The sequence below is a fragment of the Shewanella colwelliana genome (assembly GCF_001735525.1).
GTDB lineage: Bacteria > Pseudomonadota > Gammaproteobacteria > Enterobacterales > Shewanellaceae > Shewanella > Shewanella colwelliana.
In genome coordinates this window covers 115,344-173,014 of sequence record NZ_MCBT01000043.1, presented here as the reverse complement: position 1 = coordinate 173,014, position 57,671 = coordinate 115,344, and the positions used below count along the sequence as shown (strand labels likewise).

The 57,671-nt window shown below is 46.0% G+C and carries 58 protein-coding genes (2 of these 58 cut by a window edge); 30 read left to right on the top strand and 28 right to left on the bottom strand.

Annotation, left to right across the window (positions count from 1 at the left end):
- The 3 genes from BEL05_RS13810 to BEL05_RS13800 all read left to right on the top strand — a co-directional run.
- Positions 1-568, top strand: partial view of an efflux RND transporter permease subunit gene (locus tag BEL05_RS13810; protein WP_069671498.1) — the 3' end only. The gene continues 2,663 nt to the left of window position 1, outside the view; the window shows 568 of its 3,231 coding nt (coding positions 2,664-3,231); its start codon lies off the left edge, out of view; the stop codon is at positions 566-568.
- Positions 569-910: 342 nt separating this feature from the next.
- Positions 911-1,789, top strand: coding sequence for a penicillin-insensitive murein endopeptidase (mepA, locus tag BEL05_RS13805; protein ID WP_069671497.1), 879 nt, complete (start codon positions 911-913; stop codon positions 1,787-1,789).
- A 208-nt stretch (positions 1,790-1,997) separates the two neighbouring features.
- Positions 1,998-2,912 (top strand): aspartyl protease family protein, encoded by a 915-nt coding sequence (locus BEL05_RS13800; RefSeq protein WP_069671496.1) that lies wholly within the window; start codon positions 1,998-2,000, stop codon positions 2,910-2,912.
- A 110-nt stretch (positions 2,913-3,022) separates the two neighbouring features.
- Here BEL05_RS13800 and BEL05_RS13795 read toward each other — a convergent pair whose 3' ends face one another.
- From BEL05_RS13795 to BEL05_RS13775, 4 genes are all read right to left on the bottom strand, one after another.
- A complete protein-coding gene (locus BEL05_RS13795; RefSeq protein WP_069671495.1) occupies positions 3,023-5,299 on the bottom strand; it encodes an aminotransferase class V-fold PLP-dependent enzyme in 2,277 nt (758 codons plus the stop codon).
- Between the two features lie 289 nt (positions 5,300-5,588).
- The gene (locus BEL05_RS13785) at positions 5,589-6,050 is read right to left on the bottom strand and encodes a NanQ anomerase/TabA/YiaL family protein (RefSeq protein WP_028762580.1); all 462 of its coding nucleotides are present in this window, start codon (positions 6,048-6,050) and stop codon (positions 5,589-5,591) included.
- 58 nt (positions 6,051-6,108) lie between these two features.
- Positions 6,109-7,143, bottom strand: a complete 1,035-nt coding sequence (locus tag BEL05_RS13780) for a DUF3080 family protein (protein ID WP_069671493.1) — start codon at positions 7,141-7,143, stop codon at positions 6,109-6,111.
- A gap of 66 nt (positions 7,144-7,209) precedes the next feature.
- A complete protein-coding gene (locus BEL05_RS13775) occupies positions 7,210-7,665 on the bottom strand; it encodes a hypothetical protein (RefSeq protein ID WP_069671492.1) in 456 nt (151 codons plus the stop codon).
- A 117-nt stretch (positions 7,666-7,782) separates the two neighbouring features.
- Here BEL05_RS13775 and BEL05_RS13770 point away from each other — a divergent pair, with 117 nt between their 5' ends.
- The 4 genes from BEL05_RS13770 (at position 7,783) to BEL05_RS13755 (ending at position 11,140) form a co-directional block, all read left to right on the top strand.
- The gene (locus BEL05_RS13770; RefSeq protein ID WP_245686998.1) at positions 7,783-8,850 is read left to right on the top strand and encodes a patatin-like phospholipase family protein; all 1,068 of its coding nucleotides are present in this window, start codon (positions 7,783-7,785) and stop codon (positions 8,848-8,850) included.
- A gap of 207 nt (positions 8,851-9,057) precedes the next feature.
- Complete coding sequence (locus tag BEL05_RS13765; RefSeq protein ID WP_028762589.1) at positions 9,058-9,636, top strand: LON peptidase substrate-binding domain-containing protein; 579 nt, start codon at positions 9,058-9,060, stop codon at positions 9,634-9,636.
- A 114-nt stretch (positions 9,637-9,750) separates the two neighbouring features.
- On the top strand, positions 9,751-10,659 hold the full coding sequence (locus BEL05_RS13760; protein ID WP_028762590.1) for a pseudouridine synthase: 909 nt from the start codon (positions 9,751-9,753) through the stop codon (positions 10,657-10,659).
- A gap of 85 nt (positions 10,660-10,744) precedes the next feature.
- The gene (locus BEL05_RS13755; protein WP_069671491.1) at positions 10,745-11,140 is read left to right on the top strand and encodes a hypothetical protein; all 396 of its coding nucleotides are present in this window, start codon (positions 10,745-10,747) and stop codon (positions 11,138-11,140) included.
- 12 nt (positions 11,141-11,152) lie between these two features.
- Here the strand turns inward: BEL05_RS13755 and BEL05_RS13750 are convergent, their stop codons facing one another.
- Positions 11,153-13,033: an alkaline phosphatase D family protein gene (locus BEL05_RS13750; RefSeq protein WP_069671490.1), complete on the bottom strand. Its 1,881-nt coding sequence runs from the start codon at positions 13,031-13,033 to the stop codon at positions 11,153-11,155.
- A 31-nt stretch (positions 13,034-13,064) separates the two neighbouring features.
- Positions 13,065-13,715: an MliC family protein gene (locus BEL05_RS13745; protein WP_069671489.1), complete on the bottom strand. Its 651-nt coding sequence runs from the start codon at positions 13,713-13,715 to the stop codon at positions 13,065-13,067.
- A 170-nt stretch (positions 13,716-13,885) separates the two neighbouring features.
- On the opposite strand from BEL05_RS13745, the gene yegS reads away from it, so the two are divergent.
- The 5 genes from yegS (at position 13,886) to BEL05_RS13720 (ending at position 18,751) form a co-directional block, all read left to right on the top strand.
- On the top strand, positions 13,886-14,794 hold the full coding sequence (yegS, locus tag BEL05_RS13740) for a lipid kinase YegS (protein ID WP_069671585.1): 909 nt from the start codon (positions 13,886-13,888) through the stop codon (positions 14,792-14,794).
- Between the two features lie 15 nt (positions 14,795-14,809).
- A complete protein-coding gene (locus BEL05_RS13735) occupies positions 14,810-15,739 on the top strand; it encodes a dTDP-4-dehydrorhamnose reductase family protein (RefSeq protein WP_245686997.1) in 930 nt (309 codons plus the stop codon).
- 9 nt (positions 15,740-15,748) lie between these two features.
- A complete protein-coding gene (locus BEL05_RS13730; protein WP_069671487.1) occupies positions 15,749-16,999 on the top strand; it encodes a sensor histidine kinase in 1,251 nt (416 codons plus the stop codon).
- Positions 16,999-17,526, top strand: coding sequence for a response regulator transcription factor (locus BEL05_RS13725; protein ID WP_028762594.1), 528 nt, complete (start codon positions 16,999-17,001; stop codon positions 17,524-17,526). The genes BEL05_RS13730 and BEL05_RS13725 overlap by 1 nt, the downstream gene beginning before the upstream one ends.
- A gap of 247 nt (positions 17,527-17,773) precedes the next feature.
- Complete coding sequence (locus tag BEL05_RS13720; protein WP_069671486.1) at positions 17,774-18,751, top strand: sensor domain-containing diguanylate cyclase; 978 nt, start codon at positions 17,774-17,776, stop codon at positions 18,749-18,751.
- Positions 18,752-18,843: 92 nt separating this feature from the next.
- Here the strand turns inward: BEL05_RS13720 and BEL05_RS13715 are convergent, their stop codons facing one another.
- Together BEL05_RS13715 and BEL05_RS13710 are read right to left on the bottom strand one after the other, a co-directional pair.
- The gene (locus tag BEL05_RS13715) at positions 18,844-20,898 is read right to left on the bottom strand and encodes a TonB-dependent receptor (protein WP_069671584.1); all 2,055 of its coding nucleotides are present in this window, start codon (positions 20,896-20,898) and stop codon (positions 18,844-18,846) included.
- 135 nt (positions 20,899-21,033) lie between these two features.
- Positions 21,034-21,621 carry a response regulator transcription factor gene (locus BEL05_RS13710; protein WP_069671485.1) on the bottom strand — a complete coding sequence of 196 codons (588 nt, stop codon included), beginning with the start codon at positions 21,619-21,621 and terminating at the stop codon, positions 21,034-21,036.
- Between the two features lie 308 nt (positions 21,622-21,929).
- On the opposite strand from BEL05_RS13710, the gene BEL05_RS13700 reads away from it, so the two are divergent.
- Positions 21,930-23,666, top strand: coding sequence for a sensor histidine kinase (locus BEL05_RS13700; protein ID WP_139151890.1), 1,737 nt, complete (start codon positions 21,930-21,932; stop codon positions 23,664-23,666).
- 398 nt (positions 23,667-24,064) lie between these two features.
- Positions 24,065-24,226 carry a hypothetical protein gene (locus tag BEL05_RS21060; RefSeq protein WP_156029373.1) on the top strand — a complete coding sequence of 54 codons (162 nt, stop codon included), beginning with the start codon at positions 24,065-24,067 and terminating at the stop codon, positions 24,224-24,226.
- 161 nt (positions 24,227-24,387) lie between these two features.
- Here the strand turns inward: BEL05_RS21060 and BEL05_RS13695 are convergent, their stop codons facing one another.
- Complete coding sequence (locus BEL05_RS13695) at positions 24,388-25,278, bottom strand: DMT family transporter (protein WP_069671482.1); 891 nt, start codon at positions 25,276-25,278, stop codon at positions 24,388-24,390.
- A gap of 232 nt (positions 25,279-25,510) precedes the next feature.
- Between BEL05_RS13695 and BEL05_RS13690 the strand changes: the two genes are divergently transcribed.
- Entirely contained in the window at positions 25,511-26,005 is a 495-nt protein-coding gene (locus BEL05_RS13690) for a MarR family winged helix-turn-helix transcriptional regulator (RefSeq protein ID WP_028762600.1), read from the top strand.
- A 92-nt stretch (positions 26,006-26,097) separates the two neighbouring features.
- On the opposite strand, the gene BEL05_RS13685 is transcribed toward BEL05_RS13690, so the two are convergent.
- Positions 26,098-27,189: a GGDEF domain-containing protein gene (locus tag BEL05_RS13685; RefSeq protein ID WP_245686996.1), complete on the bottom strand. Its 1,092-nt coding sequence runs from the start codon at positions 27,187-27,189 to the stop codon at positions 26,098-26,100.
- 202 nt (positions 27,190-27,391) lie between these two features.
- Positions 27,392-29,326, bottom strand: a complete 1,935-nt coding sequence (locus BEL05_RS13680) for a bifunctional diguanylate cyclase/phosphodiesterase (RefSeq protein WP_069671480.1) — start codon at positions 29,324-29,326, stop codon at positions 27,392-27,394.
- Positions 29,327-29,598: 272 nt separating this feature from the next.
- Between BEL05_RS13680 and BEL05_RS13675 the strand changes: the two genes are divergently transcribed.
- Together BEL05_RS13675 and BEL05_RS13670 are read left to right on the top strand one after the other, a co-directional pair.
- Complete coding sequence (locus BEL05_RS13675) at positions 29,599-31,047, top strand: MBL fold metallo-hydrolase RNA specificity domain-containing protein (protein WP_069671479.1); 1,449 nt, start codon at positions 29,599-29,601, stop codon at positions 31,045-31,047.
- 125 nt (positions 31,048-31,172) lie between these two features.
- The gene (locus BEL05_RS13670; RefSeq protein ID WP_069671478.1) at positions 31,173-32,396 is read left to right on the top strand and encodes a cation:proton antiporter; all 1,224 of its coding nucleotides are present in this window, start codon (positions 31,173-31,175) and stop codon (positions 32,394-32,396) included.
- Between the two features lie 89 nt (positions 32,397-32,485).
- On the opposite strand, the gene BEL05_RS13665 is transcribed toward BEL05_RS13670, so the two are convergent.
- Together BEL05_RS13665 and BEL05_RS13660 are read right to left on the bottom strand one after the other, a co-directional pair.
- Positions 32,486-33,655: an MFS transporter gene (locus BEL05_RS13665; protein WP_069671477.1), complete on the bottom strand. Its 1,170-nt coding sequence runs from the start codon at positions 33,653-33,655 to the stop codon at positions 32,486-32,488.
- A 347-nt stretch (positions 33,656-34,002) separates the two neighbouring features.
- Complete coding sequence (locus BEL05_RS13660; protein WP_069671476.1) at positions 34,003-35,010, bottom strand: class I SAM-dependent rRNA methyltransferase; 1,008 nt, start codon at positions 35,008-35,010, stop codon at positions 34,003-34,005.
- A 115-nt stretch (positions 35,011-35,125) separates the two neighbouring features.
- Between BEL05_RS13660 and BEL05_RS13655 the strand changes: the two genes are divergently transcribed.
- The gene (locus tag BEL05_RS13655) at positions 35,126-35,716 is read left to right on the top strand and encodes an esterase/lipase family protein (RefSeq protein ID WP_069671475.1); all 591 of its coding nucleotides are present in this window, start codon (positions 35,126-35,128) and stop codon (positions 35,714-35,716) included.
- Here the strand turns inward: BEL05_RS13655 and rarD are convergent.
- Positions 35,681-36,595: an EamA family transporter RarD gene (gene rarD, locus BEL05_RS13650; protein ID WP_069671474.1), complete on the bottom strand. Its 915-nt coding sequence runs from the start codon at positions 36,593-36,595 to the stop codon at positions 35,681-35,683. The genes BEL05_RS13655 and rarD overlap by 36 nt on opposite strands.
- A gap of 301 nt (positions 36,596-36,896) precedes the next feature.
- Here rarD and BEL05_RS13645 point away from each other — a divergent pair, with 301 nt between their 5' ends.
- The gene (locus BEL05_RS13645) at positions 36,897-38,438 is read left to right on the top strand and encodes an FG-GAP repeat domain-containing protein (protein WP_028762607.1); all 1,542 of its coding nucleotides are present in this window, start codon (positions 36,897-36,899) and stop codon (positions 38,436-38,438) included.
- 222 nt (positions 38,439-38,660) lie between these two features.
- Positions 38,661-38,873 carry a hypothetical protein gene (locus BEL05_RS13640; protein WP_069671473.1) on the top strand — a complete coding sequence of 71 codons (213 nt, stop codon included), beginning with the start codon at positions 38,661-38,663 and terminating at the stop codon, positions 38,871-38,873.
- A gap of 11 nt (positions 38,874-38,884) precedes the next feature.
- Here the strand turns inward: BEL05_RS13640 and BEL05_RS13635 are convergent, their stop codons facing one another.
- The 14 genes from BEL05_RS13635 to BEL05_RS13570 form a co-directional block, all read right to left on the bottom strand.
- Positions 38,885-40,165, bottom strand: a complete 1,281-nt coding sequence (locus BEL05_RS13635) for a sensor histidine kinase (RefSeq protein WP_245686995.1) — start codon at positions 40,163-40,165, stop codon at positions 38,885-38,887.
- A complete protein-coding gene (locus BEL05_RS13630) occupies positions 40,140-40,832 on the bottom strand; it encodes a response regulator transcription factor (protein WP_069671471.1) in 693 nt (230 codons plus the stop codon). Before BEL05_RS13630 ends, BEL05_RS13635 begins: the two co-directional genes overlap by 26 nt.
- Before the next feature lie 141 nt (positions 40,833-40,973).
- Positions 40,974-42,341: a magnesium transporter gene (gene mgtE / locus BEL05_RS13625; RefSeq protein ID WP_028762611.1), complete on the bottom strand. Its 1,368-nt coding sequence runs from the start codon at positions 42,339-42,341 to the stop codon at positions 40,974-40,976.
- Positions 42,342-42,416: 75 nt separating this feature from the next.
- Complete coding sequence (locus BEL05_RS13620) at positions 42,417-42,692, bottom strand: HPr family phosphocarrier protein (protein ID WP_028762612.1); 276 nt, start codon at positions 42,690-42,692, stop codon at positions 42,417-42,419.
- Positions 42,685-43,533 (bottom strand): RNase adapter RapZ, encoded by an 849-nt coding sequence (gene rapZ / locus BEL05_RS13615; protein WP_069671470.1) that lies wholly within the window; start codon positions 43,531-43,533, stop codon positions 42,685-42,687. Before rapZ ends, BEL05_RS13620 begins: the two co-directional genes overlap by 8 nt.
- Positions 43,530-43,973 (bottom strand): PTS IIA-like nitrogen regulatory protein PtsN, encoded by a 444-nt coding sequence (gene ptsN, locus BEL05_RS13610; protein ID WP_028762614.1) that lies wholly within the window; start codon positions 43,971-43,973, stop codon positions 43,530-43,532. The genes rapZ and ptsN overlap by 4 nt, the downstream gene beginning before the upstream one ends.
- Positions 43,974-43,975: 2 nt before the next feature.
- Positions 43,976-44,263, bottom strand: a complete 288-nt coding sequence (gene hpf / locus BEL05_RS13605; protein WP_028762615.1) for a ribosome hibernation promoting factor — start codon at positions 44,261-44,263, stop codon at positions 43,976-43,978.
- Between the two features lie 30 nt (positions 44,264-44,293).
- The gene (locus tag BEL05_RS13600; protein WP_028762616.1) at positions 44,294-45,778 is read right to left on the bottom strand and encodes an RNA polymerase factor sigma-54; all 1,485 of its coding nucleotides are present in this window, start codon (positions 45,776-45,778) and stop codon (positions 44,294-44,296) included.
- A gap of 126 nt (positions 45,779-45,904) precedes the next feature.
- Positions 45,905-46,636 carry an LPS export ABC transporter ATP-binding protein gene (gene lptB, locus BEL05_RS13595; RefSeq protein ID WP_028762617.1) on the bottom strand — a complete coding sequence of 244 codons (732 nt, stop codon included), beginning with the start codon at positions 46,634-46,636 and terminating at the stop codon, positions 45,905-45,907.
- On the bottom strand, positions 46,633-47,175 hold the full coding sequence (gene lptA, locus BEL05_RS13590) for a lipopolysaccharide transport periplasmic protein LptA (protein ID WP_028762618.1): 543 nt from the start codon (positions 47,173-47,175) through the stop codon (positions 46,633-46,635). Before lptA ends, lptB begins: the two co-directional genes overlap by 4 nt.
- The gene (lptC, locus tag BEL05_RS13585) at positions 47,162-47,719 is read right to left on the bottom strand and encodes an LPS export ABC transporter periplasmic protein LptC (RefSeq protein WP_028762619.1); all 558 of its coding nucleotides are present in this window, start codon (positions 47,717-47,719) and stop codon (positions 47,162-47,164) included. Before lptC ends, lptA begins: the two co-directional genes overlap by 14 nt.
- Complete coding sequence (gene kdsC / locus BEL05_RS13580) at positions 47,716-48,267, bottom strand: 3-deoxy-manno-octulosonate-8-phosphatase KdsC (RefSeq protein WP_069671469.1); 552 nt, start codon at positions 48,265-48,267, stop codon at positions 47,716-47,718. Before kdsC ends, lptC begins: the two co-directional genes overlap by 4 nt.
- Position 48,268: 1 nt before the next feature.
- A complete protein-coding gene (locus tag BEL05_RS13575) occupies positions 48,269-49,246 on the bottom strand; it encodes a KpsF/GutQ family sugar-phosphate isomerase (RefSeq protein ID WP_028762621.1) in 978 nt (325 codons plus the stop codon).
- 39 nt (positions 49,247-49,285) lie between these two features.
- Positions 49,286-50,245, bottom strand: a complete 960-nt coding sequence (locus BEL05_RS13570; protein WP_028762622.1) for a calcium/sodium antiporter — start codon at positions 50,243-50,245, stop codon at positions 49,286-49,288.
- Between the two features lie 166 nt (positions 50,246-50,411).
- Here BEL05_RS13570 and BEL05_RS13565 point away from each other — a divergent pair, with 166 nt between their 5' ends.
- The 10 genes from BEL05_RS13565 to BEL05_RS13520 all read left to right on the top strand — a co-directional run.
- A complete protein-coding gene (locus BEL05_RS13565) occupies positions 50,412-51,239 on the top strand; it encodes an ATP-binding cassette domain-containing protein (RefSeq protein WP_175427345.1) in 828 nt (275 codons plus the stop codon).
- Positions 51,226-52,011 carry a lipid asymmetry maintenance ABC transporter permease subunit MlaE gene (gene mlaE / locus BEL05_RS13560; protein WP_028762624.1) on the top strand — a complete coding sequence of 262 codons (786 nt, stop codon included), beginning with the start codon at positions 51,226-51,228 and terminating at the stop codon, positions 52,009-52,011. The genes BEL05_RS13565 and mlaE overlap by 14 nt, the downstream gene beginning before the upstream one ends.
- A 73-nt stretch (positions 52,012-52,084) precedes the next feature.
- Complete coding sequence (gene mlaD, locus BEL05_RS13555) at positions 52,085-52,558, top strand: outer membrane lipid asymmetry maintenance protein MlaD (RefSeq protein ID WP_028762625.1); 474 nt, start codon at positions 52,085-52,087, stop codon at positions 52,556-52,558.
- A gap of 11 nt (positions 52,559-52,569) precedes the next feature.
- Positions 52,570-53,226: an MlaC/ttg2D family ABC transporter substrate-binding protein gene (locus BEL05_RS13550; RefSeq protein WP_028762626.1), complete on the top strand. Its 657-nt coding sequence runs from the start codon at positions 52,570-52,572 to the stop codon at positions 53,224-53,226.
- Positions 53,226-53,519, top strand: coding sequence for an STAS domain-containing protein (locus tag BEL05_RS13545; RefSeq protein ID WP_028762627.1), 294 nt, complete (start codon positions 53,226-53,228; stop codon positions 53,517-53,519). The genes BEL05_RS13550 and BEL05_RS13545 overlap by 1 nt, the downstream gene beginning before the upstream one ends.
- 13 nt (positions 53,520-53,532) lie before the next feature.
- Entirely contained in the window at positions 53,533-53,790 is a 258-nt protein-coding gene (locus BEL05_RS13540) for a BolA family protein (protein ID WP_028762628.1), read from the top strand.
- A gap of 9 nt (positions 53,791-53,799) precedes the next feature.
- The gene (gene murA, locus BEL05_RS13535; RefSeq protein ID WP_028762629.1) at positions 53,800-55,059 is read left to right on the top strand and encodes a UDP-N-acetylglucosamine 1-carboxyvinyltransferase; all 1,260 of its coding nucleotides are present in this window, start codon (positions 53,800-53,802) and stop codon (positions 55,057-55,059) included.
- Between the two features lie 142 nt (positions 55,060-55,201).
- Positions 55,202-56,605: a sensor histidine kinase gene (locus BEL05_RS13530; RefSeq protein WP_069671467.1), complete on the top strand. Its 1,404-nt coding sequence runs from the start codon at positions 55,202-55,204 to the stop codon at positions 56,603-56,605.
- A complete protein-coding gene (locus BEL05_RS13525; RefSeq protein ID WP_069671466.1) occupies positions 56,598-57,230 on the top strand; it encodes a response regulator in 633 nt (210 codons plus the stop codon). Before BEL05_RS13530 ends, BEL05_RS13525 begins: the two co-directional genes overlap by 8 nt.
- Before the next feature lie 193 nt (positions 57,231-57,423).
- Positions 57,424-57,671, top strand: the beginning of a protein-coding gene (locus tag BEL05_RS13520; protein ID WP_069671465.1) for an Ig-like domain-containing protein. The gene runs 1,432 nt beyond the window's last position; 248 of the gene's 1,680 nt are visible here — the first part of the coding sequence; it begins with the start codon at positions 57,424-57,426; its stop codon lies off the right edge, out of view.

Below are 57,671 nucleotides of genomic sequence, written 5' to 3'. Positions count from 1 at the left end.
CGTGGTGGTGGGGGGCCAGTATGAGAACCAGCAGCGTGCGCAGCAAAAGCTGATGCTTGTTGTGCCCATTTCAATAGCGCTGATCGCCTTGCTGCTCTACTTCTCATTTGGCTCCATTAAGCAAGTGGGGCTTATCATGGCCAATGTGCCATTGGCGCTAATCGGCGGTATTGTTGCGCTCTATCTCAGCGGCACATACCTGTCGGTGCCCAGCTCGATAGGCTTTATCACCCTGTTTGGTGTGGCAGTGCTCAATGGTGTGGTATTGGTGGATTCTATCAATCAGCGCCGCGCCGCTGGTGAGCCACTTTATACCTGTGTGTATGAAGGCACCGTTGGGCGTCTGCGACCAGTATTGATGACGGCACTCACTTCCGCTTTAGGCCTGATCCCTATTCTGTTATCTAGTGGTGTGGGCAGTGAGATTCAAAAGCCGCTCGCTGTGGTGATCATCGGTGGCCTATTTAGTTCAACAGCACTGACATTGCTGGTACTGCCGACTCTGTATCGTTGGCTGTATCAAAGCAGCACGTTAAAGGGCGATAAGGAGCTAGAAGCTTTGGATTAAACCACATAGCGGTTGAGTTAACCGAGCCGTTTAATGTGGACTGTTTTATGTTGGCCAAGGATGGTCAGAGGATGCCAGACTTTCAGTTTGTTCTGGCTAGGCTATCTATGTTAATCAATAGCTACACCTCTTTGGTTACGCTCCATAGACACAATATTGGCTTGATCTATTTCACCTAAACGCTAACCTGTCGGGTGAGACGGCTAGGCTAGAGTCTATGATTTAGTACGCGCGGCAAGACGCCGCGCTTTTTTGCAAGAACAAGAGTCAGCCCCTAGTTAATTTTACTTCATTGTTATCCTTGCTAAACTCAATTTACACCCTGCTTCTGGCTAGATGTTTATGCCCTCATTATTACCCCTATTTAATGCCCGTTGGTTTCATTCCCTATTGCTTGGCTCGTTGTTTGCCATGGCTAACCTGAGTGCGGCTGAGATAAAGTGGAGTCAGTTTGATAGCCCCTCTGGGGGGCAGGTGGCAGCAATAGGTTCATACGCCAATGGTTGTTTATCTGGCGCGCAAGCTTTGCCATTAAAAGGTGAGGGTTTTCAGGTTATCCGTACTACTCGTAATCGCTTTTATGGACACCCACAATTGGTGAGTTTTATTGAGTCCTTGGCAAAACAGACGCACTTGATGGGTATGAATGACCTATTGATTGGTGATATCTCGATGGCGCGTGGGGGGAACTTTGAGTTCGGTCATTCGAGCCATCAAATTGGTCTGGATGCTGATATCTGGTTTCGCCAAGCTGAGCAACAGCTTAGTGAGCAAGCAAGAGAAAACCCACAAGCGTTAAATCTGGTCGATAAGCAAAGCTTTAGCGTCAACCAGCACTGGAAAACTCAACATGCCGAGATGATCCGTTTAGCGGCGCTTTCACCTGAAGTGGCACGTATCTTTGTTAACCCGGCGATTAAACAGCAGTTGTGTACTATGACCTGGCCTGACCCCAGTTGGCTCAATAAAGTTCGTCCTTGGTGGGGGCATTCATTACATATGCACGTGCGCTTAACGTGTCCTACCGATGATCCCTTATGTCAAAATCAACAGGCCCCGCCTTTAGGGACTGGTTGCGATGAGCTGGGCTGGTGGGCGCTGCAGATGACGGCAGCCAACAATGCTAAGCAGAGATCTGCCCAGGTAAAACCAAGGCCTAAACCTAAAGTGATGAAGGCGAAGCCCGAGCAGTGTATGCACTTATTGAGTCAAACCGAGTGATGGCTTTTATGGCTTATTGCATTGACAGCTAGTGGGTTACTGAATAGATTAACTGCTCTATAAGTCAGCATAACTTAGGTAAGCCATACTGCTTACCCAAGTGCTGTTACTGTTAAAGAAATCAGAAAAATAGCCCTAATGTGGAACATGAGCTGAACAATGCTCATGCTTCAAATCTCAGGGAAATATACTAAATTAAGGATGATTGATGTACGCCACTATATGTCGACGACTGCTTTGTGTTGTCTGCTTTATCGCCTCTTTTAATACGTTTGCTGTCACCAACTGGGTTGATTTTGAAGTCATTAATGGCCATATCAATCTGCCCGTGACCATTAATGGTATCGAGGGACGCGCTATTTTAGATAGTGGCGCACAGATGAACGCGATTAACTTAAGCTTTATCAACCGTCATGGATTTGAGTTTGATAAGGGCGGCAAGGTCAATGTAACTGGGGTTTACGGTACAGAGACGCGCCAGCTTTTTAATAATGTATCGGCCAACCTTTTTGGTGCCGAGATTGAATTAGATCAGCTAGCTGGACTGCGTATTGGTCATCACGAGGTACAGTTGCTACTCGGCGCTGGCCTGTTGGAAAAATTTATCTTTCAGATCGATTACCCAAATAGCCGTATGAGACTATTTGAAAAAGGCAGCGTAGATTTAGCTAAGCTTGAAAATATTCCGATGCAGATGGATAGAGGCTCTGGACAACCTATTGTACAAGTTGGGTTGAATGGCGAGAAAAATGCTTGGTTAGTGTTGGACACTGGCAACAGTGGCGGGCTGTTTTTAAAGCGTCTTTTAGCGACAGATAAAAACTGGCTTGAGCTTTATGGGTCAAAGTCGGGAGTAAGCGCCGGCGTGAATAATAATGCGACGGTGGAGAACTTTCGTTTACCTGAGGTGAAATTTGGTCCTTTTACCCTTGAAAATGTTCAAGTGACAGTTCCTGGAGAGGGACAGAACGAATCGATCTCAGGGCAGAATCGCAACGGACTCTCACGTATTAAAGGGAAAAATATTAAAGGGCTTGTGGGCTATGACGTACTGAAGCATTTTGTGCTAACCATAGACTATAAGGCGGGTCATATGCATATTGGATTGCCTGAAGAGTCATAGCTTAAATTTGCTGAATTTGAGCCAAGCGAGCGGGAGCTATCCCGTTAGTCCGGTGGAAAATGAGGGCGCAGGATTGATGACAATCCGCGCCCTTTTTTTGAAACGACAGATTAACGACTCAATGCATAGCCACCCTTAAGGTGAGCGATGTTACTAAAACCTAGGCGGTGCATGGCTTGAGCCGCCACCATAGAGCGACTGCCGCTGCGACAAACTAATACCCACTCATCTTGCTTGTCATGCTGGTGTTGTTGAATAAACTGCACCAGTCGTGTCATTGGGATATTAATGCTGTGTTCGCTCAATTCACCGAGTTCATGTTGCAAGGCGTATTCATGGGGCTCACGAATATCCAGTAGTTTGATGGTCTGCGTTTGCTGAAACTGTTGCTTAAGACTAATGGCATCGTACTCTTTGATCACGGCTTTATCGCAACTGCCAGTGTAGGCACCGCAGATGATCTCTGTGCCCATCTCATCATTGAGATGGGTATCGAGTTGTGCTTTTTGCTGTTCAAATAGGCCGATTGGCATTACGCCATTGATGGTCTCATTAAGCAGTGCATTACGAGTAAACTCAGCGCCAAAACTGGTGGTAAATTCATTATTGTAGTCGTGGCTTGGGCACAATAAGGTGTGATCGCCAATCAAGCCGTGCAGTAGTTTTAGGCTGTGATACATCTGTTTGGCACAGCTGGAATCAAAGTTGGTTCTGCCTAGGCTGCCCATTAATATCATGTCACCGCAGAAGGCATACAATACTGTGCCTTGTGGGTTAACCAGTAATAGGCTGATACTGTCTTTGGTGTGGCCTGGTGTGGCTACCTTTATCAGTGTCAGCTCGCCCACCTTAACCGCTTGCACAGGGCGACTGCCAATATCGGTTAATGCATGCACCGCTGGCCAACCCAGGTAATCAGTTGCCTGCTGCGGTAAATAGCGCTCGGCTAATGCAACGCGGCCCGACACATGATCGGCGTGACCATGAGTGTCGATAAAGGCGATAGGTGTTAATTGCTGACACTGCAACAGGGTATCAATGCGCTGCTCGAGTTCTGGCAGAGGGTCGATGATCAGCGCTTGCTGGCTCTTATGATCGGCATAAATCCAAGTGCAACTTGAGCCTGACTTGAGCTGTACTAAACCATTCAGTGGAGTTTTATTTTGTGCACCAGCATCGACGTTTAATGACAAACAACTATTGCCAAGGGCATTGGCGGCCGATTGAATTCGCTCGCAGGCTTGATCGACTTCTGCTTGCGTCATGGCGGGGCCAAATGAGAGGCGAATGGCGGATTCGCTTTGCCACGTGGGCAATCCCATGGCATCGAGAACAAAGCTACCTGTGACCTTTGAGCTACAGGCTGAGCCTGAGCTGACACGAATATTAGCCGCATCGAATAGATCCATGATCTCTTTGCTACTAAAACCCGGCACGGCGAAGTTGAGTGTGGTGGGAACGCTATTGCTAAAGCTGTGGTTAAATACAATGGTTGGAAATGCGCGCTGCAGCGCCTGCGCGAGCTGCACTCGGTAGTCAAGCAAGGTTGATACAGGGAAGAAAGCACTATCATCTTGGTTGAGTAGCATCTCAAACACCACGTTTAACGCCGCCATACCTGGCAGGTTTTCGGTACCAGAACGTAGCCCCCCCTCCTGACCACCGCCTGCAATGAATGGGGTAAAAGGCGCGCTTTCGCGGATGTACATAAAGCCTATACCTTTGGGGGCGTAGAGCTTATGGCCACTAAACGGTGCGTAATCTATGCTGGTTTCTGCCAGATTTAAAGCTCGCTTCCCGAGTGCTTGGACGCAATCTACCATCCAAAAAAGATCTGGATTATGCTGACGAATGAGGCGGTCTAATGCCGCTAAATCTTGGTAAACGCCAGTTTCGTTATTCACTGCCATGGTGCAAATCATTAAGGCATTCGCCGCTTCTTGAGCGATAAAGTCATGATTTAAGTTACCGCTGCCGTCCACAGGAATCGCTTTAAGCTCGGCATTGATACCCAATAGCTGGTTCCAGTGCGCTAAAGAGTTCGGCACGGCTTTATGTTCTGTCGCACCATACAGAAGCGTGTAGGTTTTGTTGGGGTTTAGTGAGGCTTTGGCGTTAACTAGCGCCGATAAAATAGCCGTTTGTATCCCTTCTGTCGCGCCACTAGTAAAGATGATTTTTCCTTGATTGGCGCCGAGTAACTGCTTGGCATTATTCCTGGTTTGTTCCATGAGATTTTTAGCTTTTAGGCCAGTGATATGACTACTCGACGGGTTACCAAATAGCTCTTCCATTGCGCTCATGGCAGCTTTTGCGGCTTGTGGCAGAACAGGGGTAGTGGCGTTGGCGTCGAGATAAATTTGGCTAAGACTGGTAGTTTGGCTCATGGGATACTCGCAAAATATATTTTTATTATTAGAAAAACATCCATATAACAAAATGGCATATCTAATTCGATGTGGCTATATTAGCAGGTTGTGCGTATTGATCAAGATCACGTTTCTATCTTTGGTGCTGGTGGGAGCCGTTGGGAGTATGAGTATTATTGTGGGAGTGTTAAGCGAAGATAATATTGCTAAATATGGAGGTGATTTTCTGGTTTTTATATTAAAAAGCCTCCCATCTACGGAGGCTTTAACTAATAGGTCATTGGGTTAGAAAAGGTGTTTTTAGGTGTTAAATTTTTACTTTAATTACCACTTTTCTGACCGCTTTAGGTGTGGCTGAAGTGCCCGGCATATGCATATCTTGAGGGAAAAACAGCGCAAACATCCCTGCTTTTAAAGGAATAAATGCCGCTTCTGCTTTATTCGACTCATAGTCATATTCTGCATAGTCATGTTTGTCAAAATAGGGTTTTGATGGCGTCTGATCTGCCAGAGGCAGATAACCAAACTCCTCTTCGCCACGGACCACATATTGCACGTCGATATAGCGGCGGTGCACCTCAAAAGGTTCAACTTCTCTTGGCTTGGTGTCATAGTCATTGACGATAACAAACAAATCTTTCCCTTCGAGTTCGTAACTGCCTACGTCGAGTTGGCTAAAGTCGGTATCGACTAAGTGTTTAAGCGCTTTGGCGATGCGTGGACCAAGGTGGCTGTACTGCCCTATGTTATTGAGAGTATCTATGATCATGGCAAGATGAGGTAAAAGTGAGTGATATACTAGTTTATCATTTCTGCGTGCGTGGGCACTATTTTGTTGGGCGTTGAGGCTGCGGTATGTTGCAGCGGGTTCTGAAGGCTTTCCACCATTTTACATGGCGTTTCATCTGCCGCTTGAGGTGTGTGGGCAAGGCATCGTCGTTATCAGCAAAGTGAGCATTAACGTAGTCTTGATAAATAGTATCCTCAAAAAGTTGCTGCATTGGCTCACTTAAACGGTAATGCAGTTGATTTAATTGGGATAGATAAGCCTGGGTCTGCGCCAGATAGTATTTGTGAAACACATTCTGCAAAATAGCTTGTTGCTGATTGACGTGGCTCGGACGGCAAAGGACTCGTGCTTGATGTTGAAATAGATAATCATTGAGCTCCCTCAGCTCAAACACACTCAGTGACAGTGAGCGCAGATATTGATTGAGCAGAGGCTGATGATGAAAAATCGCTAAAGTCTGCTCTAAGTCTTGTATCGCTATTTGCTGCCAATCTTGGCTGATGATCTGCTGCTTTATGCCATTGAGACGACTTAACGCACTCTCAAATTCAAGCCTGCCATGCTGCATCTTATCTAGCGTGAGTGAGTCATAACCGATAAATAGCCGCTTATTGATGCTTTTATCGCGCGTGAGCATCTGTGTAAATACGTCTAGTGCCTGCTGTTGTTTTTGAGCTAGCCCAATTGTTAGGGCGTTGATGAGCGCGCTATCGTCGAGTGCCTCTATGCATTCGGGCGCTAGTTGGATAAAGCGTATATGATAAATAAGTCGCTGGCTCGGCGGCGCAACCTTGCCAAGAGAGCTATTGTGGTCGGCGATTAGTGCACCAAGCTTACAATGGTTGAGCTTAAAGCTTTGCAGGATTGAGATGTTTAAACGTGTGGGCGTTTGATGAACGGCTTTGGGCAAGGTTAATGGGGTAAAGTCGGCCGGCTCGAACGGAACCTCTAATACTGACTCAAGCCGTTTGGTGTAATCATGCCAAACAAAGTCAGCATCTTTATTCGGCTGGCAGCCACTAACTAATAATGCCGCAATAAGTAGGAGACTTGTTGTGTTAATTGCAATCACTCCGCTGCATAAACCTCTCCTACAATATAGCGGCTAACCGCAAAGCTTTAAATCATTGTTGTTGCACTAAGGTTTATGCATGACGAGGCTAGAGTTTATTTCAAAGGGAATGCCATGAGCTTCAAAGGCCGATTTGAGTGCAATGGCGGTTTTGGATTGAGGTTTTAGTGGGAAGCTGACTTTTCCTCTCGTACCATAGATAAACAGATGATCACCGAGTAGACGCACAGCGTTGATTTCATCAAAACTTAACTGCAGGTCGCCAGGCAGAGCAAAGTCACTCTCAACAGACATCTTGATAAAGTTAACTGACGTCGCCGAGAAAACGATTTTTTGAGTATTAATCGCCACAGCCCAGTAAATCATAGCAAGGCAATATCCTGCAAACAGCAGGTATTCAGCGAGGCTTTCTCGCTGGTCAATAAATAAGTTAGCGCCGACTAACACTATTGTTAGGGCAATAATAAAACGCCCTAAGCTTTTATAAGGCTTTATGCAGATGTTCTGGTGTAACGTGTCCAATGTTGTTCTCCCTGTGACGTCCTGCCACAGGGATATATTAGAACATTTATCAATGACAACCCAAGTAAAACTCCTTTAATATGCTATTTTTGTTACAAAATAGGGGAGGAGTCTTGGGTGTCTAATTTGAAGCCAAGAGTTCGTTTTCTTGCGGGTCCAACTGCCTTTAAACAGATCCGCGAGCAAGGCCTGCATCCTGCACAGTTTTCTCAATTGTTGGCGGCATCGGGTGGCCCAAAGTGGATAGGGCTTGCAGCCTTAGATCGCCTGCTATTTAGTGAGTTTTTTAAAGATAGAGAGGCGCCACTGCATACTCTAGGTGCCTCATCAGGGGCGTGGCGTTTAGCTTGTTTAGCACAAAATAACCCGCTCAGCGCTTATGATCGGCTTGAGCACGCCTATATTCAGCAGCGGTATGATGTTAAGCCTACGCCTCGTCAAGTTTCCGACCAAGTTAAGGGGATTATTGATGAGATATTGGGGGATAATGCAGGGCGAGACATTCTGGGTAATCCAATCATTAATAGTCACTTTATTGCGTGCAGAGCAAGGCATTTAAGCCGTGTGCCTAGCCGTGTGGCATTAGGGTTAGGGCTTGCAACCACGGCAATAAGTAACCTGTTAAGCCGTAAAACTTTAGGGCTGCATTTTCAACGCTATCTTTTTGGTCGTGATCTCACCCAATCTCCTTTTGCGTCATTGCAAGACCTACCCAGCCATTATGTGGATCTTGAGGCAAACAATATTAAGCAAGTTTTGCTCGCAACAGGATCTATTCCATGGATATTAGCCCCTGTTAAACAGATTTCTGGTGCACCAAAAGGTTATTACTATGATGGCGGCATTACCGATTATCACTTTGACTTGCCGATAGAAGGCAAAGATGGCTTGACCCTCTATCCGCACTTTAATAGCAATATATTACCTGGTTGGTTTGACAAATCACTGTCTTGGCGACGTGCTAAAGCTAACTATCATAACGCGTTAATTTTGGTGCCAAGCGATGAGTACACGGCGGCTTTACCTTATGAGAAATTGCCCGATCGACGGGATTTTTCATGTTTAAGCAGTGATGACAGAATTCGCTACTGGCAGCAAGCGGCAACCATGAGTCAGGCGTTAGCCGATGATTTTTACACGATTTGGCAAGGAGGAGAGATCGCACATTATCTAGAACCGTTTTAGCTGGCGTGCCCACCGCAACAAAAGACCATATTGCAGGGTCTAATAAGATAACGGAGTACAGTTTGATTGGCACGGGTAGCCTATCCAGTATTGAGTTTACAGCAGTAATTTTGCTAGCTGCTACACTTTACTATTATTGCTCCAGGTCAAAATTCAACCGATTTTGAGAGATGTATCAAGCGAGTGACCGCGGAGAAGGAGGTTGCTATGTTAACTCAAGAGATGGCGTTAATCACTCAGGATGACCTGCTTTTGCCTGGCGGCAGAATAGAGATCCGAGTCGCGGGCCCAACAGGCTTAAGCCTAGTAGCACAAGTGCTTAAAGGTCATTACCCTCTTGCATTTGGCATGTCGAAGTCTAATGCAAAACCTCCCTGTTACCCTCTGGCAACCCAATGTGAAATTATTGATTTTAATCAACTTGATGATGACTGCCTTGGCATTGTGTTAGAGGGGCAACAAAGAGTGAAAATTCTCTCTGCGGCGCAACGACGAGATGGTAACTGGATTGCCCGCACATTAGCCTGTAACAATTGGCAAAATGAACCCATTGAGGGGGAGTTTGAATTGATTAGTGCCGCGCTGGAACAGTTTTACCAAGTTAATCCAGCGTTGTTTGACCTCTATTCTGATCTGCATCTTGAAGATGCCACATGGGTGAGTCAGCGTTGGTTAGAGGTGTTGCCGCTGTATAACCGAGATAAACAAGTGCTCGTCAATCAACCCGATTGCCATAAGACGATGAACTTTGTACTCGACCTGATCAAGTCCCACGCAGGGAGCTAGGGCTCAGGCCATATTAAATATCGCCAAGCAGAGAAGTGCCGTCAAAGATAATCTGTTTGACGGCACTTCTCTGCTAACATGTCGCCCAAATTCAACGCTCATGGTTAGGCTTCTATGGTTCGTGCAGCGCAAGCATCTCATATCGTGTTACCAGAAAACCTTACTCAGCATAAAACGGTGCTGAGCTTTTTGGCTGCTCGCTTTCCTCAAATCCCATTGTCTACATGGAAAAGCCGTATGGCCCAGGGAAATGTACATTGGCAGGATGCTAGCCGAATCACCCCCGAATCTCCCTATGTCGGCAAACAGAAGGTGTTTTACTACCGTGAAGTGGTGCAGGAATCTAAGGTACCGTTCGATGAGGAAGTTTTATATGAAGATGCGCAGATCATTATCGCGTACAAGCCCCACTTTTTAGCGCTGCATCCCAGCGGTAATTTCGTCAATGAATGCTTGGTTAATCGCTTGCGGATCAAGACAGGTAACCCTAATCTAGTACCTGCACACCGCCTAGATCGTGCTACGGCAGGCATTGTCATCTTGATTAAAAACCAGTGTGATAGAGATGCTTATCATGCACTTTTTCGCGATGGACACATCACTAAAACTTATCAAGCTGTCGCCTCTTTGACCCCCGAACTTCAACAGCAGTTAGCGTTATCGACGCCAGCAGAGTGGCCTAACTGGACGGTAAAAAACCGTTTGGTTAAAGGCTCGCCTAGTTTAATGATGGCGATCGCGCCTGGCATAGCTAATGCTCATTCAGAAATTCGTCTTATCGGTATTGAAGGCACACTCGGACGATTTGAGCTCTCTCCCGTAACGGGTAAGACTCATCAACTGCGGGTGCACATGAATAGTCTGTCTATGCCAATTCTCAATGACACCTTGTACCCACAACTGTTGCCTAAGGCCGATGATAACTTTGAAAAGCCATTAAAATTGCTTGCTAAAGGTATCATTTTTCGCGACCCCGTTAGTCACCGCGATATCGATATTCAACTTGAAGACTTATCGTTCTAGTTAGCATTTGTTGTATAAAATATTCAAAAGTTGTGTTTTGTTGCACTTAACCTTATGCTGAAGCACTGACTACAGGAGGTGATAGATGAACAAAGCAGTAGGATTAATCGTTGTACTCGGACTCATTGGTGCGGCGTGGTTGATGACCTCAAATAAAGCGGATGAGACCACAGAAACCCTGTCGCTTGAGCAAAATGCAGAGGCTATGCCGCTTGTCTCCTCATTGGCCAGTGATCCATCGGTTTCACAGCCAACGACTGAGGCTAAACATCTGAAGCAGCCCAGTGCGCACCAGGCTGAAGTTTCTGTACAAGCTGATGCTGAGCTGGTGAATCAAGCTCAACCTATACAACAAGCGCCTAATGCACAACGTGCCCCTAGCGCGGGTGGAGTTGAGAGCAATGATCATCGTTTACCAGCTCCCAATGATGCGCCTATTTCCGCCCCGGTCAGTATGCCGTCACCCAAACCTGGTAACTAGTTGACGCAATCGTTAAGCAGTTCTTGGTGGCTTAAAATCGGTTTGCGACATGTCGGCGTGTAACACGGTGATCTGGTTCGGTGCGCCGTTGGCGTCTAATTTCACTAAACCTATGCCGCTGCGGTTTATGAGTCGTTGGCTGCGATAACCATTAGGGCGACGACCACGAATTGACATACGTTTGCGCTTGGTGAAAAAGTTAAGTGGGGAAAAGTGCCCGTATAGCCACCCATTAAATTTATCGAAGATAGGCAGCAGTTTTTCAGGAAACTGGTTCTTAATACCGCTACAGGTGATTTGATAAATTTTGGGGCTCATTGACCGAAAACGAATGCCAATGTCGTAGGCAAATGAGTAGTGCACATCGCCCGATAAAATGACAAATTGTTGTGGGGTTTTTCTGTGCTGAAAGATACTCAACAGAGTATTGGCCGTGCCTGGATGCGCCATCCAGTTTTCGGCGTCGACCAATAAGGATGCACCGAAAAAGGTGGCGGTGCGTTGCACCGCTTCAATCATTTTCACCCCAAATATTGGCGCGGCAGAGACGATAATCACTTTGTCTTGTCCCACAAGCTGCTGCTGAAACTCCATCAAGGCTTCCCAGTCCATTAACCCTGAGGGTTTAGCGAGGTTTGATTCGCTTCGCCACCTTTGTGTGCGCGTATCTAACACCACCAATTTGGGACTCGTGTCGAGTGTATAGTGCCAATGATTGAACTCCAACAAGTTGTCGATGAGTTGGTCGTGCATGGCTTCATCGGGTTTATCTAAGAACTGTTGCAGCTGGGGGGTGATCTCTGCAGCAAAGCGACTCGGTTGGTTGCCGAGCCCTTGAAACAGGGTGTAGCCGATGAGTGCATTGCCTATAATACGTTTTGAAAAAGGATGGCCATAGGCAGCTTGTTCCCATTTAGCGGTGAGGTTCCAATCATCGGTAATGTCGTGATCGTCAAAAATCATATAGGTTGGCAGATGCGCCATTAGCCGCCTGACTTGGGTTAATCCTGCCTTGAACTCCAGTAGATGAGTCCACTCCCTTTGCCAGCGCAGTGTATTGGCCTTGGATAAACCATTGACTTGTTTCGGGATGTCTATCTGTTGCCATAGCTCTGGCGACCAGTTCAGCAGATAGAGCGCGATGATTTCTGCCAAACTGGTTAGGTGGTTCTCTGCGATTGACGAGGTAAAGATAGGGTGATTAATGTACCAGCGTACTAAGCCTGTCGCGGCGGGATACTCAGTTCTGGGCAGGAGTTTTTTGTGACGCTGATACATTGCCGCAGGGTGGTAGCTGATCTGCTTGCTATGAGTCAAAGCGGTCTGCTGAAACTGTTCATCCCTTAGTCCCAGCAGTTCAATGGTTTTGCCTATGGCGTAGAGCATTGGGCCTGCGATATCGTCGACATAAACCTGATCGCCACTAAGCATTAAGAGTGCCGGTCGAGCGCTTGGCGCGGTATCTTGTGCCAGTAAAGTATCGGCTGCAACGAGTGCATCACCGCTGTGATGATGTGCGTTGCGACAAGAGCCATGCAACAGCTGGTCGATTTCAGTTTTTACCACAAAATGCGGTTGATGTTGCGGCGTGTAAGTGAGTTGCTCAACGTGATCAAACAGCGCGCCATGTTGGCTATCAATCAGTTGGTAACTGATTGCTTCACCCACTTTATTGAGTTGTGGCTCATTAACATGAATCAGGTATTGGAAAGCGCGCTCACCGAGGGCAAAACACTGTCGTTGTGCGCCTTCCAGTGGTGAAATTTTTCGCTCAGCGAGCATCAGTGTTAACGAATTTAACGGTTCGCTGGTGACGATCCACAAAGTGAAGTTGTCTTGATCGCAGTGACGCAGTATGGGTCCTGCGAGGACCAATGGTAATGCTGAATTCATGGTGTCCTTAATTTCAACTGACTGCTGTGGCTTAGTCTAGCTTAATGCATTTCATCTGCGGTGCTTGGTATCCCCAGGTGATAAGGGCTTCGCCATGGTGTTCCCATAGCTGTTCATTTTGCCCTTGGTATTTGGCGCCGCTTGCACTGGGTTCACTGACCATTAACGAGACGCTGTCTCCGTACTCGGCAATTAAACTAGCAGGGTCGGTGTCGAAATAGGTCACCACCACTTCATTTGTAGCTTGGTTGTCACAACGATAATAGAAGGGGCCTGAACTCTCCATGAGTCGGTATCTGGCCTGCAGCTCAACTATTCTTGATTGGTAATTGAGTGCGACACAGTTGGCTTTATCATCACTTTTCCAGCAATCATTGCGACCCTTGATCCAGCCCTGCTGCTCAGCCTTTAACACCGGAGGATGTTCATTGTGGGCTTTTGCGGTGGCAAGGCTGTATACGTCAGCCAGCTGTCTATCAAGCATCGCAAGTTGTGGCGTTTGGCAAATAAGGGATTCAATACTGCTTAGTGATGCACTGTCGCAGTGGTAACTTGGGGATGCGTCAGCTTGATTTGGTTGCGTGTTGTTGCGAGGTACATCAGCTTGAGAGGCGCAACTCAGCAATAGGCTACTGGCGATGAGCAGTAATAGGTGACGAATGCTTGTTGCCGCGTCCAGCATAGGTAGAGCTTCCTTGTTAACGTAATCTAACGAGCATATCGCGTCATCGATAATGCGGCAAACATTTGTCGTGAATATACCTTAATCGTTAAAGGGAACCTATCGGGGGGATGGGCTTTAAAAGCGCAATTAAAAACGGCATCATGAGCAAAATGACTGCGGGAACTGACATGAAAATTCGTCTCATATTAAATGGAAAAAAAGCAGCACTAGAAACGGTTAGGCAAGTAATTACCGCAGTGCGTGACCAGCATGAACTCGAGGTGAGGGTGACCTATGAAGCCGGTGATGTTGCTCGCTTGGTGACTGAAGCTATTGCTGAGTCATGTTCGCGTATTGTTGCTGGTGGTGGTGATGGCACGGTAAACGAAGTTGTCGATGCGCTGATGCAGCACCCCAAAGCCGACCGCCCTGAAGTGGCGATTTTTCCGTTGGGCACGGCCAATGATTTTGCTTCGGCTTGCGGCATTTCTGACGATTTAATGAAGGCGTTATCAATAGCGGTAACAGGTAAACCTTATTGGATTGATGTGATTAAGGCTAATGAACGCCATGTCATAAATGTCGCCAGTGGCGGCTTTGGCGCACAGGTGACAACCAATACACCCGTGGCATTGAAGAATTTTCTCGGGGGCGGTGCTTATACATTAACGGGGGTTATTCAAGCGATAAATTTTAAGCCCTATGAGGGAGAGTTTATTGTTGAGGGCGAAAGCTCATCGAGTCAGTTACTTGTGGGCGCAGTGTGCAATGGCCGTCAAGCGGGTGGTGGTCAAATATTGGCACCCAAGGCCTACATTAATGATGGCCTAATGGATCTTGTTGCCTTACATGATTTTCCGATAGAGGCGTTATCTCAAGTGATTAGCGAGTTTTCTGCTCCGAACTTTAGTAATGAATATATCGTTTACACTCAAAAGAAATCAGCTACTTGGCGCAGCTCACCATCGATGCCTATCAATTTGGATGGGGAACCCATTACTGCTAACGAAGTAAACTTTAATGTGATTGCTGAGGCGATAAAAATGGTTTTGCCGCCGAGCTGCCCAATGTTAACGCCTGAAAGTAAACCGCTATAGCGAGAGTGTCATAGAATGAAAATGAAGGTAATGGTGACAGGGGCGACAGGATTGCTTGGCCGCGCCGTGGTGAAGCAACTGAGGTTGCACAATGACTATCACGTGATTGCTTGTGGTTTTTCGCGTGTGCAAGCTGATGTTTATCTACTCGACCTAACCGAGCAGGATGCCCTTGACGCGTTTATTGAAACTCATCGTCCAACACTGATTATTCATTGCGCCGCAGAACGTCGTCCTGATGTTTCAGAGCTTGCGCCCGAGGCGGCACTAGCACTCAATGTGAGTGCATCAAATGGTTTGGCTTTGGCCGCCAAGCGTCATGGCGCATGGCTGCTTTATATCTCTACTGATTATGTGTTTGACGGTAAATCTCCTGACTATTCAGAGCAAGATCCCCCTAATCCGGTGAATTTTTATGGTGAATCTAAATGGCTGGGTGAACAAGCTGTATCAGGCTGCAGTAAGGAATTTGCCATACTGCGACTGCCAATACTTTATGGTGCGGTAGAGCGAATAGAAGAGTCTGCTATCTTGGTCATGCTGGCACAGCTGCAAGCAACGACCACAGTGCAGCAAGATGATTGGGCGATTCGTAGCCCAACCTCGACATTGGATATCGCTCATGCGGTCATTAAATTAATCAACCATCAGCGACAAAGTAACAATGTACGAGGGGTTTACCACTTTAGTGCAAGCGAGCGCATGACCAAGTATGAAATGGTGAAAACCATGGCGAGGTTGCTTGGGTTAGCGGCGGATCATATTGAACCCGCTAGCCATCCGATAGATACGGCAAAGCGTCCCCAAAATTGCAGCTTAAGTTGTTGTCGGCTCACATCCTTGGGGATAATCAGTACTATCAAGTTTGAACAAGGCCTAAAATATAGCTTGGATGAGTCGGCGGCAGCGCTTCAAGGTATTGGGCTGTATTATCAACAAAATTAAGGGGCCGGTGTGTCTTCAGTTGTCAATTTTAGGTACCAAGCATCTGACCAATTAGCCTTATTGCGCATGATGGGCTTGGTGCTCAAACTATGCCTCACCTTTGCGTTTGCCGAGACGTTTGGCCTTTCGCTGCATAGCCCTGCGTTAAACACCGCTTTGATCATTGAAGCTATCTATTTAGGCTTTACCTTTTGGCTAAGAAAACCGCTATTTAACAGTGATAGTGGGCTTTTTATTGCACTATTACTCGATACGCTGTTGTGGATCACTTGGCTCTATTTTTCTGGTGGCGCGACCAATGCGTTTATCTCTTTGTTGCTATTACCCATAGCGATTGCTGCGGTACTCCTGCCTAAGTGGGCGCCTTGGTCGTTAGCGTTGTTATCAAATTTAGCCTACAGCGTGATGCTCTTTACTGTGCCGGATAATGAGATGCAGCATCATGGTATGGATATGCGTTCACATTATCTAGGCATGTGGCTTAACTTTGTTATTTCGTCGCTGGTGTTAACCACGAGTGTTGCCCTAATCGCTAAGCGACTGCGTCGCCAAGAGGCGGAGCTAGGCTATATGCGTGAAGCACAGTTACGACAAGAGAAGTTACTCGCACTCGGCACAGCCTCGGCGCAAATGGCACATCAAATGGCGACGCCTTTAGCCAGCTTACGCTTATTAGTTGATGAGTTAAAAGAGGACGAGGGAGCGCAAAATATCACCCTCGACGAAATGCTATTGGCCTTGAGTGTCTGCGATACCCGCCTTGCTGAGTTACGCTTAGCAACAGAGTCGATTAGAGCCGGTGAGTTTAAGTTTGTCACTCTCGCACAACTGCTTGATACCCTAACGCAGCAGGTTAGCCTACTGATGCCCGATATCTCGCTGGAGCTTAAACCAAGTCAACAAGAAGGTGAATTGTGCATAAAATATGATGCTAGCTTACTGCCCGCTTTAGTGGCGTTAATTGAAAATGGTGCTCGAGCGAGTGGTGAGGCGACGGGAGAGCAAAAGGTGACGCTCTCTTTACGACAGGGGCAATACGGTGATGAAATTATCATCGCTGTGCGTGATTATGGCCATGGAATTCCTGACAGCTTGTTGACGCAGCTTGGGCATAAAATTGTCGAAAGCCCTAAAGGGATGGGCGTGGCGCTGATGTTAAGTCATGCGAGTTTTGAACGCCTTGGTGGCAAGTTGATTTTGGGTAGCGATTTAGCGGGAGGCACAGTGGCTCAAGTGCATCTGCCGCTATTGACGTCATGATGAAGCGTTTATTGATTATTGAAGATGATCGCAGTTTTGCGGCGATTGTCATGAGGCGGATGATTAAACATGGTTTTGAATGTCAACTTGCCCATGATGCTACTGAGGCGCTGCTGAGAGCAAGACAATTTAAGCCGACCCACATTTTACTGGATATGAAGTTGGATCAGGACAATGGCCTATTGCTTATTCCACCATTACGGCGTTCGCTACCCGACGTCACCATGGTATTGCTGACGGGATATGCCAGTATAGCGACGGCCGTCGAGGCGATAAGGCTTGGCGCTGATAATTACCTAGCAAAACCTGCCGATACTCAGACATTACTCAATGTATTGAGCGATAGGCCGATTGATTTATCTCAAACGCCGTTGGACGATGCGCCACTGTCTCCTAAGCGGGTAGAGTGGGAACATATTCAGCAGGTATTAATCGCCAATAACGGCAACGTATCAGCCACAGCCAGGCAGCTTGGTATGCATCGGCGAACTCTACAGCGTAAATTGTTAAAAAAACCCATTAAATAAGCGTTCGCTTAGTCTTTTGTCTTTTTTAGGCCGCATCCACTCGTTATGAATGACTCACTGTGGCGGGTCGGTTAGTGTAATCTGCTGTTTAAGTCGATTTAATGTTTGAACTGTCGTCCACACAAACCTATTATGAAGTTAACAAAATGTTAGTCACATCATTATGCTGATTGGTATTGAGTGATTGCCCTAAATATGTCGTTTCTCTAGGAAGGCGAAACAATCTCTTGTTGTACTGGAGGATTCGATGGCTAGCCAAAAACTCTATCATACCAATCGCTTCTTGCTAGATAATCCCAACGACCTAATCTCTATTGATAAATGGCAGAAAACGGTGAATCTACTTGCTCAGTTGTTTGAAGCCCCAGCAGGCTTTTTAGTGCAGCATACCGATAAAGGATTTCAAGTCACCATTGCCAGCCAGCAGGCGTCAAACCCTTATCCTGCCGGTGTGTTCATAGAGCCAGAGGTCAATATCTTTTGCCGAAAAATTGTCGAAACTGGCAAAGAGCTTTATGTTGCTAATGCACATGTTGAACCGTGCTGGGACACCAACCCTGAAGTGAAAAATGATGGCTTTTCTTCCTATTTAGGTGTGCCAGTGTTTTGGCCCGATGGTCGTTGTTTTGGAACATTCTGCGTGATGGATTATCGCAAAACCGATTATCAAAATAGTTATCTAGAGCTGATCCGTCACCTTAAGGAGATTCTTGAGGCAGACTTAAGTTTGCTTGGGCTCTATAGCGAAATGATGCAGCTTGCTAGGCTCGATGATCTATGTGGTATTAATAATCGTCGTGGATTCAGAGCGCTTGCCGAACAAAGGATAAAGCTGTCAATTCGCAATGGCAGTAACTTGGTGATGCTCTATGTTGATGTTGATGAGTTCAAACGTATCAATGACGAGCATGGGCACTCGTTGGGGGATGAGGTACTAAAACTGCTGGCTAAGGTGCTAAAGCAATGCATTCGCGTCACGGATGTGGAGGGTCGAATTGGTGGCGATGAGTTTGTATTGCTGACGTTGTGTGATACCGAACAAGACTTAATAGTGTTAAAAGCGCGCATTATGCAAGCGATCAGTGATGCCATCGCTGCGAATAAGCTGCCTCACTTCTCTGTGACCATTGGCCATAAAACGGTTAAGCCTAGTGATAGTTTAGAGCGAGTGTTGGCCTGTGCCGATCAGGATATGTTAGCGCGAAAGACACGGCGAGCGTACTAGCCACGGGCAAAAAAATCCCCGAGTACAGAGGCGTTCTCGGGGAAGGGGAAGCGCAGTGGAGTGTTCCCATAAACTGGTTTAGACGCTAGAAATTAGAAACGGTATTCTCCAGTGACCCAGGCATTTAGGCCTGTACCTGGCATACGCTGACCAGGCGCTAGTTCTGTATTCGATACTCGGTTGTAGCCCGCTAAATGGTCTTCGTAGTCGGTATTAAATAGGTTATTTACCCCAGTTTTTACCATCCAGGTATCGGCGTCATAACTCAAGGATAGGTTGACCAAGCCATAACCTGAACTGGCTTGTTCGAGTTGGGTTTTGGATACTTTATCTTGTGCGGCGACGGCAATGCTTTCTATTCTGGCTAGCCAATTGCCACGCTGATAGTTAAGCCCTAAGTTAAGTTTAGGTGGAGCGATGCGGTAGAGGTTGTCATCAATATCTCGGCGTTCGCCACTGACATAGCTGGCCATCATGTCTAGTTGCCAGTGCGCGCTTAGTTGGTAGGAGGCAGTAATATCCATGCCGAGTAACTGCGCATCCACATTGGCAAACTCCATCGGATTGTCATCGCCCATCATCTTCGCAGCCATTATCACCACGGGATCCGTTGCGGTGACGCCTTGGATATAGTCATCGATGCGGTGCACAAAGATACGAGGGCTCAGGCTAACGTTGTCTTGGTGGTAATCGGCGCCGAGTTCAAGCTGATAGGCGGTTTCTAACGCTAAATCCATTTTGCCGACATAGGTGCGTCCGTCTGCCAAACCTCCGGTCGATTGCATTGGCACCCACAGATAACGTTGCTGGTAACTGGCACTATCTTGTTTACGAGCCAAGCCGATAACCCAACTTAAGGATGGTGTCACTTGATAGCGGCCATTCATAACTAGATCGACACCAGTTTGTGATTGACTGCGATCGGCGCTGTTGTATCTGTCCATTAAGGTTTTGATTGCAGGCATGCTGCCCGCCATCGAGTGGTTAACTTCGCCAGCATCGGTTTGATAGTGCTTTACGCGCAGACCCAATTGCCAGTTCCATTGGTCTATATCTTGCTGCCACTGAGCGAAGGCACTCAAGGTATTGTCGGTAACATCATTAAAGTTATCGACACGGAACATAGGTTTAGTCGGATCTGTGATGACTGAGTTGTGCTCGCTAAACTGCGCGTTGAGCCCCAACAACCATGCATCTTGCTCAATGGTTATCGCGCTATCGTAGCTCTGGCTCTCGGCATTGTTATAGCGGGCATTGGCGTTATCATTCTTAACTCGTTCACTGAAATTATCCATGCCATGGCGAGCGTCACTGTAGGCTAAGTGCCAGTTAAGATCCCAATTGCTGAGCTGGTGTTGTCCTTCAAGTTTTACCCTGTCGGTACGAATGAAATCAATATCCATCGGCAATACAGGTGTGCCAGCATTAGTGGTTTCTAGATGCTGATAGCCGATGGCAATCGACGCGTCCTCACTGCTGGTATCACTTAAGTTAAGGCGGTACTGCCCACCAACCATAGATTTGTCGTAGGTGGTCGGTGCTATCGCTTGGCTCGCCCCTGACTCCATATTGCTATTGGCTTGCACCAGATCGCCATAAAGTAACAAGGCATGCTGGTCATTGGCTAGGTTGGTTTGTGCGCCAATGTGAGCCTGATCGCCGTTGCCTTGGTATTGCGCTGCGACTGTTCCACTCACTTCATCAAAACGGGCCTGAGATTCAATCACTTTCAAACTGCCGCCTAGGGTATTCGTGCCCGCAGACACTGGGGCGATACCGCGTGTCATTTCTAATCGCTCTGTGTTGATAAGGCTGGCGTAACTGAGCGGTGTATCCATGGCGTTAGGACCTGCGCCTGCAAGCGACAGACCATTAACTTGGGTGTTCACTCTATCGCCAAATAAACCTCGATATTGGGCGATGCCAGTGAGCGGGCCATTACCGTTCACTGCGGTGCCGGGCAGGTTTGCGAGCAGGGCACTAATGTCGGCGACGGCGGCGCTGGATTCCGTGGTGATAGCACTGTAACTACCTTGGTGCTGGCCGGTGACTTCAATCACCTCAAAGGCTGATTCTTGTGCCAGAATCGTAGAAGACCAGAGAATCGCGGCAATAGAAACGGTTAAATAGGAAAGGCTTAATTTCATGATTAGGTTGTAGTTATGTTTTTGTTTGGTTAATTGTGTCAGCGCAAGGATAGGCTGACAAAGCAAAAGGGTCAGAGTGCGACAAGGTGTCGCAGGGAGGAGGTGATTTTACCCTTGGTGTGATTAACGCTTGAGCTAAATATGACTATATTTAGCCAGTTCCGCCATGTTGTGTACCTGTAGTTTTTTCATCACGTTGGAGCGATGCACTTCAATGGTTCTTAAAGACAGGAACAGTGCCTCCGATATCTGTTTGTTGGTTTTACCCTGTACCAGCAAGTGTAAGACTTGTCGTTCCCTTTCGCTTAATTTGTTTAAATTAAATCGTAATTGTGTTGATTCATATGCCTGTTGACTGTGAAGCATGCTTTTTTCAATGGCTTCGGCGAGAGCTTTGCCTGATACCGGTTTTTGGAAAAAGTCACAGGCGCCTTGTCTAAAGGCATTAACGGCCATGGGCAGATCACCGTGTCCGGTGAGAAAGATTATCCCTAATGGACTGTCGGCATCTAACAAACGTTGCTGGATCTCTTGCCCTGTAAGGACTGGCATACGACTGTCTAAAATAACACAGCCTGGTAGGGTGAGGTTGACCTGATCCAAAAATGTTAGCCCACAGGAAAATGGCTGGAGTGAATAGCCAAACTGACGCAGCATAAAGGTGAGTGAGTCTAAAATGGCGGCATCGTCATCGACCAAGAAAAGGGGCAGTGTTTGCTTCATGCTGTCATGGTGCTCTGGGATTTTACTGATGAGACTAGATTAGGTGTTAGTGGCAATTGGAGCAATCTGTGTGCAATAGCCTTTGAGGCAGATCACCAATCTATCATCTTGTTCTATGATAATGAGGAGAGTTTGTTGCCTCTCACAACAAAAAAAACCACGTTAGCATAATTTAAGTTGAATAGTTTTTAATCGAGTTGACTATGTTGTATCGGGCGTTTTTTTACGTGTGCGTTATCTTGTGTGTCGGGTATTTAACCTTATTACCAGTAGCGGCTTGGGCGGTGGACGATAATGCCCAAAAGGCTATGCCGAGCTCGCAGCCTGTAAGCGAGTTTAAAGTCGGTGTGCTTGCTAACCACGGCGTACAAAAAGGGATTGTTCGCTGGAAGCCGATGATGGACTATCTCACAGCTGCTGTGCCAGGGACCCATTTTGAGGTGGTGCCGTTAGACTTTAATGAAATGAGCCGTCAGCTGTTATCCCATGAAATTCAATTTATTGTGACCAATCCAGGTCAATATCTAAACCTAAGCAGTAATTTCCCACTCTCTTGGTTGGCAACCATGAAGAGCCATCAACATGGCGGTGCCACATTTGCCATTGGTTCAACTATCATAGTGCGGGCCGATAGCGATATTTATACGCTCAAAGACTTAGAAGGCAAACATCTAGTGGCTAGCGATCCTCAAGCTCTTGGGGGCTATCAAGCCGCCATCGGGTTGCTGCATAAAATGGGTTATAACCCTGAAAACTACTTTGGGTCATTGCGGTTTCTTGGTTTTCCATTAGAGCCTATCGTTTACCAAGTTCGAGACGGTACCGTGGATGCCGCGATCACCCCTTTTTGTACCTTAGAGGAGATGATTGAAGATGGATTAGTCCGTAAAGCGGATTTTAGGGTGATTCACCCGACTATGCCGATGGGTTATGACTGTCTAGTGAGCACACAACTTTACCCTAACTGGTCTTTTGCGGCGGCGGAAACCGTACCGCCAGCCATTACTCAAAAAATCACTCAAGCGCTTTATGCGCTCCCCGCTGATCACCCGGCCGCGATTCAGGCGAAAACGCTTGGTTGGACAGCTCCTATTAGCCAGCTAAAGGTGATTAAGCTGTTTAAAGAGTTGCAATTAAAAGCGCCGCAACCTCCTTTGCATCAAACCGTTCTAAAGTGGATCGAGCGTAATAAGGAGTGGGGGCTGGCCTTGATGCTACTGTTTTTGGTATCGACCGTCTACCACCTGTGGTTAGAGTACAAATTTCGCGAGAAAAGCGAATTTCTAGTTGATACAGAGCGGCAACTGAAAGATAAGGCGTTGCAGCTTGAGCGTATGCAAAGTGCCACGATTTTAGGTGAAATAGGCTCAGGTCTTGCCCACGAACTTAATCAGCCGATTGCGGCAATCACTCAATACAGTGAAGGCGGTATGATGCAGTTAAATCATCGTGGTGAAACTGACCCCGAGCTGTATGAGCTACTTGCTAAAATTAATGCACAGTCAGTGAGAGCTGGGGCGGTAGTGCATCGTATAAGAAGTTTACTTAAACGACGTAAAGGCTCTTATGAGCAGGTTAATTTGGATGAGGTTATTAACAATACTTTGGTGTTGTTTAGACGTGAATTTAGCCGTAATGATATTAGCCTTAGTCATCAATTAGGTGGCGAGCCTTATCCAATTATGGCGGATGAAGTGGGATTGAGTCAGGTATTGGCCAATTTGCTAAAAAACAGCCTAGATGCCTTAGCCGAATCTAATGCTGTAACGGAAAAACGGATCATGGTGACCATAGATTACACACCTCAAGGTGTGTGTATTAAGGTTATCGATAATGGCCCCGGCCTGCAGCGCAAGGCGCAAGAGTTGATGGCCTCATTTTGTTCCACAAAAGATGATGGCTTAGGTTTAGGTTTAGCGATTTGTCGTGATGTCATTGGCCAACATGATGGTAGTTTTGGGATTGAAAATTGTAGTGATCAGTTAAATGCACCTTGGAGCAAAGGGTGTATGGTGACGATAAACATTCCCAATGTGCGAGATTAAGCTTGTGATAGAAGGAGGCTAAATCATCCACAATTTTCGGAAATTCAAACGTCTGTTTGTTTTTTGTACCAGTGGTGGGTGGTCTGTTTTAAGGGGGGGTGATAATTATTTTTAGGGATAATTTGTCTGTGGTTTATTTTCAAATGATATTGAATACAAAATAAAGGCTTTGCAATTTATTGTTTTTATTTGTTTTGTTTGTTTTTCTGTTCATGGTTTTTCTTTGGACTGGTCTAGTTGTATGACCAATAAAACTTATTGACTTAATTAAGCATGCAGCTTTTAATCAGTATCGGGTGTCGAATAAATCGAACGCCACGTGAGTTTTACTGTGCTGCCAAATGCTTAATTAGCGTTAGGCATATTAATTATTAATAAATGAACATTTGGTATGTATTATGGAAAACAATTTCAATCATGGACACGCGCCATCAGACAGCGAGTCAGACACCTTTAATGCGCACAAGCAACGTCGTATGTTTTTAAAATGGATGCTTGATGGCAATGAGACAGACCTGAAAGATGAGGAACCTGATTGCTACGTGCTGGGTTACAACTGATTGACCGCATTAGGCACTAACCCACTCTCGACTGAGTCAATAAATTAGCGGCTGATGCATAAGCCGCTAATTTTTTATCTGGCGTTATGGATTTATGGCTTAAGACCTCAGACTTGAAGTTGCTGAAATAGGGAGCTGATGCTCCCTATTTTTTTGCGCTATTAAGAGGTTGTTGCTAGCTGACGCCTTCTCATCAATAAGCTAATTATTTGTGGCATGAGCGAGGCTAATATCATTCCGGCCATTAATAGATATTGGTGGGCAGTGAAACTCTCTCCTAGCAGTATCATTCCAGCCGCGATCCCTGCGACGGGGTTGGCGATGCCACCGAAGGTAAAGTCGACCACGCTCATACGTTGCAGTAACCACACATACATGATGTAACCTAACACGGTATTGAGCAACATTATCCATAGCAGGCCCATGACGTTGCCAAGACTCAACTGCGCGAAAACCTCTTGATACATCACAGGTTCAAATATCGACTGAATGACGGCTGCAATTGCCAGCAGTGCACCGCCAATGATGAGCTGCCAAGTGAGGACTGTCCACCAGGCTATACGGCTACCTGAAGCTTTGGTGATGGTGCTACCAACAATAATGCAGCTGATCGCAGCTAACATGGCCAGCATTCCTATTGGATTGAGACTAATGGCAGTTGGATCGAATAACAGCCAAGCTAAGCCAATCAGTAGCGCACCAAAAAAAGCTTGTAACTTAGCTGGTTTTTGTTTGCTAAATAGCCAGTGAAATAGCATAGCAAATACAGGGACTGAGACCATACCTACACCAGAAATTGCCGAAGGTAGGGTTAATGCCATGACAAAGATTAGTGTAAAGAAAGCTGCAATGTTGATAACGCCGAGTTTAAACAGGGTTGGCCACTCTTGAGATGCTGGACGGCTCGGCTTTATGGCCAATAGGATCAGTCCCGCAGGCAGGGCCCTTAGTGCACCAAGTAATAGTGGTGGCCACTCTGGCAAGGTGTATTGGGTGACCGCATAGGTCGTTCCCCAAAAAAATGCAGGGATCATTGCTAGTAAAATATTCATAACATCTCTTAGCGCTAAATATCTTTATGTGAAGATAGTTTTGTAGTGTGCACTGTTAGCTTTGGCTTGTAAAGTACCTTTGTGTTAATTATCTTTATGTGAAGTTATATTGCATGTATCATCCAATGCTTAAGTTCAAGAGCCCTAATCGCTGTCGTGCTAGTGATGGCCCGAGTTCGTACTGATACCGCTTTCTATATGCGTATAGTGCAAATGAGATAGAGATAAAAACATGAAAAATTCAGATGGCGTCGATAAAGTCGTTGCTCAATGGAATAGTGAGAAACCCCATTTAGAGACATTGCCCATGGCGTTATTGGGTCGCATGATGCGCTTGTCTAAACATGTGGAAGCTGAGATCGCCGTGTACCATAAAAGCGTTGGACTCACCATGGGAGAGTTTGATGTACTGGCGACATTGCGGCGCAGTGGTGGAGACTTTTGTCTTACACCTTCTGCACTGTTGGCATCAATGATGCTGACCTCTGGTGCCATGACAAATCGCTTGGATAGGTTAACGAGCAAGGGACTTATCAGCAGGCAACATAGTACTGAAGATCGCCGTAGCGTGTCTGTCGCGCTAACTAAGGCTGGTGTCGAGTTGATTGATGTTGCCATAGATAAACATGTTAATGTTCAGCAAGGACTACTCGCTAGCCTTTCTGATGAAGAGCAAAAGAGGATGAATGGGCTATTTAAACAATGGTTACAGCAGTTCGAGGCTTAACCTGAATTCATGACATTAGATGCAAAACAGACCACTAGCAGTTGGCGGGTTAATCGGGAGAGGCTGATGTAGTCTATTCATTTGCTTTGTCATTATGCCGGTGATGTGCGGATATTATTTCGTCCAGTTTGCTTGGCTTGGTACATGGCATTATCGGCTCGAGAGAGCAGCGCTTCTAGATTGTCCTCATGCCTGATCGTCGCAATACCGAAACTCGCACTGACGTCTATTGTTTCTCCCTGCCAAGTGAGCGTTGATGCTTGCAACGTTTCTCGAAGTTTTTCGGCGATGATGACAGCAGACTTAGTGTCGGTCACTGGCAGTACGACTAAAAACTCTTCACCGCCAAACCTGCTAAAAATATCTGTGGTTCGCAATACTTTACTCAGGGTGCTAGCGGTATTAACCAGTACTTTGTCACCCGCCTGATGGCCGTAGCTATCGTTGATCTGTTTGAAAAAGTCTAGATCAAACAAAATGAGGCTGAACTCTTTGCCTTCTCGTAACCAAAAATGGTGCAATTGCGTCAACTGTTGATGAACCGAACGGCGGTTCCAAAGACCTGTTAGGTAGTCTTTATCGGCTTGCAGGCGAATTTTTTGTACCAAACGAGTTAAGGCATTCCCCATCATAATGACATTGATAAATAATGTGATGATAAGGAAAAACCACAGCATAGGAATCGCTTCGGGCGTCTGAATCGTCGCCAAATGTGTGCCAATCGATGGGATCATCAATAGTACAACCGCACGGAACAGAAACGTAATACCCAAGATGGCGATAGGGCTGAGTAAAACAATGGCAACATATTTGTTGGCACTGGTACGTAATGCGACAAAGTTGTCTTTTGCTAATAGCAGGAATGTCGCGGATGCCATAAGGGAGAACAGTATACCCAGTGTTGTACTAGACTCGGCACTGGGTGGTATTGTTAGCATTAGTAGAGCGGTGATTGTGAGCAAGGAGACATCCGATTTTAAGCTGCTTGCGAGGCGAAATAAACGTTGCGTGCCGCGTCTCAACAGGATAAAGCCAGATAGCATGCAGAGATCAGCAATAAACCAGCTGAGATAACTGATCTCATTAGTGCGCAATGAGGTCAAATAGACACCAAATAGCACCAATAAATTAGCGATAGAAAAATAGCTGCAGGCTTTTGGCGCAATCCGTAAAGGATAGGCCATAACACCCCAAGCCACAGTAGCTGTGACGGCGATAAGGCAAATAAAGCGAATAAGAATTTCTGTGTGAAGGTCTATTGGCATGGTCGTGTTTTTATTTTTTCACCAACTATAGAAGAGATCGACAACTGAGGGAATACAAATGTTGCTTTTTTGTGAATCTGATGATTTTAGGCGGCAGTGATTGATGCCGATATCATAGTCATTAATGCGATGCGTTTCGGCTAATATAACGCTGCTCAAACATATCGGCGTCAGCGGGTTTACCATATAGGTAGCCCTGACCATAATCGCAATCTTCATCACGGATAAACAGATCTTGCGCCTCAGATTCCACCCCTTCGGCTATCACATTCATATTGAGCTTTTTACTCATGGCGATAATGGCCTTAGTTAACTCTCTGTCTTGAATGTTTTTTTCAAGGTTTGTGATAAAACAACGATCAATTTTTAAGGTATTGAAAGCGTATTTTTGTAGGTAACTTAATGAAGAGTAGCCAGTACCAAAATCATCCAGAGAGATGCGAATCCCCAGTCTTTGCAGTTGCGAAATGGTGCGTTTAGCGATCTCTTCATCTTGCAGCAATATCCCTTCGGTAATTTCTAACTCTAAACAGTTAGCAGGTAAGCGATAAAGTGCCAGCAGGTTTGAGATATGCTCGGCAAAATTAGTATCTCTAAATTGCAGCGGTGAGATATTAATGGCAATACGAAAATTACTATTGCGTTGCAATCGCCACTGAGCCGCTTGAGAGAGTGCTGTATGCAGTACAAAATTGCCAATATCGATTATTTGACCATTATGCTCGGCTAAACTGATGAACTTGTCTGGCGGCACGCTACCTAGAATTGGGTTATTCCAGCGCAGTAGTGCTTCGGCACCAATGATCTCTTTGCTTCTTAGGCTGACTAAGGGTTGATATTGCAGGCTTAACTCTTTGTTTTTGAGTGCATCGACGAGATGTGACTCTAACAGGTAGCGTTTTTCGATCGTCGACTGTGTTTGCTTAGTGAAAAAACTGTAGGGCGTGCCCTCTGCTTTACTGATACTCATCGCTGCACCAGCCTTTTGAACTAACTCTGAGGGATCATCAGTATCTGTGGGTGCCTGGGCGATACCGATACAGCAGGGAATATTAATGGTGAATTGGCCGATGGTGAAAGGGGTATTGTTGCAATTATTGATTTGGTTAATCAGGCTTAAATCGCCATCTTCATTGCACGTATGTGCGATGACAAACTCGGCACCGGCAATACGGGCAAATAAAGTGGCGTTACTTAATAGTCTTTTAATGCGTTGACTAAACAGTTGCAGAATTTTGTCCCCTACCACATAACCATAGCTGTCGTTTACGGATTTAAAGTTACGCAAGCCAAAGTAGATCACATTCACTTTTGGAGGAGTAGGCTGACTTAATTGTTGAGCCAGCGCGCTAATAAAACCTAATCTATTGGGTAAACCAGTTAAGGCATCAAAGCTTTTGTGGTATTCAAGCGAGTGTTCAATTGCAGCCCTACTTTCTATCTCATGGATCAATTTTTTGCTCAATTTAGCCAGATCGGAGGTTCGTTGCTGCACATTATTCTCAAGTACAACATTGAGGTGTTGAAGTTTGGCATGTTCATAGAGGCTGGCTAGGTTGGCATTGAGGGCACTTTGGAATCGTTCTAACAGGTGGCGGAATGCTTTACTGTATTCTCGCTCTTTATTGTCGAGCATACATAAGGTGCCAAATGCGCTGCTATCGGGCCAGGTAAGCGGCAGTCCACAGTAAGCAATCATGCCTAGTTTAATATCGGGGTTGTTATCCCAGTCTTTATCTTTTAGGGCATTAGGAACGTGTAATTCACGCTGCTCACTGATCACTGTTTCGCAATAGAGGCCGTGGCCCAAGTTTTCGTTATCGTGTTGTTTGTAAGGATTGCCTTGGCTGCGGCTACTGGTAAAGACGGAGATCTGCTTGTCGGTGACCCTCATGATCAAAACGGCGGGGGTGTCTACAATTTCAGATAATAAATCAAGGGTTTGCTGCCAACCGTTAAACATCTCCTCAGGCACATCGATTTGAGCCGTATCGATATGGATATGGCTAAACAGGTGCTCATGTTGTAATTGCTGGAGCGTATTACGGTATGGCATGGCGGATCAATCCTTTGAATCGCAGTGATAGTACAATCTACCAACTATAGCGCGTATCTGGCAATAGTGTTATCTGGCAGGCGGGTGGCGTTTTGTGTTGGTTGAATATATACACTCTCTTTTTGCTGGTTTTGCGCCGACATTGAACCTTATCATTAAATAATTATTTAATTTTTATACAGATGGTTATTGGGTGGTTTGTCGCCGTTAACAAGACTATCTTTTAAGAAGAACCTTTCCAAATCTTCCTTCGAGTATTAAGGATACTTGCCATGCGAATGACGCTTACATTTCTCGGTGCAACCCAAGAGGTGACAGGGTCTTGTCATCTACTTGATATCGATGGGCGGCAGCTGTTACTCGATTGCGGCATGATTCAAGGAGGTAAAGCCGACGCGCTGCGAAATCATGAGCCGTTTGAGTTTGATCCTAAATCTATTCACGCCGTTGTACTTAGCCATGCGCATATCGACCACTCTGGCCGCTTGCCCCTATTGGTTAAGTCGGGTTTTACTGGTCCTATTTATAGCCATAAAGCAACGGTTGAACTATGTGCTGTTATGCTCAAAGATGCGGCAATGCTGCAGGTCAGAGAGGTGGAGCGGCTTAATAAAAAGCGCATTAAAAATCAATTAGATCCGTTAGAGCCACTATTTGATGATACCGATGTGGATCGGGTGATGCAGCAGTTTGTTGCGCTCGATTATGGGCAGCATTGCCAAGTTGTTCCCAGTGTAACCGCATGCCTTAGCGATGCTGGTCATATTTTAGGATCGGCTATCGTTGAGCTATGGCTGGGTGAAAAGGGAGCGACTAAGAAAGTTGTATTTAGTGGTGATCTAGGCCGAGCCGGTATGCCTATTTTGGATGACCCGACTTTTATAGAAGAAGCTGATTTAGTCTTGATGGAGAGTACATATGGCGATCGCTTACACCGCAGTTGGGAGGATACCTTAACGGAACTTAAATCGATTTTTGCCAGTACCATTAAGCAAAGTCGCGGCAATATATTATTACCAGCTTTTTCGGTGGGGCGGGCTCAAGAGTTACTTTATCTATTTCATCTGTATGCCAAGGATTGGGATCTCGGTCGCTGGCGTATCTGTCTCGACAGCCCCATGGCGATAAAAGCCACCGCTATCTATGCTGAAAATTACAGTTTAATGGATGAAGACTTTAAACGATTTACTCGTTTATCACCGGGACAGCACCCATTGCTGTCCAATGTGGATTTTATCGATACCACTGATGAGTCGATGGCGCTTAATCATATTCATCAAGGTTTGATAGTGATAGCTGGCAGCGGTATGTGTAATGGTGGCCGTATTCGCTGCCATTTAGAGCACAATCTAGCTAACCCATTGTCTGATGTGATCATATGTGGCTACCAAGCCATGGGGACCCCAGGGCGTTTGTTAGTCGATGGTGCCGACAGCCTGACTATTCGTGGGAATTCTATTCCAGTCAAGGCTAAGTTGCATACTGTTGGCGGATTGTCAGCGCACGCGGATCAGGCCGAACTGCTGCGTTGGTATCAGCATTTCAACGACTCACCACCCGTGATCTTGGTGCATGGTGAAGTTGAGGCGCAAAAAATCTTGTTAGCCCAGTTACAAAACGACGGGGAGGATGGCGGTTGTCATGGTGTGATTGCCGAGCACGGTGAGCGGTTGGACTTAAGTGCATTGCCTCACTTAGTGTGGCTGCCAGCGCCAAGTTAATCTGGGGGCGCGACAGTGGCGCATCGTAACGACAAGGGACTAGGGTGATTAAAGGCGAGCCAAATCGAGCGATATTTGCTAGCTTGTGGGTTAAGTTACGTTTTTAACCCAAGGACAAGTTAGGCATGGATGAGCATATCGTCATTTTAGTTATCGCATTGATAGTATTGTTGTATGGCTACATTTCAAAAGGTTTATCACGCCTAAATATCTCTGGTCCTATGGTGTTTACGGGATTGGGGTTGCTGCTCTCGCCATTAGGTATCAATGTCACACAGGTAGAGGTCGATGCTGAGTTTGTCACTGTGATTGTTGAGATTGCCTTAGTGTTAGTGCTATTTGCTGATGCAGCCTTGCTCGACCTTAAATTGTTGCGTAATTCTTGGTTAATCCCCGCAAGGTTATTGTTTATCGGCTTACCCATCACTGTGGTAGCAGGTACATTAGCGGCGCAATGGATATTTCCCAATGAGCCTATGACCTCACTTATCTTATTGGCATTGCTGTTAACGCCCACTGATGCTGCGTTGGGGAAGGCAGTGGTGTCAGATCCAAAAGTCCCAAAATGGGTCCGCTCTAGTATCAATGTGGAAAGTGGCCTCAATGACGGTATTATTTTCCCCATGTTGTTGACGGTCGTTGCACTGATTTTAAGCGATACAGGTAACAGCCAAGACCAATATTGGGTGGTCTATGTGGGCCAGCAGATTTTTTTTGGCGCCATCGTGGGCGCAGTTGTGGGCTATCTTGGTACCAAATTACTGGTATGGGCAGACAGTAAGAACTTGGCTGAAACCAGTTATCAAAACCTCATTCCAATCGCACTGGCAATTTTGGCCTTTTATTTGGCTGAAACGCTGTCGGGCAATGGCTTTATCGCTGCCTTTTTTGCCGGTTTGTACGCGGGGAATACCTATGAGAAAACCCGCAGTCATATTGAAGATTTTGCCGAGAGTGAAGGGGAGCTTTTTGTATTGATTAGCTTCTTTGTTTTCGGTCTCGCGTTTGTACCGATAACCTTAGTCTACGTAACTTGGGATGTGGTGCTGTATTCGCTATTGAGTTTAACTGTGCTGCGAATAATTCCCGTTGTTATTTCACTGACGGGTAGCAAACTCGATCTGTCCACTAAACTGTTTATTGCTTGGTTTGGGCCTCGTGGCATCGCCTCCATTTTATATGTGTTGATTGTGGTGCATGAGATGGGCAGCATGGCGGGGTTTGAAACTGTTTATGCGGTGGTGACCGTTACTGTTTTGATGAGCATCTTGACCCATGGTCTCAGTGCACAACCATTGGCTAACCGTTACGCGCGTCAGCACAGTGAACAGCCCGCTGATAATGGTTAAGAGTCAACTGTGTAGGTCCATAACCCTATTGTGTTACCGCATGTCATGGGCCATGAATACTCTGCGACTCATGGCCTAGTCGTGAACGATTAACCTGCAATAGGGTTTTGTCCCGAATGTATCTTGGCAGAGCTACTCATTAACATGTACAAACACGTCGTGAGAAAGCAAAAACCTAAGTACAGAATCACCTGATTAGGTGAGTCAAATAAGTTAACCGCTAGCTGAGGGCCGACCACGGAGCCAACACTATAACTGAGTAGCATAATCTCTGTTGCTGACACTATTTTTGCTATCGGTAGCGTTTCACAGGCCAAGGTGATGGCGATAGGGTACAGCGCAAAACTTGCCGCCCCGACAGTAAAGTAGCTGATGCTTTGCAGCGCAAAAGTTTGCGATTCCAGTATGCCAACAATACCCACTAGACCTAGCAAACAAAATAGTGCCATCAATAGATGTTTACCCATGCGTGTTGAAAGGTAGCTGACTAAGGGCTGCACTAGCATACCGCCCAAAATGATGGTAGCCATCAAGGTGCCCGTTTGTTCAGGGCTACCGATTTTCGCACTAATGTAACTTGGCATAATGCCGTAAATTGGCCCGAGTAATAGCCCTGACACTAGACAGCCGAGAACAGCAGGCTTACTGAGTTTGGTTAACTCATGGATATTAAACTTTTGATGTTTAATCATCACGGGTTGGCCACGTTTGATAAGTAGCGGGGGCATCATGGCTAAGATTAGAAATGCCATCACCGAAAAATAAGGTAACATCCCCACGACGCCCAGTGGTGCAATAGCAAGCTGGCCAATGGCGCTGCCGCCATAGAGCGATGCCATATATAAGCCTAAGCGTTTAGCACGTGCTTTAGCCGTGTCAGCCATCAATAACCATGACTCCACCACAACAAACACGCCTGCCACAGCAATGCCTGCGATAAATCGCATGGCTAACCACATGCCAGCATTTGGCCAAATTAACATGCCTATGATAGTCAGGGTGAGTAGCGCAAGAAAGGCCACTAAAGCTATTCTATGTCCACAGCGTGACACCACCGACTCAACGGTTAAGGTGCCACATAAAATGCCGAGGTAGAAGACACTCGCAAGCCAAGAAACTAAAGATAGTTCAAGTCCAAATGAAGATAATGATAGCGGGATCAAGCTCATTAAAAATCCTGATGCCACAGCAAAAAATGACAATCCTGCGACAGGTGTCAGTGTGCTGTTTTTAGTATCATTAGTGGCGGCTATTTCCACCTTTGTCTCCTAGATAAGTTAACTTTTTAATAGTTTGGTAGTGAATTTTGGAGAGCGGATTTTAAGGCAAAATATTAAAGAGTAAAGTAGATTTTTTATGCAGCAGACTAATTTCAATGTAATTGTGATTTAAGTATCTAATATAAAAGAGGCTTTAATGGTTGGTGATGCAGTGATTATCAAGGTGAGATACTTTTTATACTGACGTTTTAGCGGGTTTGAATTCTCAGGTAAGTATCGACTTAATGATGATATATAGCTTTTATGTTTATTATTTTGGTGGGTTTTGTTTGTATTTGCCACCAAGGTTGAGTTTTGTGATGGCAAATACTGATGTGAAAGATGGCTTACCCCAATGTTAAGGCTACCATTTTCAGCGGGTGATTGCCGTCGAATGAGGGAAAGTCTTCATGACACTCTAGCCACTCATAAGCGCTGATACTGCGCCCCTGTTTTTCTACACAACGAGATAAGGCATCATACCAAGTTTGCTTGTCTACCTTTGCCACATTGTTACAACAGACAATGGTTCCGCCGCTTTTAGTCGATAGCATAGCGGGCTTAAAAAGGCTCTGGTAATCGTTAATTAAGTCGACCGTGCCAAAAGGGCTTTTTGCAAATCGAGGAGGGTCGAGAAACACCAAGTCAAATTGGGTGGCGCTCAACTTCGGGTAGCTTGGAAGTTTTTGATTACGACGTCCGCCCACCTTCATACCCGCAAGCTGACGCATGGCTGGAAAAGCGTCGCTTTGGACAAATTCGCAGACAGATTCAACACCGTTAAGTTGGGCATTCTTTTTGCCTGCAGTCAGTGCAAAGGATGAAAAATCTACATTGATCACCTTTTGTGCTCCGCCAACCGCCGCTGCAGTGCCGATACCACAGGTATAGGAGAAGAGATTAAGTACGGTTTTGTCTTGGCTATTGGCACGCACATACTCTCGGCCAACACGCATGTCGAGAAACAGCAGGGGATCTTGCCCCTCATGACGTAGCTGACTGGTAAATTTGATACCATTCTCTTGCATCACTTGTTCAGATTTTGCGAAGCCTTCCAGTTCGTCATCGAGTTGGTTGAGGATACGTGAATTTTTATTGGAACGATCGTTGTATACCACTGGCAGTGTGCATACCGCTTTAAGTGCTTGTTCAATTTCATTGCGCTCATCTTGGGTTAATGTGTGATGGAAGGTTTGCACTAACCAAGCATCGCCATATCGGTCAATATTGAGTCCATTAATCCCTTCAACCGTTCCATGAAATACACGAAAACAGTCGGTATTGTTGGCGTGTACCTGCGCGATGAGCGACGCACGTGCGGTTAATGCGCTAGCTAACAAAGTGGTGATCGACATAGTTTAAGTGTCCGTATTGAATGGTAAGCTGAAATTAAGGGCGCAATCATAGCAAATATTGCCGATGAATTTGCTAAATTTAGATTAGCGTCAAACGCAGACCCATGAGGTGTCGATGAAGCTAGTACTGGTGCACGGTATATTTAACACAGGCCATGTGATGGCGTGGATGAAGAAACGTTTTGAACAACAAGGGCATGAATGTTTCAATCCAACCATAGCACCATTCGATGGACGTCACGGTATAGAGTATGCGGCCAGCGTATTGAAAAGCGCGATTGACCAACGTTTTGGTAATCATGCTGAGATCGTTTTGGTGGGTTTTAGCATGGGCGGTATCGTAGCGCGCTATTATCTGCAGATGCTTGGCGGCGCTGAGCGTACTCGTTCACTCTACTCAATATCTAGCCCCCACAATGGGAGTTACTTGGCGTATTTGCCCTATCCCTCAAAGGGGATTAAACAGTTGCGCCCCAATAGCGCGTTACTGCAAGTACTCGATCGCCATGTGGATGGCCTATCTAAGGTTCAGCTTTACTCATTTCGTACACCGATGGACCTCACCATAGTGCCAAGTCGTAGTTCCCATTGGCCTCTGGCTAGCAATAAAGTGTTCATGGTACCACTGCATCTTTCGATGATCTTTAGTCGCCGGGTCGTCGATGAAATATCAGTGAGCGCTATGGGTTATCCATCGCTGCCGTAGGCGAGGTAAGGCTTCCAATGAGCAAAATAGCAAGCCGGTCCAGATGAAGCCGAAGCTGACGGCTTTGACTTGATCAAACTGCTCATTAAACAGTGCCACAGCCAAAATAAAGTGAATGCTTGGCTCAATATATTGCATTAATCCAACCATCGAGAGGCTGGTGGCACGGATAGCCAATGCAAAAAAGATCAGTGGCAGTAGCGTCACAGGCGCAGACCCCATATAGAGCAGGATCTGTGTGTTTGAACCTGACAGGGCGACACTTTGGTCGGTAAGAGCAAGCCAAAGCAGGTAACACATGGCCATGGGCGTCAACAACGCAGCTTCTATGGTGACAGAGGTGAGCGAGTCGAACTGAATATACTTTTTACACAGACCATACAGGGCAAAGAACCCGCCCATTAGTAGGGCTAACCAAGGTAAGGCTTGGTATTGATAAATCATGTAACCAATACCTATGGCACCTAAAAACACCGCTAATTTTTGCGCTAAAGTAAGTTTGTCGCCTAAGCACACAACCCCTAATGCGATGGCAAACAGTGGATTGATGAAAAAACCTAAGCTGGCGGCGAGAACCTGACCATGGGTCAGCGCCCAAGTAAAGCTATACCAAGACACGCACATGATGATTGACGCTAAGCCACATAATGCAACGGAGCGCTTATCGGCACGTAACTGTGCGATAGAGGGTAGTGGTTTGCCCATGACAAAAAACACTAACAACATAAAAGGTACCGAGCATAATAGTCGAAATGCCAACAGTTCATTGATACTGGCATTGGGTAAAAACTGGTAATACAGCGGCATGAGTCCCCAGAGTAAAAATGAGACCGCTGCAAGGGCATTACCTTGAAATGTTGAACGTGCTGAGCTTGGCATAAGGATCCGAAAAAGAAAACTGACGTTGGTATGCTTGATAAAAAGGAGCGCAATTCTCTCACCGAATAAGTGGTGTGACTGTGAGGTTAATCACCGAATGATGAAGTTAACCGCTTCTCTGAATGGGGAAAAGTAAGCTGCATTTTGGCTCTAGTTTGCTTTAAGTCATATGAAATGATTAGTGGCATAAAGTGTAATTAGTTTGTAACAATGCATTAACCGAACTTTTCTTTTCGGCAGGAGTCGATAGATTAGACAAAGATAATTTCCCAGCGTGGGAGGTTGAAGGAGATATTTGCAGATGGAAAATGCCAAATTGGCTGTGAGTTCCTTAGTATTAGTACTGACGATGTTGCTGGGATCGGCGCACGCACTGGCTAAGCAAAGTAGTGAACAGATTGAGTTGTTGTCGCATACTGTTGAAACAGAGTTTCGTCTTACGCACCCAATTTTATCTGTTGATCTCACTGCCAGTCCAGGTAAAGAGCTCGTCGCCATTGGTGTTGATGACAATCAGTCTCGTTGGCTGTCGCTGTATGAGTTCAATCAAACCAGTGGTCAATATGGGCAGAAGTTTAAACAGCGCCTCCCCAATGCTTTCTTCTCATTTGATTTAACCAAGCCAAGTGAGCGATTTCCTCAGCAAGCTGCTGCGCTGTACTTTCAATCAAGCGAGCAGCTTTTTCAGTTAGTGGTTAGCGATGAGGGGCTTGAGTTTGAGCCTAAGCAGAGCATTGCACCGCTCATATTAAAATCAAGAGTCGACTTTATTTCTCGCGGTGACTTTGTCCACGATCTTAATCAAGATGGTCTAGATGACTTTGTTATTAATAGTTTTTCTCAGACGGAATTGTTGCTCGCCCAAGCTGAGGGGGACGTTATCCGACAAATATTGCCGATTAAGCCTCAAGTATTGTTGTACCGTGATGGCGCTCGATATACCCAAGCCATTCTCTATTTTGCCGATATGGATCTCGATGGGCGCAACGATATTGTTAAAATCGCCGAAGGGGAGTTTGAGGTGTATGCACAGCAGGAAAACGGCCAGTTTGATACTGTGGCGCGCTTTGTCCCTGTGAGTCTGGCTATCAGTGGTGTCAATTGGTGGAATAAACGAGATGCCTACGGTGAAGAACTTGATCAAAGCGATCTTATCTATCGCAAAGTCGAACAGCTTAAAGACATTAACAATGATGGTTTAGTCGACATGATAGTGCGTTATACCAAAAGCTCAGGTGTACTGGATAGAGTCAATGACTATGAGATCTACTTGGGTCAGAACACCTTAGCCAAGTTACAGTTCCCCAAAAAACCTGACAGTGTTATTCGAGCCGATGGCACATTAACTGGCTTTGAGTTAGTGGATATAGATGGTGATAAGCGCGATGAAGTGATGGTGTCAGGGTTTGATATTGGCTTATCACAAATTATCGGTGCATTAGTCTCTGGTGGCATAGATCAGGATGTTCACCTGTTTAAGATGAACGCCGAAAGTGGCTATGCTAACAAAGCCAATGTCAGCAAAGAGGTGGAGTTGAGCTTTAGTTTAACCTCAGGCCAGAGTGGTAGCCCAGTGGTTAAGTTAGCCGACTTAAATGGTGATGGTTTACAAGATCTGATGCTCTCTGACGGTGAACAGGCGTTGCGTCTTTATTTAGGTGATGGTAGCAAAGGGTTATTTGATGATGACAGTGATGGCTTTAAGCTACAACTCCCTCAAGAGGGCAGCGCGTTGGTGAGCGATGATCTGAACGCAGACGGAAAAGACGATCTGATTATTAAATATGGCCGACAAGACAGTAAAGCGCTGCAATATAAATTCGTGGTGATCATGGCGCAGTAATGCGTGTTAGTTATGCCTGATACATAGTGTTTCAATAAAGTTTGCCACTAGCCGCCTTAAAAAATATCTATTTTTCAGGCGGCTACAAAAGAATCAGCAAGATTGTCGTTTTGTATCATTGTTCATCACCCTAGCTTAAGATTCAGTTCATCTTCTGTGGATATATTTTGCGCATTGACGGCGGTTTTGCCATCAGGCAATAAAAGGTATTCAGGGGGATTTATGATTGGTATGGGCAGTGCGTCGGCCATGGGGAGTGCGCAAACTGCGATAAATATCGTGACCTATCTTGGCGCGACTTGCTTGACCATAGTGGCTATCGGTTTTGCCATTGCTCTGTATCAAGAGTGGAAATTAGTTCGTGAATACAAGCGACGTAAACAAGATTGCAAATTCTTCGAAAGTCTCGCCGATATATCGCACAAATATCGCTAGTTTGCTTAGCGCTATGCGTGTGGAAAGTGAAGCATGGCAATACAGCCGGGTTCAGTGTCTTGCAGGCTAAACTTCCACTGATAGCGTTGGCATAGCGCGTCCACAATGAGCAGCCCTAATCCATGACCTTGCTGGTCGCGTTCATTGCGAGTTAAACCTCGGCCATGATCAACAACCCAAATAGCTTCTTGATTGACCTTCAATTCAATCTCTCCCCTTTCGCTAGCGTTAATTGCATTACTCAGCAGATTAATCAGTAGCATGCGTAGTACGGCTTCTGATGGGGCAATTAATGGTTCGGCTTGAATGTCTACGTCGATAACAACCGCTTTACTGTCCGCGAGTGGCTGCACGTAACGAATCACCTTGGAGAGTTCGGCCTGGGTCAAGACACGTTGCTGCTCACTGTAGTGTTCATCTTCATGGCGTACTAGGCTGAGCAAGGCATCGATTGTATGCTGCATATCGTTGGCAGCATTGACTATTCTATCTCTTTGACGGATTTTAAACGCTTCATTACCTTGTTGTTGCAGCAGCCGGCCTGCGCCTTGAATGACGGTCAAAGGGGTTCTGAGTTCATGGCTGGCGTAGCGCGAGAACGCTTGTTCCTGTTTGATCAACTTATCTATTTGCCGTTGGTATTGATTTAAACTGGCTGCGAGCTCACTAAACTCCAGTGCGGCGCCGCTGGAAACCTTAAATGCACTCGGGGCTTGGACTAATTTCAATTGATCACTGAGTTGACGGACTGGTGACACCAATCGCCGGATTAGTTTTGAGATGGCAAAACCAAACAGAATGAATAGTAGAAAAGTCACCGCCAAGATAGTGATATTGATATTGCGCCATTCTTGGTTACTCAGCTCCACCTGAGCGGCGTTCATGATGATGATAAGCGGTTTAGTCTCGCCCTCTTGCTGATATTCACTGCGCAGAACAAATAGGTCATCCGTAAAAGTGTCATGCAGTTCATCAATAAAGCCCAAGGGGAGCTGCTTGATGAACGGATATTGCTGCGGGATAGCATTGAGATCGTTATAGGCCTTGATGTTGGTGTTGAGCTGCAAAGGTGATTCGGCCCCAGCGCGAAAGGCATTGATAGCCATGGGCGATGTTTGCACTAAGGTGCGCCGATTTAATTCATCCTCTAACCAATAGAGTGTCGTTAGGCTTAAGCCATATAAAATAGCGCCGACCAAGACTGCAATGGCACTAAAATAGAGGCTCATTTTCCGGGTTAAACTCTTCGCGCTGTGTTGCACCTTGTCACTCACTCTGGATTGGTGATTCAAGCTTAAACCCTATTTTGGGGACGGTAACGATTAATGGGTAATCAAAAGGCTTATCAATCTGGTTGCGCAATTGGTACATGTGGCTACGCAGAATATCGGCACTGGGGGCTTCTTCCCCCCAAAGTTGCTGAATGATCTCTTCGCGCTTTACCACATTAGGCGCGCGAGTCATTAGTAGTTGGATTATTCGATAGCAGGTTGGCGTCACAAACAACTTGATTCCATTGCGATAGACACTATGTTCGGCGCTATTGAGTGTGAGAGGGCCATAGCTAAGACAGGCTTTTGCAACCTTGCCTTGATGACGTTTAATTAGCGCGGCTAGGCGTGCTTGCAGTTCATCGAGATCGAAAGGCTTAGCCAAATAATCATCAGCCCCAGAGTTGAAACCTGCGAGCAGATCTTTTTTTTCGTCCAGCGCGGTTAGCATCAGAATCGGTGTGCTACAGCCATATTCTCGTAGTTGTTTGGCGACAGAGAGTCCATCCAATTTAGGCAGCATGATATCGAGAATGATTGCATCGAAGTCACCGGCCTTGGCGAGGTTATACCCATGTTCGCCATTGGTGGCAAAATCAACGCTAGCCCCTTCTGACTCAAGAAAGTCAGCCAATATCCCAGCAACATCGGGGTTATCTTCGACGATTAATATTTGGGTATTGTGCATAGCCACTCTCTTTATGTAATCGTTGGTATTATGCCTATTTCACGTGAAAAATTTGTCGATGATGCGTTGCGTTAGTCATTCCAAGTTTTGCACTGTGAGCGCTTGCTACCAGTATCGAAAATCATGAACTATTGGCTGTTCTTATTGCAATAAGAACAGGGTCGCTAACCCGAGAAAAGCAAATAAACCTATCACATCTGTGACGGTCGTTAGCACCATACCACCTGCCAGTGCTGGGTCAATATTGAGTTTTTTTAGTAGCAGCGGAATACTGGCGCCTGCGAAGCCTGCAACAGTCATATTGATCAACATGGCACCGCCAATGAGTGCCCCTAATGCAATATCTCCTTTCCACAACCATACCGCAAGGAAGACGAGTATCGACCAGAGTACGCCATTGAGAAAGCCGATCGCCAGCTCCTTACCAATAAGCCAGCGCGAGTTACTTTGACCTATTTGCCCTAAGGCAATACCACGAATAACCAAGGCTAAGGTTTGGTTGCCAGCGACGCCTCCCATGCTGGGGACTATGGTCATTAAAATGGCAATGGTGGCAAATTGCTCCAAAGTGCCTTCGAACATATTACTGACTGAGGCGGCAAGCAGTGCAGCAAAGAGGTTGATGGTTAACCACAGAGAACGCCTAAAGGTACTTTTAAGTACTGGTCCAAAGGTATCGGTATCGTCGTCCATCCCCGCCATACCCATCATAGAGTGCTCAGCGTCTTCACGAATTATATCGACCACATCATCGATGGTGATACGGCCCAGAAGTCTGTTGGTGTCATCATCTACAACAGGGGCTGACAACCAGTCATGGCGCTCGAATAGCTGCGCCACTTCGCCGTCATCCATGCCGACTGGGATCCCCTCTAAGTCGTCATTCATGATCTCACGAATCGAGGCATTTGGGTCGCAGGTCAGCAGATCGGCAATACGCACACCACCGAGTAAACAGTCACTTTTATCGACGACATAGAGCATATCTGTTGCTTGTGGTAGCTCGCCACGAATACGCAGGTAGCGCAGAATTACATCTATGTTGACATCCGGGCGTAGTGTCACCGTATCAGTGTTCATGATACTGCCTGCGGTGTCGTCGGGATAGGAGAGGGCTTGTTCTACTCTGGCTCTATCTTGGGACCTCATTGACTGCAATACTTGGTTAAATACACTGTCTGGCAGGCTACGCAGAATATACGCTAGATCATCGGTATCCATCCCTTCGGCGGCTTTAGCTACGCGCTCGGGACTCATCTGCCTAATCAGATTATCTTTGAGCTCTTCGCCTAATTCGTCAAGGATCTCACCAGTATGCTCTTGGTCAATCAGCTGCCATAACACTTGTCGTGTTCTCGGTGGTGATGACTCTAAGATGAAAGCAATATCTGAGGCTGCCATGTCGTGCAACATACTGCGCACATGGACAAACATCCCACTGCTTAGGGCTTGAGTAAGCTGATTTAGACGTTGATCACTTGTATCACTGTCTAACACTTCGATCGGCATAGCTCCTCCCTAGATGAACGGGGTATTTGATTCTAGCTAATGGTAATGGCTACTGTGGGTTTTATTGGGTGATGATTATACAGCTTCATCAAATTTGGCATCGATAAGCGAGCTGATGGCATCCAATGCCGCTTGGGCATCTTTGCCTTCGCTAATCAGGGTGATGGTTTTACCCATGCCGGTTTCAAGCATCAGCAAGCCTAAAACACTCGCCGCTGACGCTGTTTTATCGCCCTGAATCAGAGTCACTTGCGCATCAAATTTTGCGGCAAGTACCGCCAGTTTCGTGGCGGCACGGGCATGAAGCCCCAACTTATTACAGATTGTCAGCTGACGCTCAAGTTTAGCCATTTTTTAATTCTCGATGGCGCGCCTGAACCTTGTGTTTACTCTTGCTGAAAAGTTTCGCTAATTGATCGGTGACATAGACCGAGCGATGTTGACCGCCAGTACAACCAATGGCAATTGTGAGGTAACTGCGATTGTTGCGTTCAAGATGAGGCAACCAAGTTTCTAACAGATTTTCTATCTGCCAAATAAACTTACTCACTAAGGGTTGTTGGCTTAAAAACAGTTGCACGGGTTCGTCTAGACCTGTGAGTGGTCTTAACTCTGCTTCCCAATGTGGATTAGGTAAGAAGCGCGCATCAAACATGAAGTCAGCTTCACTGGGCATTCCGTATTTGAAGCCGAACGACTCAAAATTGATCACTAACTCTTTATCTACGGTGCCAAGTAAGATCTCGCGTACTTTGTCGCTGAGATCATAAATATTGAGCGTAGAGGTATCAATGTAATGGTCAACGAGCTTAGCGATAGGTTCAAGCATCTTACCTTCAAGCTGAATAGCTTCTTTAAGAGAAACTTTTGAGCGAGAAAGCGGATGAAGACGCCGAGTTTCACTGTAACGCTTGAGCAACACATCGTCAGATGAGTTGAGAAAAAAGCTCAGTAGTTTGGTGTCTTTAGGCAAGTTAGCCAACTGCTTTTCGAGTTGAATATCACCGCTCGGCATATTACGAACATCGACGCTAATGGCGACTAACTCATTGCTGCCTTTTAGCTGGTTTAGTAATGACTCCACCATCTGCAAAGGTAAATTATCAACACAGTAATACCCAAGATCTTCAAGGACCCTTAGTGCAACTGACTTTCCCGAGCCTGATCGGCCGGACACCATAACCAACTTCATTGAGTGATCACCTGATAGAGTTCTGCCTCATCCTGGGTTTTTCTTAGCTGCTTCATGATGGCTTTATCATTGAGCTTTTCAGCCATGGCGGCCAAAGTACTAAGATGTTGCTCGCATTGATCTGCGGGCACCAGTAATGCAAAAAGGATATCGACTGGCTGATTATCTATTGCATCAAATGCAATAGGTTCAGCACATTTTACGAGAACAGCCACTGGTTGCTCTATACTTGAGAGTCGCCCATGGGGAATCGCGATACCATTACCTATACCTGTGCTGCCCATTTTTTCTCTCGCCAGAAGGCTTTCAAATATCTCTTGAGAGGAGAGGGTCGGGTACTGGACAGCGGCTAAGTCGCTGATAAGTTCCAGTACCTTTTTCTTACTGCCCGGGGTCGCGCAGGTAGTGCACTCCGGCTGCAGGATGGTACTAAGTTCCATCGTTAATGTTTAGTAAGCTTCTCTTTGTGTTTAATGACCTGACGATCTAACTTGTCTATCAGGGAGTCTATTGCGGCGTACATATCCGAATGTTCTGATGTTGCGAAGACTTCTCCACCACGGAGACGTAACTTAGCTTCAACTTTTTGCTGCATTTTTTCGACATTTAATACAACGTGGACATTATTGATCTGATCGAAATGTCGTTCAAGTTTTGTAAATTTTTCTTCAACATAGTTCCGTAGAGATTGGGTTATCTCGATGTGGTGCCCAGTCAGGTTTATTTGCATAAATTTACTCCTCCGGTTTCCAGTTGTTGATTATAAACTTTTGCGCTGATTCGACGGCGGGATCAACATCGCCTCTCGATACTTAGCAATGGTGCGTCGAGCGACCTTAATCCCTTGTTCAGCCAATAATTGTGCCATTTTGCTATCGCTTAATGGTTTCTTCTGGTTTTCAGCAGCAACAAGCTTCTTAATAAAGGCGCGTATCGCTGTTGATGAGCATTCTCCACCATCATCGGTACCAACGTGGCTGGAGAAGAAATATTTTAGTTCAAAAATACCGCGTGGGGTGTGCATATATTTTTGGGTGGTCACACGCGAGATAGTGGATTCATGCATTTCAACCGCTTCGGCGATATCATTGAGCACCATGGGCTTCATCGCTTCTTCACCAAATTCAAAGAAACCCTGTTGGAAATCAACGATGCAGTTGGTGACTTTAAGTAGTGTGTCGTTACGGCTTTCTAGACTCTTTAAAAACCACTTTGCTTCTTGAAGGTGACCACGGATAAATTGTCCGTCAGCTTGGCTCTTGGTACTTCGTGCCATTGCCGCATAATGCTGGTTAACATTAATTTTAGGCATACTATCTGGATTTAGCTCAACCACCCAGCGGCCTTTTTTCTTGGTCACTGTAACATCTGGGATCACGTACTCATCACGACTGGCTGTAATGGCTAATCCTGGGCGTGGATTCAGAGTCTGAATCAGCGCAATTGCATCACGCAGATCATCTTCTTTTAGCTTAGTTTTGCGCATCAATAAGCGGAAATCACGCCCTGCGATCAGGTCTAAGTGTTCGCTGATAAGCATTCTTGCATTGTCGATGTGTGGCGTGTCATTACTGTATTGTGTTAGCTGAATCGTGAGGCATTCACTTAAGTCCCTAGCGGCTACGCCTATGGGGTCGAAGTGTTGCACACGTTTTAAAACTGCTTCAACTTCATCGAGCTCTATTTCAGGGTCGCCCATAGCTTCAAGAATATCATCACAGTTTTGGGTGAGATATCCACGCTCATCAATAGCGTCAATAATTGCGGTGGCGATGGCCAAGTCATTGTCTGAAAAAGGGGTGAGATTTTTTTGCCACTCTAAGTGTTCGTAGAGGCCCTCGGTAGTTTCACCTTGGAAAGGCATATCGTCATCACGCATTGCGCCAGAACTTGAGTTGGGGGAAGCGGTATACATCTCATCCCAAGTGGTATCTACGGGCAACTCATCGGGCATGGAATCTTGAGTCAGGGCGTCAGACGTCTCTAAACTCGAATTATCTTGGCTGGAATCAACTTCAATCTTGTTATCGTAGTTAGTATCAAAGTTATCGCCGTCATCTTGCTGTGATTCGGTGTTGGCACCCTCTTGCTCTTCATCTAACTCGAGTAACGGATTAGATTCTAATGCTTGTTGGATCTCTTGTTGCAGTTCCAGTGACGACAATTGCAACAGACGAATCGCCTGCTGTAACTGTGGAGTCATGGTTAAATGCTGACCCATTTTGAGCTGAAGTGACGCTTTCATCGTACTGCTATTCCCTTGATTTTAATTTTTTAAATGAGAAAGCTTGATTATTCCTTGAGGTAAGCGGGTAACCCATACTCCGCTTTGGTCAAGGAGATACGCTTTGTTATAGCGCTTCTAAATTAACTATAGCTTGAATTGTTCGCCTAAGTACACCGCTCGCACTTGTTGGTTATCCAAGATCTCTGCAGGTGTGCCTTCAGCGATTAAGTTGCCATGGCTAACGATATAGGCCTTTTCACACACGTCTAATGTTTCTCGTACATTATGGTCGGTGATTAACACACCCAGTCCACGGTTTTTGAGCTGTTCAATGATTTTTTTGATGTCGATAACCGAGATTGGGTCAACCCCCGCAAACGGCTCATCTAGCAAAATAAATTTAGGGTTAGCGGCCAGAGCGCGTGCAATTTCAACTCGGCGACGTTCGCCTCCAGAAAGGGCCATGCCTAAGCTGTCTCTGATATGGGTAATATGAAACTCTTCAAGCAGGTGCTCTAGTTGCTCTTCGCGCTCATCATTATTGAGCTCGCTGCGCGTTTGCAGCACCGCCATGATGTTGTCACGCACGGTAAGCTTACGGAAAATACTGGCTTCCTGTGGTAGGTAACCAATGCCTTTGCGCGCACGTAGGTGCATAGGGTCAAGAGTGAGGTCATCCTCATCAATAAAAATCCGCCCTTTATCACTTTGGACTAAACCAACCACCATATAAAATGTGGTGGTTTTGCCTGCACCATTAGGTCCGAGTAGGCCGACAATTTGGCCGGTTTTAACGGTTAAACTGACATCTTGAACCACGGCACGGCTTTTATAACTCTTGGCTAAGTTAACCGCTTTTAAGGTTTTTTCGCTCATTGCTTTTCCTGCTTTTCAGGCTGCTGTTCATTGCCTGAATCTATCTCTTCTTGGTAATTTTCCGGTTGAATGATGGTGATCACTCGGTCATTGCCAGTACTTTCTGCGATAAGTTGCTGTTGTTCAATGTTGTAACGAATTTGATTGCCTGTGACCTGGCTACCTTCCTGCTCTAGTGTTGCATCGCCTACCAACGTCAAGGTGCGAGTCGATAGCTCATAGCGGATCTCTTTGGCGCTAGCTGAAGCTGGGCGGCCATCTTCCATCACTTGAGAGTAGGTGGCAGGATTACCTGTGGCGACTAAGATTCGGCCAGTGCTATTTTCTTTGCTAAAGGCGCGCAGTTCATCGGCTTTGATCTTGATTGAACCTTGGGTGACTTCAACTGGACCATTAAAAATAATCTGATTGTTTTTGATGTCAGCTTCTTGGCTAGCGGCAGAGATCTTAACTTCTTGCATGAGGTCGTTGACCTTGGCGGCACTGCTGAAGCTAATGAGTGTCAGCATGCTGGCAAGAATAAGGTTATTTAGTTTCATATGTTCCTTCTACCTGACTCGTCAGTCTTACATTTTGTGCATTAAGGTCGGCATATAAGCCTTTGCCCGTAATGAGAAAGTCATTACCAGTGATCCGAATGGTGCGATCAGAGGTCATTATCATGGTGTTGAGATCTAACTCTAGATAGGTTGTTTCTATCGTTTGGATAGGCTCTTCAGGGCTAATGGCATCAATGATAACATTATTTTCTAATTTCACTCGTCCACTGGCTTTATCTAAGGTGCCTTTTGTCGAACGTAGACGCCACTGTGCATTGCCTTCGTCAGGATAGACCAAGTATACCGGTTGGGTAAAATAGGTCATATTCTTATCAGAATAGTGTTCCATGTGGCTGGCTGATACGCGGCTGTTGAGCTGGCCCAGTTCATTGTACTGCACACTTTTTAGATCATTGATGACATAATCTGGGCGATCCGTGACATCTATGTTCAGCGCTTCATTGCCACGCTTGGTTTGCACCTGCCAATAGAGAATTAAGGCCGTACCAAAAAACGCTATAATTGCCAGCGTGACTCTGTTCATATACTCATACCGTGAGCCGATTCAAATTTGCCCTGGCTGACTAAGATGAGGTCGGTCAGTTCTCTGAGGGCACCGTGACCGCCATTGATATGAGTCACCATGTCTGCATGCTGTTTGACATAGGGATGGCCATCGGCCACACACACGGATAAGCCAACTTGCTGCATAACAGGAAGATCGACCATATCATCACCAATATAAGCTACCTGCTCAGGGTTGACTTGATAAAGCTCTAATAGCGCTTCATAAGGCACCATCTTATTATCAACGCCTTGGTAGATATGAGTGATGCCGAGTGCGGTCATGCGATCTTCGACAATTTGTGATTTACGCCCTGTGATGATAGCTACGGGAATACCACTGGTGAGCAGAGACCTCACACCATAGCCATCGCGGGTATGGAAAGTTTTGAGCTCATCACCACTGTTACTCATGTAAACCAAACCATCGGAAAACACACCGTCTACATCGCAAATAAGCAGTTTTATCTGTTTGGCTTTTTGCCATACGGTATCACTAACAGGACCATATAAACCTTGATGCGACATATTAAATCACTCCTGCTTTAACCATATCGAGCATATTTAATGCACCGATGGGCTGTTGTTGCTTGTTAGTCACAATTAGGCCGTTAATCTCTTTCTCATCCATCACTTTCAGTGCTTCGGCGGCCAAGATGCCATCGCTGACAGTAACACAGCCATGGGTCATGACTTCACTGATAGAGGTGGTTCTAAGATTAACTTCGGCATCGATAACGCGGCGTAGATCGCCATCGGTAAAGATACCCGCCAATTGGCCATCATCATTAACGACAGCCGTCATGCCTAAGCCTTTTTTGGATATTTCATAAAGTGCATCGGTGATGCAGATATTTTGCGATACCTGCGGTAGTTCATCACCTTTATGCATCACATCACTAACCTTTAATAATAACTTGCGTCCTAAACTACCGCCTGGATGTGAAAGGGCAAAGTCATCTTTAGTAAAACCTCGAGCCTGCAACAAAGCAACAGCTAGGGCATCACCCATCACTAATGTTGCGGTGGTGCTAGAGGTGGGGGCTAACCCAAGTGGACAGGCTTCTTCAGGCACTTCGATACATAGATGCACCACAGCGTGGTTAGCCATGCTTGATTCGGGTTTGCCTGTGACGGCAATGACGGGTAATCCCATGCGCTTTATTACTGGCATCAAGGTGAGAATTTCACTGGCTTCACCAGAGTTAGAGATTGCCAGGACAATATCATTTTCACTGAGCACGCCGAGATCGCCATGACTGGCTTCACCTGGATGAACAAAGAAGGCTGGCGTACCTGTACTCGCAAGCGTTGCTGATATTTTGTTGCCAATGTGGCCAGATTTCCCCATGCCCATCACAATCACTTTACCTGTGCACGAGAGGATAAGTTGGCAGGCTTTGACAAATTCTAGCGAATCGACATATTGATACAGGTTATCAAGGGCATTACGCTCAATGTCGATAACATTGCGTCCCCATTGGCGTAATTGATTTGCATCTACCATAGTGTTCTCTCTGTTTAGTCAGTTCGCGTAGTCGAAAAATTAAGATTGAAAAAGTACCACTTGATACGCGATAAATGTCACTAATAACAAGCCACCATGCCAAGGTTTAAGTTGGCGAGCTTTGCCTGTTAGTAAAATGAGTATGGCTAAGGCACTACTTGTTGCCATTACCATATAGAAATCTCTGCTGCTAGCGGCGGCATCGACAGCGCCGGGCGCAATTAACGCGGGCAGCGCGAGCACAGCAAGAATGTTAAATAAGTTTGAGCCAACAATATTACCTATGGCCAGGTCATCCTCTTTTTTGAGAACGCCAGCGACGCAGGCGGCCAGTTCAGGCAAGCTAGTCCCCACAGCAATAATGGTTAATCCAATCACAAGGTCCGACAGATGGTAAGCTTTGGCGATGCCAACTGCACCCTGTACCATCCAGTCTGCTGACATGGGTAACAGAATGATACCAACTACTAACCACAGCATAGCCTTTAACGTTGGCACATCTTTAGGAATTTCACTGTCAGCATCATCGGCAAGCTTATCGACCTCTTTATTGGTCACGGCATGCCAAATTAGGTAGCCCATTAAGCCAAAAAACAGCGTCATGAGCATCACACCTTCGATACGTGTGAGCTGGCCATCATGTAGGAAATAGCCTGCAATCGCGGTGGCGGCTAACATCATGGGTATTTCACGTTTGAGCGTTTGAGAGCTTACTGAAATGGCACCTAACAATGCAGTGATACCTAAAATCAGGGTGATGTTGGCAACATTTGAGCCCAATACATTACCGATAGCCGTGTCGGTCATCCCCTCCATTGATGCTGTGGCGGCAACAAACATTTCAGGTGCTGAGCTGCCCATGGCCACAATGGTTAAGCCAATGAGCATTGGAGGAAGGCCAAGGTTGCGCGCAAAAGCAGCGGCACCATAGACAAACTTGTCGGCGCTCCATACCAAAGCACCCAAACCAGCAATCAGTAGAAATATATTAAATAGCATCAAAGTTCATTTTTGTTTTAGAGTCTGCCGCGCATTTTCGCTGGATTTGAGCAAAATTGAAAGTATTGCGGCAAGATAGTGTCGATTCAGTTGTGCACAATAGGTCAATTACGTACAATTTGTCTCTTTTTCTGTCGCTTTATCATGGATCCGATGAGGTCACGCAATGAGCCACAAACCGATGAATGATGCATTTAAGCCTTTAGTCAAGGTGAATAATCTCGGGTTTAGCCGGGGTAAACATGTCATTTATGAAGATGTTAGTCTGTCTATTCCTCGCGGCAAGGTGACAGCTATCATGGGGCCTAGTGGTATTGGTAAGACAACACTGCTTAAATTAATTGGCGGTCAACTCGTGCCAGATGCGGGTTGGGTCAAGGTGGACGGCGTCAACGTGCACCAGTGTAATCGCACTGAACTATACGCGCTGCGAAAACGTATGAGTATGTTGTTTCAAAGTGGTGCACTGTTTACCGATATGAATGTCTTCGATAATGTCGCGTTTGCTTTGCGCGAACACTCCGGGCTGCCAGAGCCAATTATTAAGCGTATTGTATTGATGAAGCTTGAAGCTGTTGGATTGCGAGGAGCCGCTCAAATGATGCCCAGTGAGTTATCGGGTGGCATGCAACGCCGTGCGGCGTTGGCCAGAGCCATTGCTTTAGAGCCTGAATTGGTGCTTTATGATGAGCCGTTTGCTGGCCAGGACCCAATTTCTATGGGTGTGCTGGTTAAGCTGATTCGTGATCTCAGCGATGCGCTCAATTTAACCTCGGTTGTAGTGTCTCATGATGTACAAGAGGTATTAGGCATTGCCGATTATGTGTATGTATTAGCAGATAAGCGCGTGATCGTCCACGGCACACCAGCCGAATTAAGAATAGCCGATAACCCAAAGCTGAAACAGTTTATTGGTGGCGAGCCTGATGGCCCTGTACCGTTTCATTTTCCGGCGCAAGACTATCAAAAGGAGATGTTAGGTGAGCGTGACTGATTCTATAGCCAGCATCGGCCGCAGTGCCATTGCCACGGTGACGGGACTGGGGCGTGCGGGGCTAATGTTATGGGGCGCGATTGCAAAGGTGCCCAATGTGGCCAAAGGTACGCCGTTACTGATTAAGCAGCTCTATGTGATTGGTGTGCAGTCCATGGTGATAATCTTGGTCTCAGGTCTGTTTATTGGCATGGTGTTGGCGCTGCAGGGCTATAATATTTTGGTGGGTTTTGGCACTGAAGATAGTCTAGGTCCCATGGTGGCGCTGAGTTTACTTCGTGAACTTGGCCCCGTTGTTACGGCATTATTGTTTGCTGGACGGGCGGGATCGGCATTAACCGCTGAGATAGGTTTGATGAAAAGTACTGAGCAGTTGTCGAGTCTAGAGATGATGGCGATTGATCCACTGCGTCAGATCATTGCGCCGCGTTTTTGGGCTGGGGTGATTAGCCTGCCGCTATTGGCGTTGATGTTTACTGCGATCGGTATTTATGGCGGTCATATTGTGGGTGTCGAGTGGAAAGGGATTGATAGCGGTAGCTTTTGGTCGATTTTACAGGCATCGGTTGAGTGGCGACAAGATATCGTCAACTGCTTAATTAAGAGCGTAGTGTTTGCTATCGTGGTGACTTGGATAGCCCTCTATCGTGGCTATCATGTGATCCCGAACCCTGAGGGGATAAGCCGAGCGACGACACAGACCGTGGTGCAATCGAGCTTAGCGGTATTAGCACTAGATTTTCTGCTAACGGCGATGATGTTTGGCCGTTAATTAAATTTTGTTTATGGATGAACTGATAAATCACACTTCGTGATATGTATACAACAGAGTGGTAATAGAGCGTATGTTGACTCGAAAAATTGAACTGTTAGTGGGCGTTTTCATTCTGTCTGGATTGGCGGCGTTTCTGATTTTGGTGTTTAACGTTGCCAATGTTGATGTTAAGCCTGGCCAGAGCCATTACACTTTGTACGCCAAATTTACCAATGTCGGCGGCTTAAAAGTACGCTCACCAGTAAAGGTGGGGGGGGTTGTCGTTGGGCGTGTGACTCGCATCAGCTTGGATCCAACAGAGTTGGTGGCGGTAGTCGAGTTAGCCATGGATAAGCAATACGATCAGTTCCCTGAAACCAGTAGCCTGTCGATTTTAACATCTGGGTTGTTGGGCGAGCAGTTTCTTGGGCTTACTCCAGGGTTTGTGCTTGACGATATTGGCATGTTGGCCGATGGAGACAGAATTGATGATACGCACTCGGCACTAGTGCTGGAAGATCTTATTGGTCAGTTTTTATATAGCGTGCAGTCTAAAGACAATTAGTAGTAGGGATGATTATGAAGTATTTATGGAAAGTCTTATTGGTATCATGGGTTATGTCTATCAGTACTATGGCCAGAGCGGCAGAGTCTGATGTCAACGTTACCGATCCCTATGTGATGGTCGAAACTGTGGCCAATAATACTTTTGCCCGTTTTCATCAGGATATTGACACAATTAAGCGCGATCCCGACCATCTTAAGGTGATAGTCTCTCAAGAGTTGATGCCCTACATCGATTATAAGTACGCTTCTTATAAGGTGATGGGCACCTATTTAAGGCAAAGCACGCCAGAACAACGCGAGCGTTTTTCTGAAGCATTTAAAAATTATTTGATTGCAACGTATGCCCAAGCATTTACCGAGTATACCAATCAAGCTGTGGAATTTGCGCCAGCAAAAAGTTTTGCCCAAGAAAAGATGGTTGATGTCAACGTACAGATTATTGAGCAAGGTAGGCCACCGATCAAACTGCAGTTTCGTGTCCGCCGGCTCAAAGATGACACCTGGAAAGCGTTTGATTTAGTGGCTGAAGGCGTTAGCTTACTCTCTTCTAAGGGCGCTGAAATCTCTAACTTAATTCGCCAAAATGGCATTGATTCGGTCATTGAAGAGTTAGAGAACCATATCAGCAGCCACATTAGTTTAGAGAGCCAAGGAACTAAGCGCTAATGTTAGAATTTGTCACGCAGGGTGATAGGTGCAAATTAGTGGGCGAATTATCACAACAGGCGGTCGTACAACATTGGCCAAAGGTTGATGGGCTGATAGGCAATCAGGTTAATAACCTAGATTTATCAGGACTTATTTATAGCGATACCGCAGGGATCGCTTTATTGATACATCTGTGTGGCTTAGCCACGCAAGCTGGCCGCACATTGACACTGCACAGCGCACCAGCGCAATTACAGAAACTTATCGGTTTATATGATTTACAAGACTTCTTCGTCGAAGAAGCCCAATAAAGGTTACAGATCCATGGAATGTAATGAAATTGAACAGCTGCTTAGCGAAGCGTTGTCACTAGAAGAAGTTCATGTGAGCCAAGATGGCACGCATTATAAAATTGTTGCGGTCGGCGAGTGTTTCGATGGCGTAAGCCGTGTGAAGCAGCAACAGATGATATACGCGCCATTGATGGAGCAGGTGACCAGCGGTGCGCTGCATGCCATCACGATTAATGCATTTACTCCAACGCAATGGAAGCGTGAGAAAATTTTCAACATGCCAGGTTAGAGACTCATTGTGGATAAATTAAAAATTCAGGCAAGCGGTAAACTCAGTGGCGAAGTCGTCATTTCTGGTGCTAAAAATGCGGCACTGCCCATTCTTATGGCGGGTGTGTTAGCGGATTCAGATTTTGTGGTCAGTAATGTTCCTAATCTCAGAGACGTGAATACCAGCTGCGAGCTGTTACGTTGTTTAGGCGCTGATGTTCAACGTCATGATGACGGTCAGATCACCATTTCGACCACGCATTTAAACGAATTCTGCGCGCCCTATGAATTGGTTAAAACCATGCGTGCATCAATTCTGATCTTAGGACCATTGCTTGCACGTTACGGTACGGCTGATGTATCACTGCCCGGTGGCTGTGCGATTGGTGCTCGTCCAGTTAACTTGCATCTGCATGGATTAGAGCAGATGGGCGCAAAGATAGAGGTTAAAGAGGGGTATATCAAGGCGCGAGTCGATGGACGTCTTAAAGGTGCACATATCTTTATGGATATGATCAGCGTTGGCGCCACCGAAAACCTTATTATGGCCGCGGCATTAGCTGATGGTGAAACTGTGATTGAAAACGCCGCGCGTGAACCTGAGGTTATCGATTTAGCCAACTGTTTGATTGCGATGGGGGCAAACATTAAAGGTGCTGGCACCGATACCATTCGTATTCAAGGTGTAGAAAAGCTGAGTGGTTGTCACTATCGCGTCATGCCTGACCGTATTGAAACTGGCAGCTTTTTAGTAGCTGCCGCGGTTACTCGCGGTAAGATTCGTTGTACAGCTGCGGATCCGTCAACGTTAGAGTCAGTGCTAGCTAAGTTAGAAGATGCAGGCGCACAGATTACAACAGGCGAAGATTGGATTGAGCTTGATATGCAAGATAAGCAGCCCAATGCCGTTAATATCAAAACCATGCCTTATCCAGGTTTTCCTACGGATATGCAGGCACAGTTTTGTGTGCTTAATGCACTAGCGCAAGGGACGGCAACCATTACTGAAACGATTTTTGAAAATCGTTTTATGCATGTGCCTGAGTTGATCCGTATGGGCGCCACAATGGAGCTTGAGGGGAATACTTGCATTATTCAAGGCATCGAAAAATTAAATGGTGCACAGGTGATGGCAACCGATCTGCGTGCGTCAGCGAGTTTGGTTATAGCTGGCCTTGTTGCCGACGGTGTAACGACGGTTGATCGTATCTACCATCTTGATCGTGGGTATGAGCATATCGAAGATAAATTTAAAGGCCTAGGCGGAGAAGTTGTTCGTACTCGCTAGCCTTTGAGACGATGATAAAAGCCACTGCACTAGAGTAGTGGCTTTTTTTTTGTGTGTATCAAAAGTCACTTATGCAATTGGAGTGAGGTAAATTGTTGTCGGGGTCACTGTTAACCTAACTTGAACCTGTTACGCTGGTTTTATGTCCACGTTTATTGTGTTCAACATCTATCTCTTCTACGGCTTGGTGTTCTTCTCCATCGGCTGCGTCGTGGTGTTTCGGAATTTCAAGTACAGTCAGCTGTCTATCTCACCGACCCTATGGGCGCTCGCCTTATTTGGTTTCTCCCATGCGTTCCATGAATGGTCAGAACTATATGTCATTCTGTTTGAAGCGGATATTCAGCCTCAATACCAAGTTTTAGTCGAGTGGCTTAGGCTGCTTAAATTGGCGCTCTCTTTTGCCAGCTTAATGATTTTTGCATGGCTGCTATTTGGCATTGTCCCTAACACTGTGGCAAAAGTAGGGCGAGGGTTGGTTGTCACTATTTTGCTGGTTTACTGCATGGCAGTGGTGCATTTTTCTAGCTCGTTCAATCTATCAGAAGATCTGTTTAGAGAAGCGGCTCATTACACGCGGTTGTTACTGGGTTTTGGTAGTGCGTTTCTTGCTGGCTGTGGTATTGCAATTTATGGCTACAGTTTAATGAAGGCCGAGCATGAATACGGGCATTATTTCATCGCCACTGGCATAGGCTTATGGATTTACGGTGTCATGGCAGGATTGGTCGCAACGGAGCTGCACGTTGGGGTACCTGTGTTGCGGACACTCGCCAGTGGGCTTGTTTTGTTTACTCTGTTTAAAGCCCTAAAAGTCTTTGATATTGAGCGAGAGAAGCTGACTGAAGCAAAGCTAAAGCGTGCGTTAGAAGCTGATAAATTTAAGGCGATTGGCCGACTGGCGACTGGGGTGGCTCATGAAATTAATAATCCATTAGCTTCATCTTCATTGGCGTTAGAGCTGCTTGAACGTAAATATCCCATTACCGATAGCGCGCAGCAAGAGTATGTTAACCGAGTGAGAATGGGCATTAGCCGCGCTGCAGACATTAGTAAAGAGCTGTTGGCTTATGCAAGGCCTAGATCGGAGTCATTTTCTACTGTTAATTTTGCTGAGGTTGCACAAGCGGCAATAAGACTCTTGTCTCACAAGCGTCGTGACTATCAAGTTGTGGTTGATTGTGAACCCAATATCCAGATAAATGGGCAGAAGATAAAGCTCGAAGAGTTATTGATAAATCTTTTATCTAATGCAATGGATGCCAGCGACGCTGGTGGGAAGATCCTACTGACCATTAAAAGTCAGGCTGGGCAGATCTGCTTATCGCTACAAGACTTTGGCCAAGGTATGGATAGCGAGACACTCAATCGAGCGACTGAGCTGTTTTTCTCAACTAAACCCATAGGACAGGGTACGGGCTTGGGCTTGGCTATTTGCGATGCAATTATCCGCGCTCATCATGGTGAGATGGCAATACGCAGTGAGTTGGGTAAGGGCACACAAATTGATATCCACTTTCCAATTGATAAGGACAGTTATGATTAATATTTTAATTGCTGAAGATGATGCTGACTTACGTATCAATATGGTGGATATATTAGAGTTAGAAGGTCATAAGGTGACGGCGGTTGATTGCGCGGAATTAGCGATAAGTGCCTGTGAGCAAGAGACATTCGACATCGCTTTAATGGATCTACTGATGCCTGGTATGACTGGTGTAGAGGCGATATCAAACTTGCGTCAATTGAACCCATTTTTAGCTATAGTCATCATCACGGCTTATGCAACCGTTGATACGGCGGTCGATGCCATGAAGAAAGGTGCTGACAGTGTGATGACCAAGCCCTTTAATGCGGGTGAACTGTTGATGACGATAAAGCGCAGTATTGCTGAAAAGCAGCTTTTAAAATCGGCCTCAGATATAGACCCTGACAGTGTGTATGCTGCATTGGCTAATCCCTTACGCCGGCGAACCCTTAAACAGTTGGGCACGCATAAACAGTTAAAATTTATGGATCTTTGCCGTTTAGTTGACGTGGAAGACCACACCAAATTTAACTTTCATCTGCGTCAGCTGAAAAAAGCGGGTTTGGTGCAACAAAATGAGAACAAGATCTACCTTTTGACAACGACTGGTCAATTTGTACTACAAAACCATAATTTATCATAGATCTTAATCATATGATTATATAGATATTAAATTAAATCTGATAACTAAAGTTCACAAAGTCTGAGTTGTTGTGAAATCGCCTCATCTATCCCTTTAGTGGTAAAGCGCAAATACTGTGAGTATGTCCAAAGAGACATATCAATCGCCCTCCCTGCAAAGTTGGTGATTGTCATAGCCACGAGAGGATGAACAAATGAGCAATCAAATTCCATGTAAAAAGCTACTGCTTGCTAGTATGATTTCTATGCTAGTGGCATGTGGTAGTGATAATGACGAAACCGTAACTCCCCCACCTGTTGATGAGAATAATGCACCGATAGCCGTTGCAGATACGGCAAAAGTGACTGTCTCTGAAATGGTGACAATTGATGTGTTAGCCAATGATACTGATGCTGATGGCGACACCTTAACGCTTGTTTCCGTTGACTCCACAAGCGCCGT

Bases quoted from the DNA above. Each gene is read 5' to 3' on its own strand.
- BEL05_RS13570 (WP_028762622.1), bottom strand. From the start codon at position 50,245: ATGCTATTTAATATATTTCTACTGATTGCTGGTTTGGGTGCTTTGGTA.
- mepA (WP_069671497.1), top strand. From the start codon at position 911: ATGCCCTCATTATTACCCCTATTTAATGCCCGTTGGTTTCATTCCCTA.
- BEL05_RS13575 (WP_028762621.1), bottom strand. From the start codon at position 49,246: ATGGTAGATGCAAATCAATTACGCCAATGGGGACGCAATGTTATCGAC.
- BEL05_RS13525 (WP_069671466.1), top strand. From the start codon at position 56,598: ATGATTAATATTTTAATTGCTGAAGATGATGCTGACTTACGTATCAAT.
- rapZ (WP_069671470.1), bottom strand. From the start codon at position 43,533: ATGAAGTTGGTTATGGTGTCCGGCCGATCAGGCTCGGGAAAGTCAGTT.
- BEL05_RS13645 (WP_028762607.1), top strand. From the start codon at position 36,897: ATGGAAAATGCCAAATTGGCTGTGAGTTCCTTAGTATTAGTACTGACG.
- BEL05_RS13640 (WP_069671473.1), top strand. From the start codon at position 38,661: ATGATTGGTATGGGCAGTGCGTCGGCCATGGGGAGTGCGCAAACTGCG.
- BEL05_RS13630 (WP_069671471.1), bottom strand. From the start codon at position 40,832: ATGCACAATACCCAAATATTAATCGTCGAAGATAACCCCGATGTTGCT.
- BEL05_RS13600 (WP_028762616.1), bottom strand. From the start codon at position 45,778: ATGAAAGCGTCACTTCAGCTCAAAATGGGTCAGCATTTAACCATGACT.
- BEL05_RS13685 (WP_245686996.1), bottom strand. From the start codon at position 27,189: ATGGCCTATCCTTTACGGATTGCGCCAAAAGCCTGCAGCTATTTTTCT.
- BEL05_RS13735 (WP_245686997.1), top strand. From the start codon at position 14,810: ATGAAAATGAAGGTAATGGTGACAGGGGCGACAGGATTGCTTGGCCGC.
- BEL05_RS21060 (WP_156029373.1), top strand. From the start codon at position 24,065: ATGGAAAACAATTTCAATCATGGACACGCGCCATCAGACAGCGAGTCA.
- rarD (WP_069671474.1), bottom strand. From the start codon at position 36,595: ATGCCAAGCTCAGCACGTTCAACATTTCAAGGTAATGCCCTTGCAGCG.
- BEL05_RS13745 (WP_069671489.1), bottom strand. From the start codon at position 13,715: ATGCTGGACGCGGCAACAAGCATTCGTCACCTATTACTGCTCATCGCC.
- hpf (WP_028762615.1), bottom strand. From the start codon at position 44,263: ATGCAAATAAACCTGACTGGGCACCACATCGAGATAACCCAATCTCTA.
- BEL05_RS13540 (WP_028762628.1), top strand. From the start codon at position 53,533: ATGGAATGTAATGAAATTGAACAGCTGCTTAGCGAAGCGTTGTCACTA.
- BEL05_RS13720 (WP_069671486.1), top strand. From the start codon at position 17,774: ATGGCTAGCCAAAAACTCTATCATACCAATCGCTTCTTGCTAGATAAT.
- BEL05_RS13620 (WP_028762612.1), bottom strand. From the start codon at position 42,692: ATGGCTAAACTTGAGCGTCAGCTGACAATCTGTAATAAGTTGGGGCTT.
- BEL05_RS13530 (WP_069671467.1), top strand. From the start codon at position 55,202: ATGTCCACGTTTATTGTGTTCAACATCTATCTCTTCTACGGCTTGGTG.
- BEL05_RS13715 (WP_069671584.1), bottom strand. From the start codon at position 20,898: ATGAAATTAAGCCTTTCCTATTTAACCGTTTCTATTGCCGCGATTCTC.
- BEL05_RS13670 (WP_069671478.1), top strand. From the start codon at position 31,173: ATGGATGAGCATATCGTCATTTTAGTTATCGCATTGATAGTATTGTTG.
- lptB (WP_028762617.1), bottom strand. From the start codon at position 46,636: ATGAGCGAAAAAACCTTAAAAGCGGTTAACTTAGCCAAGAGTTATAAA.
- BEL05_RS13785 (WP_028762580.1), bottom strand. From the start codon at position 6,050: ATGATCATAGATACTCTCAATAACATAGGGCAGTACAGCCACCTTGGT.
- BEL05_RS13655 (WP_069671475.1), top strand. From the start codon at position 35,126: ATGAAGCTAGTACTGGTGCACGGTATATTTAACACAGGCCATGTGATG.
- BEL05_RS13690 (WP_028762600.1), top strand. From the start codon at position 25,511: ATGAAAAATTCAGATGGCGTCGATAAAGTCGTTGCTCAATGGAATAGT.
- BEL05_RS13680 (WP_069671480.1), bottom strand. From the start codon at position 29,326: ATGCCATACCGTAATACGCTCCAGCAATTACAACATGAGCACCTGTTT.
- lptC (WP_028762619.1), bottom strand. From the start codon at position 47,719: ATGAACAGAGTCACGCTGGCAATTATAGCGTTTTTTGGTACGGCCTTA.
- ptsN (WP_028762614.1), bottom strand. From the start codon at position 43,973: ATGGAACTTAGTACCATCCTGCAGCCGGAGTGCACTACCTGCGCGACC.
- mgtE (WP_028762611.1), bottom strand. From the start codon at position 42,341: ATGCCGATCGAAGTGTTAGACAGTGATACAAGTGATCAACGTCTAAAT.
- BEL05_RS13545 (WP_028762627.1), top strand. From the start codon at position 53,226: ATGTTAGAATTTGTCACGCAGGGTGATAGGTGCAAATTAGTGGGCGAA.
- BEL05_RS13565 (WP_175427345.1), top strand. From the start codon at position 50,412: ATGAGCCACAAACCGATGAATGATGCATTTAAGCCTTTAGTCAAGGTG.
- BEL05_RS13755 (WP_069671491.1), top strand. From the start codon at position 10,745: ATGAACAAAGCAGTAGGATTAATCGTTGTACTCGGACTCATTGGTGCG.
- BEL05_RS13800 (WP_069671496.1), top strand. From the start codon at position 1,998: ATGTACGCCACTATATGTCGACGACTGCTTTGTGTTGTCTGCTTTATC.
- BEL05_RS13750 (WP_069671490.1), bottom strand. From the start codon at position 13,033: ATGAATTCAGCATTACCATTGGTCCTCGCAGGACCCATACTGCGTCAC.
- BEL05_RS13700 (WP_139151890.1), top strand. From the start codon at position 21,930: ATGCCGAGCTCGCAGCCTGTAAGCGAGTTTAAAGTCGGTGTGCTTGCT.
- lptA (WP_028762618.1), bottom strand. From the start codon at position 47,175: ATGAAACTAAATAACCTTATTCTTGCCAGCATGCTGACACTCATTAGC.
- BEL05_RS13695 (WP_069671482.1), bottom strand. From the start codon at position 25,278: ATGAATATTTTACTAGCAATGATCCCTGCATTTTTTTGGGGAACGACC.
- kdsC (WP_069671469.1), bottom strand. From the start codon at position 48,267: ATGTCGCATCAAGGTTTATATGGTCCTGTTAGTGATACCGTATGGCAA.
- BEL05_RS13795 (WP_069671495.1), bottom strand. From the start codon at position 5,299: ATGAGCCAAACTACCAGTCTTAGCCAAATTTATCTCGACGCCAACGCC.
- mlaD (WP_028762625.1), top strand. From the start codon at position 52,085: ATGTTGACTCGAAAAATTGAACTGTTAGTGGGCGTTTTCATTCTGTCT.
- BEL05_RS13725 (WP_028762594.1), top strand. From the start codon at position 16,999: ATGAAGCGTTTATTGATTATTGAAGATGATCGCAGTTTTGCGGCGATT.
- BEL05_RS13765 (WP_028762589.1), top strand. From the start codon at position 9,058: ATGTTAACTCAAGAGATGGCGTTAATCACTCAGGATGACCTGCTTTTG.
- BEL05_RS13760 (WP_028762590.1), top strand. From the start codon at position 9,751: ATGGTTCGTGCAGCGCAAGCATCTCATATCGTGTTACCAGAAAACCTT.
- BEL05_RS13675 (WP_069671479.1), top strand. From the start codon at position 29,599: ATGCGAATGACGCTTACATTTCTCGGTGCAACCCAAGAGGTGACAGGG.
- BEL05_RS13660 (WP_069671476.1), bottom strand. From the start codon at position 35,010: ATGTCGATCACCACTTTGTTAGCTAGCGCATTAACCGCACGTGCGTCG.
- yegS (WP_069671585.1), top strand. From the start codon at position 13,886: ATGAAAATTCGTCTCATATTAAATGGAAAAAAAGCAGCACTAGAAACG.
- BEL05_RS13710 (WP_069671485.1), bottom strand. From the start codon at position 21,621: ATGAAGCAAACACTGCCCCTTTTCTTGGTCGATGACGATGCCGCCATT.